General features: G+C 48.4%; 54 protein-coding genes (2 of these 54 cut by a window edge). 24 read left to right on the top strand and 30 right to left on the bottom strand.

What is annotated here, in order from left to right:
• Positions 1-364, top strand: the 3' portion of a protein-coding gene (locus H6F72_RS06470) for an MBL fold metallo-hydrolase (RefSeq protein WP_190432934.1). It extends 332 nt beyond the left edge of the window; only the last 364 of its 696 coding nucleotides appear in the window; its start codon lies beyond the left edge, outside the window; the stop codon is at positions 362-364.
• Between the two features lie 121 nt (positions 365-485).
• Here the strand turns inward: H6F72_RS06470 and H6F72_RS06465 are convergent, their stop codons facing one another.
• From H6F72_RS06465 to lepA, 3 genes are all read right to left on the bottom strand, one after another.
• The gene (locus tag H6F72_RS06465) at positions 486-1,868 is read right to left on the bottom strand and encodes a UDP-glucose/GDP-mannose dehydrogenase family protein (protein WP_190432932.1); all 1,383 of its coding nucleotides are present in this window, start codon (positions 1,866-1,868) and stop codon (positions 486-488) included.
• Between the two features lie 69 nt (positions 1,869-1,937).
• Positions 1,938-2,933, bottom strand: coding sequence for a UDP-glucuronic acid decarboxylase family protein (locus tag H6F72_RS06460; RefSeq protein WP_190432928.1), 996 nt, complete (start codon positions 2,931-2,933; stop codon positions 1,938-1,940).
• Between the two features lie 718 nt (positions 2,934-3,651).
• A complete protein-coding gene (gene lepA / locus H6F72_RS06455; protein WP_190432926.1) occupies positions 3,652-5,463 on the bottom strand; it encodes a translation elongation factor 4 in 1,812 nt (603 codons plus the stop codon).
• Positions 5,464-5,910: 447 nt separating this feature from the next.
• On the opposite strand from lepA, the gene H6F72_RS06450 reads away from it, so the two are divergent.
• From H6F72_RS06450 to rpsN, 8 genes are all read left to right on the top strand, one after another.
• Entirely contained in the window at positions 5,911-6,141 is a 231-nt protein-coding gene (locus H6F72_RS06450; RefSeq protein WP_190432924.1) for a hypothetical protein, read from the top strand.
• A 276-nt stretch (positions 6,142-6,417) separates the two neighbouring features.
• Complete coding sequence (locus H6F72_RS06445; protein WP_190432923.1) at positions 6,418-8,325, top strand: ATP-binding protein; 1,908 nt, start codon at positions 6,418-6,420, stop codon at positions 8,323-8,325.
• Between the two features lie 112 nt (positions 8,326-8,437).
• Positions 8,438-8,680: a NifU family protein gene (locus H6F72_RS06440; protein ID WP_190432922.1), complete on the top strand. Its 243-nt coding sequence runs from the start codon at positions 8,438-8,440 to the stop codon at positions 8,678-8,680.
• 115 nt (positions 8,681-8,795) lie between these two features.
• Positions 8,796-11,027 (top strand): glycoside hydrolase, encoded by a 2,232-nt coding sequence (locus H6F72_RS06435; protein WP_190432921.1) that lies wholly within the window; start codon positions 8,796-8,798, stop codon positions 11,025-11,027.
• A 202-nt stretch (positions 11,028-11,229) separates the two neighbouring features.
• On the top strand, positions 11,230-12,510 hold the full coding sequence (gene serS, locus H6F72_RS06430) for a serine--tRNA ligase (RefSeq protein ID WP_190432920.1): 1,281 nt from the start codon (positions 11,230-11,232) through the stop codon (positions 12,508-12,510).
• A gap of 77 nt (positions 12,511-12,587) precedes the next feature.
• Positions 12,588-13,682 carry an RIP metalloprotease RseP gene (gene rseP, locus H6F72_RS06425; protein ID WP_190432919.1) on the top strand — a complete coding sequence of 365 codons (1,095 nt, stop codon included), beginning with the start codon at positions 12,588-12,590 and terminating at the stop codon, positions 13,680-13,682.
• 37 nt (positions 13,683-13,719) lie between these two features.
• The gene (gene nth / locus H6F72_RS06420) at positions 13,720-14,427 is read left to right on the top strand and encodes an endonuclease III (protein ID WP_190432918.1); all 708 of its coding nucleotides are present in this window, start codon (positions 13,720-13,722) and stop codon (positions 14,425-14,427) included.
• 85 nt (positions 14,428-14,512) lie between these two features.
• Positions 14,513-14,815, top strand: coding sequence for a 30S ribosomal protein S14 (rpsN, locus tag H6F72_RS06415; RefSeq protein WP_190432916.1), 303 nt, complete (start codon positions 14,513-14,515; stop codon positions 14,813-14,815).
• An 85-nt stretch (positions 14,816-14,900) separates the two neighbouring features.
• Here rpsN and H6F72_RS06410 read toward each other — a convergent pair whose 3' ends face one another.
• The gene (locus tag H6F72_RS06410) at positions 14,901-15,230 is read right to left on the bottom strand and encodes a hypothetical protein (RefSeq protein ID WP_190432908.1); all 330 of its coding nucleotides are present in this window, start codon (positions 15,228-15,230) and stop codon (positions 14,901-14,903) included.
• 257 nt (positions 15,231-15,487) lie between these two features.
• Here H6F72_RS06410 and map point away from each other — a divergent pair, with 257 nt between their 5' ends.
• On the top strand, positions 15,488-16,246 hold the full coding sequence (gene map / locus H6F72_RS06405) for a type I methionyl aminopeptidase (RefSeq protein ID WP_190432906.1): 759 nt from the start codon (positions 15,488-15,490) through the stop codon (positions 16,244-16,246).
• Complete coding sequence (aat, locus tag H6F72_RS06400; RefSeq protein ID WP_190432904.1) at positions 16,221-16,811, top strand: leucyl/phenylalanyl-tRNA--protein transferase; 591 nt, start codon at positions 16,221-16,223, stop codon at positions 16,809-16,811. Before map ends, aat begins: the two co-directional genes overlap by 26 nt.
• 126 nt (positions 16,812-16,937) lie before the next feature.
• On the opposite strand, the gene H6F72_RS06395 is transcribed toward aat, so the two are convergent.
• The 3 genes from H6F72_RS06395 to H6F72_RS06385 form a co-directional block, all read right to left on the bottom strand.
• On the bottom strand, positions 16,938-18,536 hold the full coding sequence (locus tag H6F72_RS06395) for a DUF262 domain-containing protein (RefSeq protein ID WP_190432902.1): 1,599 nt from the start codon (positions 18,534-18,536) through the stop codon (positions 16,938-16,940).
• A 274-nt stretch (positions 18,537-18,810) separates the two neighbouring features.
• Positions 18,811-19,776 carry a hypothetical protein gene (locus H6F72_RS06390; protein ID WP_190432900.1) on the bottom strand — a complete coding sequence of 322 codons (966 nt, stop codon included), beginning with the start codon at positions 19,774-19,776 and terminating at the stop codon, positions 18,811-18,813.
• Between the two features lie 157 nt (positions 19,777-19,933).
• On the bottom strand, positions 19,934-20,674 hold the full coding sequence (locus tag H6F72_RS06385) for a histidine phosphatase family protein (RefSeq protein WP_190432898.1): 741 nt from the start codon (positions 20,672-20,674) through the stop codon (positions 19,934-19,936).
• Between the two features lie 50 nt (positions 20,675-20,724).
• On the opposite strand from H6F72_RS06385, the gene H6F72_RS06380 reads away from it, so the two are divergent.
• On the top strand, positions 20,725-21,069 hold the full coding sequence (locus H6F72_RS06380) for an NAD(P)H-quinone oxidoreductase subunit M (protein WP_190432896.1): 345 nt from the start codon (positions 20,725-20,727) through the stop codon (positions 21,067-21,069).
• Positions 21,070-21,168: 99 nt separating this feature from the next.
• Positions 21,169-22,623 (top strand): esterase-like activity of phytase family protein, encoded by a 1,455-nt coding sequence (locus H6F72_RS06375; RefSeq protein WP_199298925.1) that lies wholly within the window; start codon positions 21,169-21,171, stop codon positions 22,621-22,623.
• Between the two features lie 57 nt (positions 22,624-22,680).
• On the opposite strand, the gene H6F72_RS06370 is transcribed toward H6F72_RS06375, so the two are convergent.
• Positions 22,681-22,995, bottom strand: coding sequence for a hypothetical protein (locus H6F72_RS06370; protein ID WP_190432895.1), 315 nt, complete (start codon positions 22,993-22,995; stop codon positions 22,681-22,683).
• A 172-nt stretch (positions 22,996-23,167) separates the two neighbouring features.
• Here H6F72_RS06370 and H6F72_RS06365 point away from each other — a divergent pair, with 172 nt between their 5' ends.
• Positions 23,168-23,425 carry a DUF6737 family protein gene (locus tag H6F72_RS06365; RefSeq protein WP_190432894.1) on the top strand — a complete coding sequence of 86 codons (258 nt, stop codon included), beginning with the start codon at positions 23,168-23,170 and terminating at the stop codon, positions 23,423-23,425.
• 107 nt (positions 23,426-23,532) lie between these two features.
• Here the strand turns inward: H6F72_RS06365 and H6F72_RS06360 are convergent, their stop codons facing one another.
• Positions 23,533-24,084 (bottom strand): porin family protein, encoded by a 552-nt coding sequence (locus H6F72_RS06360; protein ID WP_242016818.1) that lies wholly within the window; start codon positions 24,082-24,084, stop codon positions 23,533-23,535.
• 254 nt (positions 24,085-24,338) lie between these two features.
• Positions 24,339-26,519 carry a pentapeptide repeat-containing protein gene (locus tag H6F72_RS06355; RefSeq protein ID WP_190432893.1) on the bottom strand — a complete coding sequence of 727 codons (2,181 nt, stop codon included), beginning with the start codon at positions 26,517-26,519 and terminating at the stop codon, positions 24,339-24,341.
• Positions 26,520-26,977: 458 nt separating this feature from the next.
• On the opposite strand from H6F72_RS06355, the gene H6F72_RS06350 reads away from it, so the two are divergent.
• Positions 26,978-28,843: a lipopolysaccharide assembly protein LapB gene (locus H6F72_RS06350; RefSeq protein WP_190432892.1), complete on the top strand. Its 1,866-nt coding sequence runs from the start codon at positions 26,978-26,980 to the stop codon at positions 28,841-28,843.
• Between the two features lie 152 nt (positions 28,844-28,995).
• Complete coding sequence (locus H6F72_RS06345; protein WP_190432891.1) at positions 28,996-29,421, top strand: hypothetical protein; 426 nt, start codon at positions 28,996-28,998, stop codon at positions 29,419-29,421.
• Between the two features lie 115 nt (positions 29,422-29,536).
• Here the strand turns inward: H6F72_RS06345 and H6F72_RS06340 are convergent, their stop codons facing one another.
• The 4 genes from H6F72_RS06340 to petB all read right to left on the bottom strand — a co-directional run bounded on the left by H6F72_RS06340 (position 29,537) and on the right by petB (position 32,847).
• Positions 29,537-29,917 carry a hypothetical protein gene (locus H6F72_RS06340; RefSeq protein ID WP_348228167.1) on the bottom strand — a complete coding sequence of 127 codons (381 nt, stop codon included), beginning with the start codon at positions 29,915-29,917 and terminating at the stop codon, positions 29,537-29,539.
• A gap of 35 nt (positions 29,918-29,952) precedes the next feature.
• A complete protein-coding gene (locus H6F72_RS06335) occupies positions 29,953-31,221 on the bottom strand; it encodes a glycosyltransferase family 4 protein (protein ID WP_190432890.1) in 1,269 nt (422 codons plus the stop codon).
• Between the two features lie 332 nt (positions 31,222-31,553).
• Complete coding sequence (gene petD, locus H6F72_RS06330; RefSeq protein ID WP_190432889.1) at positions 31,554-32,036, bottom strand: cytochrome b6-f complex subunit IV; 483 nt, start codon at positions 32,034-32,036, stop codon at positions 31,554-31,556.
• A gap of 142 nt (positions 32,037-32,178) precedes the next feature.
• Complete coding sequence (petB, locus tag H6F72_RS06325) at positions 32,179-32,847, bottom strand: cytochrome b6 (RefSeq protein ID WP_190432888.1); 669 nt, start codon at positions 32,845-32,847, stop codon at positions 32,179-32,181.
• Positions 32,848-33,268: 421 nt separating this feature from the next.
• On the opposite strand from petB, the gene ctpA reads away from it, so the two are divergent.
• The 3 genes from ctpA (at position 33,269) to H6F72_RS06310 (ending at position 39,119) form a co-directional block, all read left to right on the top strand.
• On the top strand, positions 33,269-34,504 hold the full coding sequence (ctpA, locus tag H6F72_RS06320) for a carboxyl-terminal processing protease CtpA (protein ID WP_190432886.1): 1,236 nt from the start codon (positions 33,269-33,271) through the stop codon (positions 34,502-34,504).
• Entirely contained in the window at positions 34,494-35,801 is a 1,308-nt protein-coding gene (locus H6F72_RS06315; protein ID WP_190432883.1) for an HD domain-containing protein, read from the top strand. The genes ctpA and H6F72_RS06315 overlap by 11 nt, the downstream gene beginning before the upstream one ends.
• Positions 35,802-36,128: 327 nt before the next feature.
• Entirely contained in the window at positions 36,129-39,119 is a 2,991-nt protein-coding gene (locus H6F72_RS06310; protein ID WP_190432881.1) for an ATP-binding protein, read from the top strand.
• 72 nt (positions 39,120-39,191) lie between these two features.
• Here the strand turns inward: H6F72_RS06310 and H6F72_RS06305 are convergent, their stop codons facing one another.
• The 3 genes from H6F72_RS06305 to H6F72_RS06295 form a co-directional block, all read right to left on the bottom strand.
• Positions 39,192-39,839, bottom strand: a complete 648-nt coding sequence (locus H6F72_RS06305; protein WP_190432878.1) for a MotA/TolQ/ExbB proton channel family protein — start codon at positions 39,837-39,839, stop codon at positions 39,192-39,194.
• Between the two features lie 108 nt (positions 39,840-39,947).
• The gene (locus H6F72_RS06300) at positions 39,948-40,748 is read right to left on the bottom strand and encodes a DUF2993 domain-containing protein (protein WP_190432875.1); all 801 of its coding nucleotides are present in this window, start codon (positions 40,746-40,748) and stop codon (positions 39,948-39,950) included.
• A gap of 339 nt (positions 40,749-41,087) precedes the next feature.
• Complete coding sequence (locus H6F72_RS06295; RefSeq protein WP_190432873.1) at positions 41,088-41,567, bottom strand: hypothetical protein; 480 nt, start codon at positions 41,565-41,567, stop codon at positions 41,088-41,090.
• A gap of 245 nt (positions 41,568-41,812) precedes the next feature.
• On the opposite strand from H6F72_RS06295, the gene H6F72_RS06290 reads away from it, so the two are divergent.
• Complete coding sequence (locus H6F72_RS06290) at positions 41,813-42,289, top strand: hypothetical protein (protein WP_242016817.1); 477 nt, start codon at positions 41,813-41,815, stop codon at positions 42,287-42,289.
• 71 nt (positions 42,290-42,360) lie between these two features.
• Positions 42,361-43,077 (top strand): phycobilisome rod-core linker polypeptide, encoded by a 717-nt coding sequence (locus H6F72_RS06285; RefSeq protein WP_190432871.1) that lies wholly within the window; start codon positions 42,361-42,363, stop codon positions 43,075-43,077.
• 4 nt (positions 43,078-43,081) lie between these two features.
• Here H6F72_RS06285 and H6F72_RS06280 read toward each other — a convergent pair whose 3' ends face one another.
• The 3 genes from H6F72_RS06280 to H6F72_RS06270 form a co-directional block, all read right to left on the bottom strand.
• Entirely contained in the window at positions 43,082-43,504 is a 423-nt protein-coding gene (locus H6F72_RS06280; RefSeq protein WP_190432869.1) for a DUF1824 family protein, read from the bottom strand.
• An 81-nt stretch (positions 43,505-43,585) separates the two neighbouring features.
• Complete coding sequence (locus H6F72_RS06275) at positions 43,586-44,854, bottom strand: CIA30 family protein (protein ID WP_190432867.1); 1,269 nt, start codon at positions 44,852-44,854, stop codon at positions 43,586-43,588.
• A 53-nt stretch (positions 44,855-44,907) separates the two neighbouring features.
• Positions 44,908-45,333, bottom strand: coding sequence for a hypothetical protein (locus H6F72_RS06270; RefSeq protein WP_190432865.1), 426 nt, complete (start codon positions 45,331-45,333; stop codon positions 44,908-44,910).
• Between the two features lie 8 nt (positions 45,334-45,341).
• Here H6F72_RS06270 and H6F72_RS06265 point away from each other — a divergent pair, with 8 nt between their 5' ends.
• On the top strand, positions 45,342-46,241 hold the full coding sequence (locus H6F72_RS06265) for an alpha/beta fold hydrolase (RefSeq protein WP_190432863.1): 900 nt from the start codon (positions 45,342-45,344) through the stop codon (positions 46,239-46,241).
• Between the two features lie 5 nt (positions 46,242-46,246).
• Here the strand turns inward: H6F72_RS06265 and H6F72_RS06260 are convergent, their stop codons facing one another.
• The 3 genes from H6F72_RS06260 to H6F72_RS06250 form a co-directional block, all read right to left on the bottom strand.
• Entirely contained in the window at positions 46,247-47,047 is an 801-nt protein-coding gene (locus tag H6F72_RS06260) for a hypothetical protein (protein WP_190432860.1), read from the bottom strand.
• A gap of 444 nt (positions 47,048-47,491) precedes the next feature.
• Positions 47,492-47,854, bottom strand: a complete 363-nt coding sequence (locus H6F72_RS06255; RefSeq protein WP_190432858.1) for a hypothetical protein — start codon at positions 47,852-47,854, stop codon at positions 47,492-47,494.
• Between the two features lie 26 nt (positions 47,855-47,880).
• Positions 47,881-49,254 (bottom strand): GH1 family beta-glucosidase, encoded by a 1,374-nt coding sequence (locus H6F72_RS06250; protein ID WP_190432856.1) that lies wholly within the window; start codon positions 49,252-49,254, stop codon positions 47,881-47,883.
• A gap of 303 nt (positions 49,255-49,557) precedes the next feature.
• Here H6F72_RS06250 and H6F72_RS06245 point away from each other — a divergent pair, with 303 nt between their 5' ends.
• The gene (locus tag H6F72_RS06245; RefSeq protein ID WP_190432854.1) at positions 49,558-50,205 is read left to right on the top strand and encodes a YdcF family protein; all 648 of its coding nucleotides are present in this window, start codon (positions 49,558-49,560) and stop codon (positions 50,203-50,205) included.
• Here H6F72_RS06245 and H6F72_RS06240 read toward each other — a convergent pair.
• The 7 genes from H6F72_RS06240 to rpaB form a co-directional block, all read right to left on the bottom strand.
• On the bottom strand, positions 50,189-50,524 hold the full coding sequence (locus H6F72_RS06240) for a DUF2288 domain-containing protein (RefSeq protein ID WP_190432851.1): 336 nt from the start codon (positions 50,522-50,524) through the stop codon (positions 50,189-50,191). The genes H6F72_RS06245 and H6F72_RS06240 overlap by 17 nt on opposite strands.
• Before the next feature lie 24 nt (positions 50,525-50,548).
• Positions 50,549-51,661: an AI-2E family transporter gene (locus H6F72_RS06235; protein ID WP_190432849.1), complete on the bottom strand. Its 1,113-nt coding sequence runs from the start codon at positions 51,659-51,661 to the stop codon at positions 50,549-50,551.
• Positions 51,662-51,803: 142 nt separating this feature from the next.
• Positions 51,804-52,463 carry a lysophospholipid acyltransferase family protein gene (locus tag H6F72_RS06230; RefSeq protein ID WP_370527457.1) on the bottom strand — a complete coding sequence of 220 codons (660 nt, stop codon included), beginning with the start codon at positions 52,461-52,463 and terminating at the stop codon, positions 51,804-51,806.
• Positions 52,464-53,345, bottom strand: coding sequence for an ACP S-malonyltransferase (fabD, locus tag H6F72_RS06225; protein ID WP_190432847.1), 882 nt, complete (start codon positions 53,343-53,345; stop codon positions 52,464-52,466).
• A gap of 41 nt (positions 53,346-53,386) precedes the next feature.
• Positions 53,387-54,379: a beta-ketoacyl-ACP synthase 3 gene (locus H6F72_RS06220; RefSeq protein ID WP_190432845.1), complete on the bottom strand. Its 993-nt coding sequence runs from the start codon at positions 54,377-54,379 to the stop codon at positions 53,387-53,389.
• A 2-nt stretch (positions 54,380-54,381) separates the two neighbouring features.
• Entirely contained in the window at positions 54,382-55,416 is a 1,035-nt protein-coding gene (gene plsX, locus H6F72_RS06215; protein ID WP_190432843.1) for a phosphate acyltransferase PlsX, read from the bottom strand.
• 319 nt (positions 55,417-55,735) lie between these two features.
• The gene (rpaB, locus tag H6F72_RS06210; RefSeq protein WP_190432840.1) at positions 55,736-56,467 is read right to left on the bottom strand and encodes a response regulator transcription factor RpaB; all 732 of its coding nucleotides are present in this window, start codon (positions 56,465-56,467) and stop codon (positions 55,736-55,738) included.
• Between the two features lie 172 nt (positions 56,468-56,639).
• On the opposite strand from rpaB, the gene radA reads away from it, so the two are divergent.
• Positions 56,640-57,671: the 5' portion of a DNA repair protein RadA gene (gene radA, locus H6F72_RS06205; RefSeq protein WP_190432839.1), read on the top strand. It continues 489 nt past the right edge of the window; the window shows 1,032 of its 1,521 coding nt (coding positions 1-1,032); the start codon lies at positions 56,640-56,642; the stop codon falls past the right edge of the window.

The raw sequence follows: 57,671 nt of genomic DNA, 5'->3' as shown, positions 1-57,671 counted from the left end.
TCAATTTCATGAAACCTTCTCGTTTTATCCAGAAGCTCAAGCTCTATGGACCCCAGGACATTCTCCGGGCTCCGCTTGTCTTTATCATCAAGCCTATGGTGGGGTGCTGTTCTCTGGACGTCACTTAATCCCCAGCACTCAAGGGGAGCCTGTGCCGTTGCGAATTGCCAAAACTTTCCATTGGCCCCGCCAGTTGCGCAGCATTCAAAAACTACTGGAGCGATTTACACCCCAAACCCTCAACTTTATCTGTCCGGGGGCCAATACGGGATTTTTGCGGGGCGATCGCGCCATTGCCCAAGCTTACGATCGCTTAGCTCAGCTAGATTTGGCTGCTTACGCTGAAGCAAAGCCTTTGCTGTAATCGCAATCAAAAACCCCCCGAAAAAAATGCGCCCTCTTATTAGGAAAGGGCGCATTTTCTAGAGCGTGTTTAGATACTGAAAGTCAGTGAGTCTAGTTCAGACCAAGCTTCAGCTAAGAGTCTATCGACCCACACCTAGATAACGGAAGCCAGCCCGCTCTAGGATTTCTTCTTCGAGGAAGTTACGGCCATCGATCATGACGGGGTTGTTCATCAATTTCGCCATCTTCGCGTAGTCGAGGGTGCGGAATTGCTGCCAGTCGGTCACTAACACCAAGGCATCGCAACCATCAGCCAAGCGCTCAGGGTCAGTTTCTACTAACACATTGGATAGGCCATGACGCAAACCAGTTTGGGAAACGATGGGGTCGTAAGCCTTAACTTTGGTGCCCAAGCGAGTTAGGTGCTCGATCAAGTCTAGAGCAGGCGCATCCCGCATATCGTCTGTGTCGGGCTTGAAGGTCAGACCCAACAAACCAACCGTTTTGCCTTTCAAAATTTTGAGGACTTGCTGGAGTTTTTCGAGCGCAATCAAGCGTTGGCGCTGGTTGACGCTGACCGCAGCTTTGAGCAAGTGAGCCTCGTAGCCGTAGTCATCAGCAGTATGAATCAGCGCTGAAACGTCTTTGGGGAAGCAGGAACCACCCCAGCCAATTCCAGCTTGTAAGAACTTGCTGCCAATCCGAGAGTCTAGACCAATCCCTTTCGCCACTTGTACGACATCAGCGCCAACGCGATCGCAAATGTTGGCAACTTCGTTAATAAAGCTGATTTTGGTAGCTAGGAAAGCATTGGAAGCATACTTCACCATTTCTGCCGAGCTGATGTCGGTGCTAACCACTGGCACTGGGGGCAAAGACTTGTCTTCCGCAAACTGCCGCTCTGTAATTGGTGTGTAGAGTTCTTGCATCATCGCGATCGCTTTAGAGCTGTTGCTGCCCAAAACAATCCGGTCAGGGTTGAAGGTGTCGTATACAGCCGAACCTTCCCGCAAGAATTCAGGGTTGCTGACTACATCGAACTGAGCACCGAGGCTTTCTTCAGCTATTGCACCGCCAGCGCCGACCAAAGTTTGCTGACGCTCAGCAATCCCATCGAGCACAATCATTCTGACCCAGTCACCTGAGCCGATCGGTACGGTGGACTTGTTCACAATCACCTTGTAGCCGCCGTTGAGATGGCTACCGATGCCGCGAGCTACTGCTTCTACATAGCGAGTATCACTTTCGCCGGTTGGTAGTGGAGGTGTACCCACTGCAATGAAGAGTACTTCGCCGTGGTTAACACCTGCACCCAAGTCAGTTGTGAATTGAATCTTTCCACGCTGAATTGAAGACTGCATCAACTCTGACAGCCCCGGTTCAAAGATGGGAGATTGACCAGCCTGCATCAGTTTGACTTTCTCTTCGTTGTTATCAACGCAGATCACATCATGTCCAATGTGAGCCAAGCAGACTCCAGTTACTAGGCCAACGTATCCAGTACCAATGACACAAACGCGCATAGGGTGAGTCCTCGAAAAGGGGCAAATGAAGGTGAAAGGTCAGGAAATCAGAACGAGGCAGGGAACGCTTTAGAACGTTTTCAACATGGCAGGAGAGCCAGTTAAATCGTTGACGGACGGATTACTATCTGGATTTGGGCTTGTAATCCGAGTCCGAAAATCTTCTACAGTTAACCGCAAGCCATCCTGTAAGGGAACAGTCGGCTGCCATCCCAGCCAAGTTTTAGCTTTGGTGATGTCGGGCTTACGGCGACGGGGATCGTCCTGGGGTAACGGTTCAAATCGAATTGCCACGTCTGGAGCTACCATTTGTTGCACGGCTTGAGCCAGTTGCAAGATGGTGTACTCATCAGGATTCCCCAAATTTACAGGACCAGTATGCTCACCGTTCATTAAACGGATGAAACCGTCTACTAAATCTGAGACGTAGCAAAAGCTTCGAGTTTGAGAGCCATCCCCATAAACAGTCAGGGGAACTCCTCGCAGAGCTTGAACAACAAAGTTACTGACAACCCGACCGTCGTTTTCTAGCATTCTGGGGCCGTAGGTATTGAAGATTCGAGCCACGCGAACTTCAACATCATTTTGGCGGTGGTAATCAAAAGCTAGGGTTTCTGCAACCCGTTTACCCTCGTCGTAGCAGCTACGAATACCAATAGGGTTGACATTCCCTCGGTATTCCTCAGTTTGAGGATGCTGCTCTGGATCACCATAAACCTCAGAAGTAGAAGCGAGGAAAAATCTCGCTTTGACTCGTTTAGCCAAGCCCAGCATATTCAAAGTGCCCATCACATTAGTTTTGATGGTTTTGACTGGATTGTACTGATAGTGCACTGGCGAGGCTGGACAGGCTAGGTGATAAATCTGGTCCACTTCCAGGGAAATAGGTTCGGTGATGTCATGGCGAATCAACTCAAAATAGGGATGATTTAGCCATTTCAGCAAATTCCGTTTATGTCCCGTATAGAAGTTATCGATGCAAAGGACTTCGTGTCCCTCTGTCATCAATCGATCTATGAGATGTGAACCAATAAATCCAGCACCACCTGTGACTAAAATTCTCATAGTTTGAAGCTACAGATATTTGAAGAGGGTTGAATTATTTTACAACCCAATCCTGAGTCAACTGGAAAACGGACGTTAGGGCCGATTCAAGGTTTCTAAGCTGTTGGATTAGCTCTTTGGAGGAAAGCTGTCCTCTAAGTTAACCTCTGATTTTTGGACTGTCTAGCGTTGCCGTATTTGTACTGATTTGTTTAGAAAACTAACAGAAATTTTGGGTGGAGTCAGATCTAAAACCGTAGAATTCACCAAAACTTAATAGCAATCCTGAATTGATGAAAATTAGCCTAGTTTAGCCTTACCAGAGACCAAGTAAGTCAACGCCAAAATGCTGAGAATGTCTGTTCAGGAGCGATCGCTCTAGTGTCCTCTAGGCTTGAAGAGCATCAGCATTAGCCAGTAAATAATCTAAGAATCAGAATAAATTTAATATCAAATATGTCAATTGGAAGATGCTGAATTGACCAAAATAGGAGTCTTGAGCACAGCTCAGATGTAATCAGACTTTAACTTGAATTCCTGAGCCTGCTGACGCTGATGAAAATTCTGCCAGTAAGCGTTACATCAGTCACGAGTTACTTGTGGCTTGCAAAAAATACTCCCACTCAGTAGTTTCCCCGCAAGGTGCTTTCGAGTGGGAGTGTTGCCAACGGCAAGTACAAATGCAAGTAAATTTATTTGCAAGGCGAACTAAACTCAGTAATGCCGCCCAAAGCCCAAATTAGGACTGATCCAGGCGCAAGACAGCCATAAACGCCTCTTGGGGCACATCTACGGTACCGATAGCCTTCATGCGCTTTTTACCCTTGGCTTGCTTTTGCAGCAGCTTCTTCTTCCGGCTAATGTCACCGCCATAGCATTTAGCCAGTACGTCCTTGCGTAACGCTGGGATACTTTCGCTGGCAATGACTTTGGAGCCAATGGCTGCCTGTAGAGGAATCTTGAACTGGTGGCGAGGAATTAGTTCTTTGAGCTTTTCGACCAACACGCGACCCACTCCATAAGCTTTGTCGCGGTGAACAATCGTAGCCAATGAGTCTACTGGATCGCCGTTAATCATGATGTCTAGGCGCACCAGCGGATTTTCCTGATAGTCAATTAAGTGGTATTCCATGCTGGCGTAACCGCGCGATCGCGACTTCATTTGATCAAAGAAGTCGGTTACTACCTCAGCCAAAGGCAACTCATAAATCAGCGTTGTACGGCCTTTAGTGAGGTATTTCATGTCTTTGAATACCCCCCGTCGGGTCTGACTCAACTCCATCAGGGTACCGACGTACTCCTCCGGCGTAATCATGTCTACTTGGACGTAAGGCTCTTCAATTTTCTCGCGCTCTTGAGGGCCCGGTAAACGACTCGGATTGTCTACGAGAGTCACTTCGCCTTTCATAGTCGTGACTCGATAGATCACCGAGGGAGCCGTAATAATCAAATTCAGGTTATATTCTCGTTCCAAGCGTTCTTGCACAATTTCCATGTGCAACAAGCCGAGGAAGCCACAACGAAACCCAAACCCCATCGCGCTAGAGGTTTCCGGTTCGTAGTAAAGCGCTGCGTCATTGAGCTTGAGTTTTTCTAATGCTTCCCGCAAATCCTCGTACTGATCGGCGTCTACCGGAAACATGCCACAGAACACCATCGGCTTGGCTTCTGTATAGCCTGGGAGCGGCTCTGCTGCTAAGGCATTGGCTTGGGTAATTGTGTCACCAACCCGCGCATCTTCAACCGCTTTGATTGCTGCTGCCAGGTAGCCTACCTCGCCAGCATGCAGTTCATCCACTTGGACTTGGGTGGGCGAAAGTACGCCTAGTTCGTCGATTTGGTACTCTTTTTTCGAGGCCATTAACCGGATGCGATCGCCTTTTTTCACCGTGCCATCCATGACTCGGAAATAAACGACCACACCCCGGTAGCTATCGTAGTAACTGTCAAAAATCAAGGCTCGCAAGCGATCGTTAATGGTGTCCTTCGGCGGGGGCACCAAGTGGACGATCGACTCCAAAATTTCATTAATGCCAAGCCCTTCTTTAGCCGAGGCCAAAATAGCCCCACTACAGTCGAGCCCCACAACCTCTTCAATTTCCTGCTTGACCCGCTCCGGGTCGGCACCAGGCAAATCAATTTTGTTCAGGACTGGAATAATTTCTAGATTATGTTCTAAAGCTAAATAGACGTTGGCTAGCGTTTGCGCTTCTACACCCTGTGAGGCATCGACTACCAACAACGCGCCTTCACAAGCTGCGAGCGATCGCGACACCTCATAAGAGAAATCTACGTGCCCTGGTGTATCAATCAAGTTCAGGACGTACTGCTCGCCATCACGGGCTTTGTAGTTCATCCGCGCTGCCTGGAGCTTGATAGTGATCCCTCGCTCGCGCTCTAGATCCATATTGTCTAGAAATTGGGCCTTCATATCCCGATCACTAACAGTGCCAGTTGTTTGTAGCAGGCGATCCGCGAGGGTAGATTTTCCGTGGTCAATATGGGCAATGATCGAAAAATTACGAATGCGAGAAACGGGCACGTCGGTCATATAGCTGGCTCAATTAACAGGCAGGATGAAGATGACTAAGAAACAATTTCAGCTTTGTGAATTAGCCCAAAGCCAGGGCAAATTAGGGGCGGAATTTAGAAGGCTCTGTAATGCATTTTGACACAATCCTCGGTCTGCAAGCGCAAGGACTCTAGGCTCAAACAGCCACGACAGGCACAGCTCTTACAAGGCTAGCTTAGCTCGACCCAGCCTCAAATAGAGCTAGATCGCTGAGGTTGAACGCAGATATGCCGCGGGATTAGAGGGCAGCATGTACAATGCACGTAGGAACTCAATTCCTATGTCTAGAATTTTTTATGACTCAGATGTATTTTTGATCCTTCAAAAAACGTTTTGGGTGTTGCTTGAGGGCGAAACTACTTAAAAACCGTTGCCGCCTTCCCAGTCTCTTCGCATTTGATCCACTGAAGATCTCTGTCATTACTTATGAGTGAGCAGGCTAGCCCTTCCCCACGACCATCGGATAAGGTTGAGATTGCAATTCATTTAGACCCAGAATTGCTTGATCAAATTCAACATCTCACCAGCGATCCTAGTAAGGTGATTGAGACAGCAGTACGGCAGTGGTTGAGGGGAGAATCTTCCTCGGACTACGAACTATCTCGAACGCTGCCTAGAAATCCTCCGGTGCCCCCTAGAGGCGAGTGGAATGATTGATCTAGCGGCTCACCTCAAACCTTGAAGGTTAATTAAATTGTCGAACTGGGATAACTGCTTGTATATCAGTGCCTAGGCCAGTCAGGGCCAGCCAAGTTCTACTACTCATAGCAGTTTTCCTGAAGATAGCGAACGGTTTCTTGGGTTCTAGACATTTGCTTGGTTGCATCTACTCTGTCCTTCTAGGCGATCGCGAAGCCTCACTAAGCTGAAAGAAATTAAGCCTAACGTAGTGCTTCTCTATTCGCACCCTTCGCAGTTTCGCATCCTATACTAATGACCTCTTCCGCTGACTCTAAATTTTCATTAACGGAACTGACAGAATTAGTACCTGCTACTGATAACCCTGAATACTTGCAGGGATTAGGGTCTGAGTTGGTATTTACCCAAACGGTTACAGGGGAATACCTTTCGTTTTATTGGCAGGAAGCTGAACACTTTGGACTCACACCAGATCAACTGGTAGGTCATGGCCTTGGAGAAGGGTTTGGGCCAGCGGCGCTCAATCCTTATCTAGGGCGAGTGCGACGAGTCTTAGACTATTTAACTCCCGATCGCTTTACCTATCCCTTTCGCTTCGGCGATCAATACCTACTCTTCGACTTGATTGTTAGTCCTATCCTCACTCCCAGCGGCATCGCTACAACCGCCCTGATCATGGGTAGACGACTATCCACCTCTGGTCGCGATCAAGGAGTTGCCGTTGAAGCAGATTTCCCCCGCCACGAAGCTCCTAATTCAGATCGCTATCAAAAACTACTCACCCAAATTGCCTGGAACATCCGGCGCACCCTTGACTTAGAGACGATTTGGCAGCAAACCGTTAATGGTTTGGGTAAAGCTTTAGGCGTTAGCCGCTGTATCATCTGTCCCTACGAAAGTGGCAACTCTGCTGTCAAGGTGGTGGCAGAATTTTGTCAGGATCAGGCTCCCTCCATGCAAGGGCAGACCCTAAAAATTGCTGAGGAAGTCCATGTCAGACAGGCGCTGACTCTACTGGAGCCGATTTTGCTCGAGCAAAGCGCCAATACGATGCATATTTTCAATGGCGCTTACAGCGGTCAGGAAGGAAATCACTCAAGTAACGGTTCCACGGCGCAAGTTCTGGAGGGGCCGAAGCAATCAATTTTGATGGTTGCTACCTGCTACCAAGATCAACCCAACGGCTTGATTTGCTTGTATCAGTGCGATCGCCCTCGGATGTGGAGCGAAGCTGAAATTGACCTAGTGCGAGAGTTGGCCGACCAAGTGGGAACCGCGATCGCCCACGCCACTCTATTTACCGCGAGTCAGACCTTAGCCAACCAACTCCAAAAAGTCAACGAAGATTTAGTCCAGAAGCATCGCGAGTTAGAAGAAGCTAGCCAGCAAGCTGAAGAAGCATCGCGTCTTAAAAGTGAGTTCTTGGCCAATACATCCCACGAACTCCGCACTCCGCTGAATGGCATGATCGGCTTCCTCAAGCTGGTGATGGATGACATGGTCGATAGCCCAGAAGAGCAGCACGAGTTTATCGAAGAAGCTTATGACTGTGCTATTCACCTCATGCAGCTGATCAATGACATCCTTGACATTGCCAGAATCGAGGCTGGCAAAATGCAGCTAGAGTTAAGCCCTGTCAACCTCAACGAACTCTTGTCCGCAGTGGAAAACTTCTCTCAAAGACAAATTCAAGCCCAACAGAAAAACTTGAATTTTGAAATCAATTTACCCCCTACTTACGACCAAATTATTTTGGAGGGTAACTATCAGCGCTTGCTGCAAGTGATGCTGAATTTAGTGGGAAATGCCATTAAATTCACCCATGAAGGCGGCATCACCATCAGCGCTGAAGTGGTGAAGAAGAAAGTCACTGTGCAAAACAATGAGCGGCCTGGAATGGTGAAAATTCGAGTAGCCGACACAGGCATTGGCGTTTCTCTCGACAAACAAGATAAATTGTTCCAGTCCTTTAGCCAGGTAGACGGTTCTCGAACTCGTCAATATGGTGGTACAGGTTTAGGGCTCGCCATCTCGCAACGCTTGGTTGAGGCAATGGGTGGCGTGGTCAACTTCTACAGCTTGGGTGAAGGATTAGGCTCAACGGTTACTTTTGACGTGCCTCTATTTCAAGAGCCGATTATGAGCACTACTACTTCATTAAATGAGTCGGTAGACCTCTTGGTAGAGCGATTACCGCAATAAGCTAAACATTCTCTGCTGGAGCCAGAAGCTCCCGTGCGGTCTTTACCTTTGTAGCGTTAGGATAAACCTAGGATCAATATCGCTGCAATTGACAGACTGCGAAAGGGAAACTATGGCTGAAACTCTAGCGTTAACCTCAGAAAACGTAGAAAAGGTACTGGATGAACTGCGTCCCTACTTGATCTCGGATGGCGGCAACGTCGAACTTGTAGATATTGATGGACCAGTAGTCAAACTACGGCTCCAAGGCGCTTGTGGCTCTTGCCCCAGTTCTACAATGACGCTTCGTATGGGCATTGAGCGGCGCTTGCGGGAATTTATTCCAGAAATTGCTGACGTTGAACAGGTCATGTAAGGAAACGTTACTGACATTAACCGTTTTTTTACACTGTGCATAAAGTGATTAAGCAGGGAAGGTAAGTCCATCTTTCCTGTTTATTTTTTATGGTAAGAGCTCCTTCACAATTCCTATGACTTATCCTCTCTACGTCGCTTTTATCTGGCATCAGCACCAGCCGTTGTACAAATCGCGCGTGGCGGGTCAGTACCGTCTGCCTTGGGTGCGATTGCACGGTACAAAAGATTATTTAGATCTGGTGCTGTTACTAGAGCGTTACCCCAAGCTGCATCAAACGGTCAATTTAGTGCCGTCTTTGATCCTGCAAATTGAAGACTACGTAGCGGGACAAGCATTCGACCCTTATCTTTCAGTTGCTTTGTTGCCCTCAGAGCAACTGACGCAAGAGCAAAAAGAATTTATTGTGGGGCATTTCTTCGATGCAAATCACCATACCTTGATCGATCCACATCCTCGCTATGCTGAGCTATACGGTCAGCGGCAGGACCGAGGGGAGGCATGGTGCTTAGAAAACTGGAACTTGCAAGACTATAGCGACCTGCTAGCTTGGCACAACTTAGCCTGGATAGACCCCCTGTTCTGGGATGACCCCGAGATTGAGCAGTGGCTAAAGCAGGGCCGCAATTTTACGATTGGCGATCGCCAGCGTATTTACTCCAAGCAGCGCGAGATTCTCAGCCGCATTATTCCGCAACACCGGGCCATGCAGGAAACAGGGCAGCTAGAAGTGACGACTTCGCCCTACACTCACCCGATTTTGCCGCTGCTGGCTGATACCAACACTGGGCGAGTGGCGATTCCCAATATGAGATTGCCAGAACAGCGGTTTCAGTGGGCAGAGGATATTCCGCGCCATTTGCAGAAATCTTGGGATATGTATCTCGATCGCTTTGGTCAAGCCCCGCGTGGGTTATGGCCTTCTGAGCAGTCGGTGAGCCCAGAAATCTTGCCACATGTGGCGAAACAAGGATTTAACTGGTTGTGCTCCGATGAAGCGGTGTTGGGCTGGACGCTGAAGCATTTCTTCCATCGCGACGGTCTGGGTAATGTCCATGAGCCAGAACTCTTGTACCGACCGTATCGCCTAGAAACTCCAAATGGTGACTTGGCGATCGTATTCAGAGATCACCGTTTGTCTGACTTGATTGGGTTTACTTACAGCGCCATGGAGCCGAAGCGGGCCGCCGCTGATCTGGTGGGGCACTTGGAGGCGATCGCGCGATCGCTGAAGAAACGCCAATCCAGTGGCAGCACCGCTCTGGAACAGCCTTGGCTTGTCACGATTGCGTTAGACGGCGAAAACTGTTGGGAGTTTTATCAACAAGATGGCAAACCGTTCTTAGAGGCCTTCTATCAAACCTTGAGTAACGATCAAGATATTAAGTTGGTCACGGTTTCTGAGTTTGTCGAGAAATTCCCACCGACAGAGACCATACCAGCGGCTCAACTCCACAGCGGTTCTTGGGTAGACGGTAGCTTCACAACTTGGATTGGCGATCCGGCGAAAAATCGGGCCTGGGATCTGCTTACTGAAGCCCGCCAAGTACTAGCCAACCACCCCGAAGCCACTGAAGAAAGCAATCCTGCCGCTTGGGAAGCGCTTTACGCCGCTGAAGGCTCCGATTGGTTTTGGTGGTTTGGTGAAGGGCACTCTTCCAACCAAGATGCCATTTTTGACCAACTCTTCCGCGAACACTTGTGCGCTATCTATCAAGCCCTGAACGAGCCAGTACCGTCCCACTTGTACCGTCCCATTGAGGTTCATGAAGCGAAGGGAGACCACCGTCCTCAAGGGTTTATCCACCCAGTGATTGATGGACGTGGGGATGAGCAGGATTGGGATAAAGCAGGTCGCATTGAAGTGGGGGGAGCCAGAGGCACCATGCACCGCAGTAGTCCCATGCAACGCCTTTGGTACGGAGTTGATCACTTAAACTTTTACCTACGTCTAGACTTTCAAGCAGGGATGCAGGCTGGGATTGGGCGATCGCCAGAACTGAATTTATTGTGGTTCTACACCAACCAAACCATGCACAACAGCCCAGCGCCGATCGCGGACCTACCCGACGAAGCGCCCTTGAATTATCTATTTCACGACCATCTCAGCATCAACTTAGCAACCGAATCCATTTGGTTTCAGCAAGCGGGAGAGCATTACCAATGGCATCCCCGTCCCAGCCGCGCCCAAGTCAGGATCGACAAGTGCTTAGAGTTAGCAGTGCCCTGGGCAGACTTACCCGCCAAACCAGACTGGTCGCTAAGGGTGGTATTAGTGCTCTCAGATGGGGGCCGCTACCACAGCTATGTCCCAGAAGAAGCGTTGATTCCGTTTGATGTGCCTTAATCTTGAGACCTAACCCCCAGCCCTTCCCTGCTAGAGAAGGGGAGCAAGGTTCAGAGCCCCTCTCCTTAAGGAGAGGGGTTTGGGGAGAGGTTTGCTGGTAAACAAGGAAACCGTCAAGCCCCACAAAACTTAAAGAGAATCCCAATAAACGGTATATCTTGATCTATTGCCGAAGTATTAATCAAGATTTTGAGGAAGATTTGTGCTTGATCTGAAGCAGATCCGGGAAAATCCACAAGCAGTCCAAGAACGCCTGAACCACCGATCGGGCAATTTTGACATTCAGCCGATTCTGCAATTGGATCAACAACAGCGGGAAATTGAGAAGGAGCGAGCGCAACTTCAAGCTCGTGGTAACGAGATTGGTAAACTCGTTGGACAAAAAATTAAGGCAGGCAGTGACCCTAAAGGCCCAGAAATTCAAGAATTGCGGGAAGAGGGCAACCAGATCAAGGTCAAACTCAGCAATTTAGAGCCCCACGAAAAAGAACTGAAAGCTCAGATTGAATCGCTGCTCCTGACCTTGCCCAACTTGCCCAGCGATTCTACCCCCGTGGGCCAGAGCGAGGAAGAAAACGTTGAGGTGCGGCGTTGGGGTGATGAATACAAGCCGCAAAACCCCAGTATTTTGCCTCACTGGGAAATTGGTGAAAAACTCGGCATTCTCAACACCGAGCGATCGACTAAAGTAGCTCAAAGTCGATTTGTTACCTTAATTGGGGCTGGAGCAGCGCTAGAGCGAGCTTTGATTCAGTTCATGCTCGATCGCCAAACTGAGGCAGGTTATCTGGAGGTGATTCCGCCGTTCTTGATCAATAGCGAATCGCTGACCGCCACAGGCCAACTGCCTAAATTTGCGGAAGAGAGTTTCAAGTGCGAGTCCGATGATCTTTGGCTAGCCCCCACAGCCGAGGTTCCCGTAACCAACCTCTACCGCGATGAAATTCTAGCGGCGGAGCAACTACCCATCCATCACTGCGCCTATACCCCATGTTTTCGCCGGGAAGCAGGCAGCTATGGGCGGGACACACGCGGCTTAATTCGTCTGCACCAATTTAACAAAGTGGAATTGGTCAAACTGGTGCATCCCAGCACCTCAGAGCAAGAACACCAAGCTTTAGTACAAAACGCCGAAGCAATTTTGCAAGCTCTAAAGCTACCTTATCGAGTGATTGAGCTTTGCACTGGAGACTTAGGTTTTGGAGCCGCCAAGTGCTACGACCTAGAGGTTTGGTTGCCAGCTTCGGGTAAATATCGCGAAATCTCTAGCTGTTCTAACTTCTTAGATTTCCAAGCCCGACGCGGCAATATTCGCTTTAAGGAGGCTGGGCAAAAAGGCACCCAACTGGTTCACACCTTGAATGGTTCTGGCTTAGCAGTCGGTCGGACAATGGCTGCGGTTCTGGAAAATTACCAACAACCAGACGGTACAGTGCGTCTACCCGAAGTGTTACAACCCTACCTCCGGCGAGAGGTTCTCTAAGATGGAGTCGGCGTCAACGATTCAGGCATCTTAGAATAGTAAAGATATCTAACAGACGTTTTTCGGGTCTTAAATCTATGTCAGTTTTGGCGGCGATCGCAGTCTTAGCACTCTTGATTGTGGTCCATGAGTTGGGTCACTTCACCGCAGCGCGGGCTCAAGGCATCCACGTGAATCGCTTTTCCTTAGGGTTTGGCCCCGTTCTGTGGAAATATCAAGGGCCAGAAACTGAATATGCCATTCGCGCTTTCCCATTAGGGGGGTTCGTTGGCTTTCCTGATGATGATCCAGAGAGCGAAATTCCCCCTGAAGATCCGAATCTACTGCGAAATCGCCCCGTGCTCGATCGAGCGATCGTCATTAGCGCTGGCGTGATTGCTAATTTAATTTTTGCCTACTTCCTGCTCGTCGGGCAGGTCGCCGCAGTTGGGACTCCAGAGTTTAACTATCAGCCTGGTGTCATCGTGCCCAAGGTTGCCGCCGAAGTTAGCTCAGCCGCAACGAAAGCGGGCATCAAATCTGGAGACATCGTCCTGAGTGTTAACAATCGGGAATTAGGTGCTTCCAAACAAGCAATCCAGATCTTGATGGAAGAGATTCAAACTCACCCAAATGAAGCGCTGCCGCTTACCGTGCAACGCGGTGATGAAACGTTGTCTCTCAGCGTCAAGCCTGATTTAGGCCCAGAAGGCAAAGGCCGTATTGGGGTGCAACTGGCTCAAAACGCCGAGGTAAAGCGCCGTCGAGCTAGCAATATCTTGGAAGCCTTCAGCACAGGTGCCAACGAATTTCAGCGCATCGTGGTTCTGACAGTCCAAGGCTTTGGTCAGTTAATCAGTAACTTTGGTGAAACGGCTGAGCAGGTTTCTGGCCCAGTGGCGATCGTAGCTCTGGGAGCTAATATTGCTCGTTCCGATGCTGCTAGCTTATTCCAGTTTGCGGCGCTGATCAGCGTTAACCTGGCCATTATCAACATCTTGCCTCTACCTGCTTTAGATGGTGGGCAGTTGGCCTTTCTCGCAATCGAAGGGCTACGGGGCAAACCTCTACCGACCAAAATTCAAGATGGCGTGATGCAAACGGGTTTAATGCTCTTGTTAGGCTTGGGCATTTTCTTGATTATTCGCGATACGGTCAATCTAGAACCTGTACAAAAGTTGTTTCAACCTTAGATCAGCAGGCTGAATCTACTGCTCCTTCTGCTATGCCATGAGCATTACGCGAAAACTGTCTGCCAAAAAGCAACGGGCTTTGGAAATCTTGATTCGTTTGAAGCGACTCTATCCAGAAGCCCCTTGCACCCTCAATTATGAAACTCCTGTCCAACTCTTAGTGGCGACAATTCTTTCGGCCCAATGCACCGATGAACGAGTCAACCAAGTCACTCCAGAATTGTTTCGCCGCTTTCCAGATGCTGCGGCCCTTGCTGCTGCTGACCCACTAGACTTGGAAACTTTAGTGCGATCGACCGGGTTCTACCGCAACAAAGCCAAAAATATTCGGGCAGCTTGCTATTTGATTCAGACTGAATTTAATGGTCAAGTGCCCAAGTTGATGGAAGATTTGCTGAAACTCCCAGGCGTGGCTCGTAAAACAGCGAATGTGGTATTAGCCCATGCCTACGGAATTCATGCTGGGGTGACGGTCGATACTCATGTTAAGCGGCTGACTCAACGCTTAGGACTCACCAAGCACACCGACCCCATTCATATTGAGCGGGACTTGATTAAGCTGCTGCCACAACCAGATTGGGAAAATTGGTCGATTCGGATCATTTATCACGGGCGGGCGGTTTGCAATGCTCGTAATCCTGCTTGCGATCGCTGCCTCCTAGCCGACCTCTGCCCCTCCGCTGATCCAAACAAGGTGGATATAGCAGCTTTGCAACCGCCCTTACTCACAGCCCCACAAATCTGATTAATCGACATTGGGGTAGATCAGGGTCTGTTGAATCAGATAGAATAGAAAATGCTGTCTTTATTTGAGAGAAACCAGGCAATTCATGGCTAAGAAAAGCATGATTGAGCGGGAAAAGCGTCGCCAGAAGTTGGTTGACAAGTACGCTCAAAAACGGGAAGAGCTACAGGAACAATTTGCCCAAGCAACTTCCCAACAAGCAAAACTTGAAATTCACCGTCAAATCCAACAGTTGCCTCGTAACAGCGCCCCCACTCGCTTGCGGAATCGCTGCTGGGTGACCGGTCGTCCTAGAGGCTACTACAGTGACTTTGGCTTGTCTCGTCACGTATTCCGGGAAATGGCCCACCAAGGTCTACTGCCCGGAGTCGTTAAGTCTAGCTGGTAAACAGATTTTGGATTTTAGGTTTTGGATTAGTCAATCATTTGCGATCCAAAATCCGAAATCCAAAATCCACGCAGTGACTACTCCATCACTGACCACAGCAGCGATCGATTCCCAAGCTATCTAAGAGCAAATCGCTGACTGCATTGGCTACAGCAAACTCGCTGAAAAAGCTTTTAGAAAAATCAAAGGCTTGCATTTCCGTGACGATGGCAATCACGAGTGCCCCTAAGTCATTTTCGCCTTCCATCCGTTGGCGAACAAAAACTTGAGTGGCTCTCTCAGCGATCTGCTGGTTAATTGCTTCAGGAATAAATTCGTGGTCTAGCCACTGACATAAAACGCTTTTTAGCCATTCTCCTTCCTGCTGGGGGTTTTCGGCAGGAGGCAGGGTGATGGGGGGAATTGGTTCGGCCATTGACCTAGCAAATTGACAACTGTTTGAAGGCAGTCTAGAGGAAAGCTAGCTCAGCTTAACTAGGATGCTTCTTGGAAACAGAGGGTTTCTCTAACCACTATACCGCTACCCCAACGCCGGATTAGAGCCTCTGAACAAACTGCAACAACCATTCAGATCGGCTTCACCAAACTAGATTTGCGAGGTTATGTTTAACCCAACTAGCAAAATTAATGTGGTGAAATAATACAGCCAAGACACAAGGGGGATTCAAGATAATGGGGAAAGAACCACTGGTACTGCTTTCGCATCGCGAAATAGACAAAATGCGTCAGGCTGGACGCTTTGCATCTGAGTTGCTGAGCCATTTAGAACCGCTGGTACGACCGGGCATTAGTACTTTAGAAATTAATGACGAAGCAGAACGTTGGACCCAAGCACACGGAGCTAAGAGTGCTCCCCTGGGTTATCATGGCTTTCCTAAGTCAATCTGTACCAGCGTTAACCATGTAGTTTGTCACGGTATCCCCAACGCCAAGCAAATTTTGAAGGAAGGCGACATCATCAACATTGATGTCACGCCGATCGTGGATGGTTTTTATGGAGATACTTCTAGAACCTACTTTGTGGGTCAACCGTCACCTCTAGCGAAAAAGTTGGTTGAAGTGACCGAGGAATCTTTAAGAAGAGGCATTGCTGAAGTTAAGCCAGATGCGCGAGTCGGAGACATTGGGGCTGCGATTCAGGAGTATGCCGAAGCAGAAGGTTTTTCGGTGGTCCAAGACTTCACAGGGCATGGAGTCCACCGCGTCTTCCATACTGAACCTTTCATCCCTCACTACGGCAAACGCGGTACAGGCAAGAAGCTGAGAGCAGGCATGGTGTTCACGATTGAACCCATGATCAACGAAGGCACTTGGGAAGTCGAAGTGTTGGATGACAATTGGACGGCAGTGACCAAAGACCGCAAGCTATCCGCCCAATTTGAGCACACCATAGCTGTAACTGAGGATGGCGTCGAAATCCTTACCCTTTGATGTTCCCACTATTGTTCAGGGATACGCTCAGGGCTATTTCTTGATGGCCGATGAGTCGGGCGCGTTGGATTGGTATTCTAGCCGTCAACGCACGCTGATTCCTCTAGATGAACAGTTTCGGTATCCGCGATCGCTGCAACGAGTCCTGAACCAAGAGCGCTTTACTGTTGCGGTGAACCGAGACTTTACCGCAGTGGTAGAAGGCTGTGCCGATCGCGAAACCACTTGGATTTCTCCGCAGCTCAAAGAAATTTACCAAGCCCTTCACGTCGCAGGTTGGGCACACAGCTTTGAAACTTGGCAGGGCGATCGCTTAGCAGGTGGAATTTTAGGCATCGTCATCGGTGGTGCGTTCATCGGCGAGTCGATGTTTTTCCGCATTCCCGATGGCTCGAAGGTGGCACTGGTGAAGCTGGTAGAACGCTTGCGATCGCGCCAATTCGTCTTCTTCGATGCCCAAATGATGAACCCCCATCTAGAACGGTTCGGAGCTTTCATCATCAAGCAAAAAGAATATCGCGTCCTACTAAACCAAGCCCTTCAACGACAGTGTAACTTGGCTTAATGAGAAATAAAAAGCAGATCTGTAGGGTTGCTCTAAATACTAAGTTTCTCGAACTGCAATAATACAATCACTAATATTAGGAAGATATGATAAAGCTATTTGGTGCCAATTCATCAGATGCATTCGTTAAATGCTATCACCAGCACAAAGCCTCCTGATTTTTTCTTCTACCAGCTTGGCTCTTTCCTTTAAAAATTCTTCATATGCTAGTACTGAGTAATCTACGAGAGACGGTAATGGCATAAGATTTGAATTAAAGATTACTTCAATATCATTTCGATTGATTGATATCAATGCAGGAAGATATTCATTAGGATTTTTATCACTAATCCAATTATTTTCCGATGCAGTAAGCATACATATATTTAGGAGCGCGTTCTGATCAAGTTGGCTACCAGTTCGCGATAAATAAGCTTTCGGGTATATGTGATGAAACTGTTTTTTATTGAATGTTGACAGCGCATCAGAAGGGTCGATACTAGCACCATTTGTTAAATTTCTCGGTCCACACAATGCGAGAAGTAGTATAAATGCCCGTGTTCTGGAGTTATTACTTCTAAAGGCTAGAGTAAGTAACTCATTGGCTGAAGGTGTAGATCCAAATGGAATCACCCCGTCTGCTGCTACTACAAACCTATCAATTGCTTCAAGATCTTTTGATACAAAGTGTTCTGAAGCACCTCTATATCGCTCAGAAAAAGAGCTTATCCAGAACCACTGACGAACACGACGTATATCATCACTTTCTAGCCGTAATCGCTTTACAAAAATGTAGCACAATATAACTGCGTATGCTTCGTATGGCAAGAAGTCCCAGCTATAAATTTTGAATTCTGTTGTTAGCAAATCCACGGTTTTAAGAAGTGCGTTCTTTACCTGAATAACGAGCTTATCCATATCTTCTTTTTCAAGATCTCGAAGGCTGAGGACTTGCTCTTTCTTTATCCCTTTATTTCTCACCGCAGAAAGACACTTCAAGACTGTATCGCCTTCAATATCTCCGAAACCCTTTGGAGTTAGGCTTTCCGAAATAATGGCTGACTCTTGGTTGAGGTCAAAAGTTTTAGACCATGTTGCAGCAACCATGAGATCATAGGTTGACAAACGAGTACCTGAACTATTAACACGTTCAAAGATTGGGCATACTTCTTCTACTGATAAACCCTTAAGGGTTACAACAGGAACTTTATAGCTTGTAAATACCTTGATTATTTGGTCAAGCCTCTCTTGTAGTCTTTCACTATCAGGGTGACTCACAAGCCCAGAACGAAAATTTAGCAGTTTCGTTGTTCTATATAGCAACCTCAGCGAAAAAACGTGAGGCTTGTGCTCTAGAGAACGCTCAATGAACACCTCATTTACCAAATCATAGGCTGCTTGAAATCCTAGATCTTCCTCCTCGGGACCAAAGCAAGAATATATAACAGTAATTCTTTGCTGGCCATCCAGTACATAATCAGTTGGAGTTAAGTCATCAGTTTCTGGAAGGCGAAATTCACCAATATTTCTTTCTGTAGCAAGTTTATTCGGTGTCTTCCAGAGCAATAGACTTCCAACAGGATAGTTACTTGCGATACTATCTAGAAGCCGTAATGCCTGCTCTTCCTTCCAAACAAATTTCCTTTGAAACTGTGGAATCTTTATCTCGCCACGACGGATACCACTGATCAAGTCCTCAATAAAAGGTGTATCTGTTGATAATCTTGTAGCAATATTAGATTTCATTTCTATTAAGAACTCTAGGTTTTCTTACTTTTCTTAGAACCAGTTGTGTACTGGATCCAGTTTTCGAAGCACTATTCAAATCCAAATAAACAGGGTAGGAAATTTTTATGCCATCTCATATCAAGTGAATGCCATGAAGCGTTTCTTACAAGAATGGTGGTTTAGGCAGCCAGGCTAGGGAACTATCTACTGCTCTTCCCAACCTTAAGGTTCGTCATACTGAAGTGTGAAAGTTCTAAACCTACTAGCCTCCAATTTTGCTAGCAGCTTGGCCTTATTTCTTTTTAGCTTCTTGCAAGGCAGCTTCACTAAAGCGTTGGTAGAGAGCAGTACGATCTTGGGCGATGCTGTAGCGCTTGTCTTGAGTAGTTACTTGGCCCATTAGGTCTGAAGCTTGTTGCCATTTTGCAGCTAGAGCTAGCCAGTCGGCAGAAGATTGGGCTGCTTTGCCATCACTAGCGGTTTGCTCAGCGAGTCTGACTGCATCGGCGAAAGGGTCGGCAGAAGTCGGTGCAGTAGTGGGAGCGATCGCAGCTTCAGGACTAGGACTAGGACTTGCTGGAACAACTGGCGAAGGGTTAGGAGCAGTAGAGGGGCTAGGGGCGATCGCAGCAGAGTTAGTACTAGTAGCGTTAGGCTCAGGAGATTGGGCCGAGTCTGGAGATGGCGTTGTATTCGCTTGGCTATTACTCTGGAATTTTGGGCCAAACCAACTGTAGGCACCCCAACCCAGCAACAGCAGGAGTAAACTCGCTAAAGTACCACCCACCACGCCTCGCTTAAATTGGCGTTGCTCCCGGACTTGGCGAGGAGAAGGAGTTTTTGGCATACCAGCTGCTTGTTCTGCTTGCTGGCTCTGCAAATCCTCCATGAACTGCTTGAACAGGTTAGGCCGAGTTAGAGTAATTTCCTGCGACCAAAGCAATTGATTTTCTGGATCGCGATTAATTTCTTCGAGCCACAACAGTTGTTGCTCTCGCACAATGCGGCTGTTAATTTTGACGCGGCGGATATTGCGGGGGGAAATCGACTCCAGAATCTGACGCACCCGCTCAACTAAAGTAGATTGCTCTAGTTGATCGACATCCGCTGCTTCGCACAAAAGCTGTAGCACGCCATCCTCAAAAATGGCTCTGGTCCTAACACCAGAATCCGCCAGCTTGTCATTCAAAACTTGAATAATCGCTGCCACGCTGCCTTGGCGGGCTTGCTTGGTAATATTTTCAATTGAATCTACCATTGTGCGCTCAGCGGTCGAAATAAAAATCCTGAACTTTAGCCGCAGTCATCCAGGTTCCCTGCTCACAATACTGTACCTTGAGGTGGATTGAAACTGTTCAAAAACCCCAGGTAGAAATCTGTCTTGACAGAGACTTTAGCGCCTCATTGTCGAGCTTTCAAGAGGCCAAATGGCGGCAATCATTAAAGCGGCGCACTTGCCAGAGATCGGTATTAAAACGGTTCTGGTCTTGCAGGTGCCAACGCGATCGATCGAGCCAAAATTCAAACAAAGCCGTATTGCGGGCATGTAAGCGCCAAGAGCGATCGCAACCCATCAACTCCGCAATCAAATGCTGCAAAATCCAGCTGTGAGTCACAATCCAAATTTGATCAGAATCTTGATGTTGGGCCAGTAACTTTTGGATGAACTGATGGGCGCGATCGCGGGCTTCCTGCAGCGATTCGGCTTCGGGAATTTGAATCCAATCCGGCGAGGTTTCTAAGGTGCGGCAAAACTCTGGGTATCGCGCCTTCGCTTCCATCCAAGTTAAGCCCTGAAAAACACCATTTTGAAACTCTGCTAGCTCATCGGCATAAGAGACTTTGAAGGTACAGGGTTTTTGAGAGCCTGTGGCTACACTCACTTGGGAAGTATCTTCACTATCGATTAGATCACTAACGGCAGCAGGCAAAGGAGCCGTAACAAAGTGATTTACCAAAATTTCGGTGGTTTGTACCGCCCGCTTTAGGGGACTGCTATAGACTGCGGAAGGCCACCAAGACTCCTCTAGTAAGCGCTGAGCCAGCTTTCCCGCTTGGATTTTGCCGTTGGCCGAAAGCTCAAACTCACCATGCCCCTGCATCCGCCGTTCTATGTTTCCCACAGACTGAGCATGACGAATAAACAGGAGTTTCATGGTCGTAGTTTAGAATGAGTCAATACACTCAATAGACCGTAACATTTCCTATGCTACTCAAGTCTACAACCCGCCACATCCACATCTTTACTGCGGAAGTGAAAGGCACCGAACTGAATCCTGCTGATGGCGTTTTGACCTTGGATGTTGACCCAGACAACGAGTTTGTATGGAATGACGTTGCCTTGCAACAGGTATATCGCAAGTTTGATGAGCTGGTTGCTGCTAATGAAGGGGAAGACTTAACTGACTATAACCTGCGTCGCATTGGGTCAGACTTGGAGCACTTTGTGCGATCGCTCGTGAAGAAGGGAGAAATCAGCTACAACCTAGAGAGCCGGGTGCTTAACTACAGTATGGGTTTGCCTCAAGTAGTTGCTAAAGACAGCGAGTAGTTTTCCCAGCAATCTTTCATGAAATCAGCCTTTTTTAAGGACATCTTAACGGCTGGGCAAGGGTTCCCTTAACCCATCATCAGTAAGTTTTGAGTGCTAATGGTTGCACTATCCACACCTCAACTGCTGACGATGAACGTAAACAAGGCTGTAAGCTCAACCCACCATTCCAAGTTACGAGTCTCCGTTGCAGGACTGACGGCAATTTTTTCGGTCGTCAGCACCTTCTATGCTTTAGGTCTATATGTGCCTGCGATCGCCGTAGAGTTGGTAGGACGCGCCGTTCTGCCAGCCAATACCTTTGCGCCTGGCCCCACTTCTGGGCAGCTAATTAGCGCGACGAATGAAGTTTCGGTGCCGTTTGTAGAGAAACTACCTGTTCAAGGTTTTTCTGCGGTGCTGCCCGGACCGAAACCAGGCACCTTTTTGGTTCTGTCAGACAACGGTTATGGGGCCAAGGCCAATTCTCCAGATTACCCCTTGCGCTTTTATGCCGTTGAACCCGACTTTGCCTCTGGGCGTGTTTTTCCAGTAAACGTAAAAAGTGGCGGGCGGTTGAGCCAGTTTAGTCGTCAAAGCTTTATCTCGCTTAGCGATCGCCGCAATAAAACTGACTTTCCCATTGTGGCGGAGCAAAACATTTATCCGGGCAGCATCTCCCCCAGCCAACCGCAAGGAATTCCAGTTGCAGCAACCATCAAATCGCGCCGCCTATTAACGGGGGCTGATTTTGATCTGGAGGCATTTCGTCGGGTGAGTGACGGAACTTATTGGTTTGGGGATGAATTTGGGCCTTATTTGTTGCATACCAGCGCCAATGGTCAACTTTTAGAACCACCCATTCCCCTACCCAACTTCCTCAAGCTGGGCGATCGCCCCTTCATTCAATCGCCTGACAATCCTGCCTTCGCCAACCTACCTACCGATCAAGAACGGGTGACGGCGGCGAATTTACCCCGCTCTGGTGGGTTTGAGGGCATGGCTCTAAATACCAGTGGCACCAAACTCTACGCTTTGCTAGAGAAGCCTGTGGTGAGTGATCCGCAGCGCGATCGCCTCCTGATTAACGAGTTTGATCTGGCAACCAAGCGCTATAGCGGAAAAGTTTTTGGTTATCGGCTAGAAGACCCCAGTCATGCGATCGGCGACTTTACCGCCATTAACGACTCCGAGTTTATTGTGATTGAACGGGACAATCGCCAAGGTGATCCCAACAATCCCAACTTTAGTGATCCTGCCCAGTTCAAGCGCCTCTACAAAGTAGATTTGCGGCAGCAAGACGAGGCTGGCTTTGTCAAAAAGGATTTACTCGTAGATTTGCTCAACATTTCTGACCCTCAAGGTCTGGGTGGTAATGGCACTGTGAACGGTCGGTTTACATTCCCCTTCGTGACGATCGAAGACGTATTGCCGATTGACGCCAATACTCTCTTGGTGATCAACGACAACAACTATCCCTTTAGTGCGGGTCGGACTCCAGGCAAACCGGATGATAGCGAGTTCATCTTAATCAAGCTGGATCAACCCTTAAATTTGGCAGCTTCTCGCTCTTAGAGCCAGCTTTTAGAAGCTATTCGAATCGTTTTGTAGGGTGGGCAATGCTCACCTTACCTATTTAGAAGTTTCTGGAATTTCCAAGCTGGCAGAGGGCGGTGTAGAAGCTGCATCCTGAGCTGCTTGCTGGCGCTTCTGCTCCAGAAATTGCTGCAACGCCACTTGCCGATTTGCCATGAAGCGATTCCAAAAACCTGGATAGAACTTGTCCATTGTTTTCGCGATCGCCCAAGCATTTACATTCAGCAACTTATAGTGGGAGCTATAGGAGTTCTGCAATTCTGTAATTTGGCCTTGCAGTTCCGGATTAGCAGGCCACTCCAGGTCAGACAAATGCTGAGTTCGGAAAGAATCAAAGTTGCGGTGAGGCATGGCGATCGCCAGAAGACACAGTTGCAGAATGGTCCAGTACCCCTTCCATCACTAGAGCAGTAGCCACACTCTAGTCATGTTTGTTTTAGCATTGTACTCAAAGTAATGTGCCTTCTAAAACACAGTTTCTTTATATAACCCCTGTTGAGTTCTGGAGCGATCGCGTCAGATTTTGTCTGAATCTTCTCAAATCAGCCCTTGGTCTTATAAGCCTTGGTGGTGCCAACCTTGGTCCATTTTGCTTACAGGTATCGCCATCATTACTGGCAGTTGGTTCCTCGCCCACACCATTTGGTTCACCTGCCTCGTTGCAGTGCCAATTCTGGCTTGGATGGGTTTCTTTATCTTGGTCTGGCCCCAACTTGTGATTCAGAGTGGCATGCTAAACCCTGATCAAACTACCCCAGAAAAGGCGATCGCCGAAGAATAGCTTTATTTCTAAATCTCTTTGGCTAGCATGACTACCTGAATAAAGAAGCCAAGAACCATCTAAATTCTGGCTCCTGGCTTCCGACTTTTAACTTCTAGTTTCTGGAATTAAAATCGATATCCGACTCCACCTTGCACAGAGACCGCTGTTCCACCACTCTCCCGGTAAGCATCAAAGGCAATAATGGCGTTGCCAAACACCACGAGTTTGCTGTTGGGCAGAGCGTAGTCAATGCCTGGTTGAATAGCAAAGGCATCTTGATTGCCTAGAGGCGAAGTAGAGTCGCCCTCTGAGAAGGAATATCCTGCTCCAATATAGGCATCCGCTTGCCAGCTCAGCGGGATGTCGTAGGACACAGTGGGCACGATCGCCGTGTTGTCATTCAGAATCAAGGCTTGGGCTCTGAGAGAAATTGGCAACTTCAGCAGCTTGTAACGCGCGGCAATGACCAAAGCATTTTCGCTGTCTTCGTTAACAGAGCCATCGGTGAGACCAATCGAGGGACCAACGCCAACATAACTCCCATAGGCAGCCTGTGCCGATGCTGCGGATGGGGCGAGACCTTCAACTCCTGCCGCTACAACAGCGCCCCCTAGAGCGATCGCCGTAGCCAACCCAGCCCAACTTTTACTTTGCGACAGGCGCTTAAGACTCTTCATTGCCAACTCCTCACTACCAGTAGCATTGATTGATTTGTCTCGCTCAATTCAACTTCAGCCGTCAGCCCTTCATCTAGGCTGATTCACCCTCAGGTCTATTCAAGCAAATTCCTAGTTTTAAACCAGGCATCTTGTTACTTATTTTCACCCAAGCAGCGCAATAATCTAGCTGATTGACTGATTAGCACAGGTTTTGCATTTTGTTTTGTAGGACACGGGTTTCGCCCGCGCCATTTACAAAACAGCGACACACCCTATTGACACTGAGAATGACGACCGCCTTGAGCGCAAATATAGGCAATCTGAGTAGGATTCAAATTTTTAGCATCGACAAAATTAGCACCTTTAAACAGACCAGACTGCGAAACACTAGGTGCTAATTGAATGAACTGGCTAGAAGGTTTAGAGGAGGAAGGTGTAAAAATCGCCCCTTGGAAGTCTGCTCCCGTAACATTGGCTCCGCGTAAATCTGCCTGATTGAGATCTGCGTTGCGGAAACTGACATGCTGCAATTGAGCATTTTTGAAATTAGCCTCTCCTAGTTGAGTCGAGCTTAGGTCCGCATACTGGAGGTTAGCTTGGCTAAAGTCTGACCCAGTCAAATCGGCTCCTTGCCACTCCGATCGCACTAAGTTAGCCAACTGAAATTTTGTGGCAGTCGCACTAGCTTGACCCAATCGAGCAGCTTGCAAATTTGCTTCGGAGAAGTCAGCATTTCCTAGATCCGCACCTGTAAGGCTGGCATGATTCAAGATAGCTTGGCGAAAATTAGCAGCAACCAGTTTGGCACTACTGAGGTTCGATTTCGACAGACGAGCCTTTGAAAGATCCGCTTTGTTAAGAATGGCCCGAATTAAATTCGTGCGCTCCATCAAAGCATTGCCTAGGAAGGCTCCGGTTAAGTTGGCATCTTTGAGTTCAGCCCCACTTAAGTCGGTAACCCAATCATCAAAGGTTCCCCAGCGCTCATCTTCGCCCGCTCCATAGAATCGACTGCCTTGCAAACTCGCGCCCGCCAAAATGGCACTTTTCAGTTGGACCCCTGATAAATCGATTTGATCCAACACGAGTGTAAATTGAGCTGCCCCTTCAGCGACGCGGCCTAGGTCTACCCGATTCAGATCGGCAGCATGCACTTGACCGCTATAGATTGTCAGCAATTTAGCGATCGCTCGTTGAGTCGCCCGTCGTCTCAACGCCAATAACTTGTACTCCTTCTCGTTATTGCCGTAGCGCAGCGACTCCAAATCAGTCTTCAAAGATTGATTCAGTCGTTGCAGGTAAGGCAGAGCATCGGGACCACTACTGACCAAAGCTTGCTGAATCGCATCAATCAGGGCAGGTTTGTCTTCTTGTCCTAACAAATCCACTAATAGCGGCACTGCCCGTGAGTCGTTCACCGTACCCAGCGCCAAAATTGCTCCTTGCCGCTCATCTGGGGCACCGGGAGAGGTGGGGGTCAGCTTACTCACCAACGCTAGAAAGACTTGATTATCCTGCTGCTTAAACTCCCGACGATTGGCTTGGCTTTGCACATAGACTTGGGTGCCCACGAAGGTGCCAAGTACCAACGCTATGCTAGAGAGCGACACGATCAGCAGGGTCATGCCAGGATGTTGCCGCATCCAGTACCACAACCCTTGCCCCCGCCAGCCTTTTTCTGGTGTCAGTACAATGGCCGCGATCGCCGCATCTTCCTCGCTCCACTGAGATGACTGCTCTGACCAAGCTTGATGGTCACGGCGCAATACCTGTACATGGTCGCTATAGATAGAAGTGGGTTGGGCTGCGTCGATCACCGTTGTCCTCGACAAGCGATCGTGCCAAGCCCACCGCCGCGCGTTGAAGCGGGCACTAAAGTTTTCACCTAATACTAGAAAACTAGCTAGCCCCAACAAAATGCTGAGATCTGGAAAGGCCCCACTATAGCGCCAGATCGTATAAGCAAGCCCCAGCGGCAAGCCCCAGCGCCCAATACCTTCTCGTACTACCGCTCGAACCAAACCGGGAGGCGCTCCCGTAGCTGTCACTACCTTGACCGCAAACCAGCGCTTGGGTTGAGTTTTGCCCGTCTTAGTGAGTGAGTACAGGTTTAGCCCCGCCACCACAAATGGAGCCACCACAGCACCAGACCACAGCAAATTTGTCAGGGGAGGAACTGTGCGATCGCGATCACCCACCGGAATCGCTAGGGTTCGGGCGATCGCCGCTTCAGCTTGAGCGACAAAGGGATTGAGTGGCACTGGCTCACTGGCAGAGTGGAGCTTGGCGTATTCCCCTAAGCTGAACGGCACCCAAGCGCTAGCCACAACTAGAGAAACCTCAATGAGCCAAGCTCCACAGCGTCGAGGTAGTAAGGGCAACCGTTTGAAGCGCCAACTAGGTAGCATTGATTGAGAGCGATTGGTGCTTCTCCTCACAGTTGGGCTCGCCATCTTCAAAAACTCCCCGTCACTAGTTATGCAGTCTATTGGTTCTTGTAATTCTTGGGTAGGAGGTCTCTACCCGCGTAGAGACTGCGTCAAGCTGAGATTAGGTTATGAAGGCGATCGTGGTGTTAAGTCATAGCTCATCAGTGCGATCTACCAACTAGTGACTAGACTTGCGCAAGCTGCCCTACCAAGAAAGCTACCCTGGTAAAGTAGGACAAATCCTTGTCCTAAAACCAACTCATACATTAGAAGTTCAGCTAAATTCCCATGCTGAATTTCAGCAGCGATCGCGACAATGGTGAGGAACAGCAGCGGACTCAGTAAATCTACTGTTGTGTCTGCGATTGTAGCGAAGAGAAGTCGCCCAAGCACGCTCAGTTTATAAGAAAAAATAAAAAAGATTGTGCTTAGCTAGACTCTCGGTAAGGTAACTAAAAATTCTCTAAAAGCGTTTAAATTCTATGGCTGATCCTGTGAGTGGTGCTACTCCACTAGCTAGTCGCTATCTAGAACTCATCGATCGCATTGTCGAAACCACACTCAAGGGCAAAATCCGCTCTAAAGAGCAGGTTTACCAAATGTTATTGCAAGAGGTGAGTGCCGGGACGGGGGAGATCTTTGAGCGTTGTTTGGGCGATCGCCTCACTGCCGCTCAACGCCAAGTCGAAATCCAAACCGATGAGCTAAAACTCGCTAAGGCCAACCGTGTCCTGAGAGCCTTACAAACGATCCAAGGTGAGTGGGAACGTTGGCAAGAGCAAAACCAAGCGACAGAAATGCTCACGACCGCAGTGCGTCAAGTCGTAGCGGCTGAGCCTGAGCAGCGCTTAACAACCTTGATTCAAGTCACCGATCCCAATCGGGGGCAAATCGTGACGCTACAGCAGTGGCAACAGCTTGCTAAAGCGTTACAGCAGCAAGCCGCTACCATCACCGAGACTGACTCTCAGCAGCAGATTGAGCAACTAGCGACAGGCATTGGGCGCGGAATTGCCGCCTGGCGTCGTTTAGAAGACCATTTGGTGGGCTGGATTTACGACCAAAACCAAGGGCAGTTAGGGTTTGAAGGTGTGCCGGGTCAGCGTGGTCCTTGGGCACTGTGGGCTAAACAAGTTGGCAGTCCCATGCCTCAATCTTTATTCCAAGCCCTCGCTCATGAGCAATCGGCGGCTGAGTGGGGGAGACATCAAACTGTGGACCTCGAAGATTGGGTTGAACTCACGGTGATTCTGCGCGGCTTACAGCAAGGTTTGGTGACCTGGTTTGACAAGTTGGTCTACGATTCCAAAGTCGGCTCTAAGCTCTCCATCTCGACGTTTCTAGCATTTGCCGTCCTGTGGTCCCAAATGGGCGTGGGTTTAGGCGATCGCTTTGCCAATGCAGCCTTTCAGAGCACACTGCAAATCCTGCGAACCTTTGCGCAACGCGAGTACTTTCCGCTTTACGGTGGCATTTTTGCTTCCTTTGCTGGCAACTATTTACGAGATGCCCTGAACTACCTAGATGAACCATTACGGCGAGCCGAAGGCACTCAGGAAAAAGCCAGAATCCTGACCTTACTCGGCTATTCTTTCCGGGCGCAGGGCCAATATGACCGGGCGCAAAATTTTCATCAACAAGCTTTGGAGCTGGCGCGGACAGCAGGCGATCGCCCCTGTGAAATCGCCAACTTCAATCACCTCAGTCGGGCTTGCGTATCGGAGAAAAATTATGCCGAAGCGATCAACTACAGTCAGCGGGCCTTGATTCTGAGTCGTCAGGCTGGGGATCGCTTGGGTGAGGCGAATGCTTTAGCTAACTTGGGTTACAGCGAAGTGCTACAAGCGCAGCAGCTAGAACAAGTTGAACCTGAAACCTACGAAAGTGCGATTGATTATTTACAGCAAGGCTTGAAATTATCTGAACGGTTAGGCGATCGCCAAAGCCAAGCCCTCTGTCTCAGCAGCTTGGGGATCGCTCATATTGTCTTAGATCAATCACAAATAGCGATCGCTTATTTAGAAGGTGGTATTCAAGCGGCGCAGTTTTCTGGTGATGTCTATTTACAAGCTCGCAACTTAGCTCACTTAGCCGAAGCCTACTACCGTCTACAAAACCTGGAAAAATCTGTTTATAGTGGCTGTTTGGGCATGTATCTTCTAGAGCAAATTGCTTCTAGTGAGTGGCGGCAACCCGCAGGGCTACTAATGATTTTGCAGGGGCAAATGGGGGAAGCAGGGTTTCAAGCAGCTTTAGAACAATATCGCCGTCAAATTGCTTCCGTGATCGGGGTCGATGGTTATGACCACATTCCGCAGCTACTAGAACAGTATCGCCACTCCACCTAATTAATTGGTAATTGGTTGTGTAGGGCTTTAGCTGCCTCAGCAATAAAAAGTTCTGTGACAATCTAGAAACATGAACATACAGTTCCGCAATTCGCCGGAAATTGCGGATACTGGAATTAGGAGCACTCCGCACTTTTTGAGGGGTGAGCAAGATGAAGACGTACAAATATTGGCTTGCTGTTCCTACAGCCCTGGTGGTGGCTTTGACAGTTGCTGGTTCAGCTCAGAGTAAACCTTTACCTGTTGCTCCCGGGTTTCAGCCTGACCCTCAAGTGCTAACAGGCACATCGGGCGGAGCTAAAAGTAGCGATTGTGGCTATGTCAGTAATACCCCCAGTCAGGTAATTCAAGTGACCCAGGCTGTTCCTTACCTGCGTTTTGCAGTGCAAAGTGAAGGACAACCCACCTTGTTGATTGATGGTCCGGGGGGACGATTCTGTTCTTTAGCAGATACTTATTCCCAGAAGCCAGCGCAAATCTCAGGTTTTTGGTCTCCTGGCACCTACTCTGTCTACGTTGGCGATCGCGGCCAAGGACAGCATGCTTACCGACTTTCCATTTCTCAGGCTCCCAACTAACAAAAGCCTAAACCGCTAGTGACTTAAACAAAAAAGTGGATGGTTCTTCTTTCAGAACTGTCCACTTTTTTAATTGAGATGGGTAGTTAGGCGATCGCGTTGGAAAAATGTCCAGCTAACGGTCAATCGGTTGGGCTGGCACTTCAATAGCTTGCACATCAATGGTTCCGGGTGGCGTCAGACGGCTTAAATGGCCTTTCTCTACCTTAAGTGCTTCCCCACAACTAGCACACTCAATCTGGGTCTGGTTGATGCCCGCCACCTCAGAGCCACAAACGGGGCATTGAGCTTGGACTAAGTTGCGCTTCAGCCACCAGCGAAAGCCTAAAAACGCAATGATTGGCGCTAAACAAATAAAACCAACCACAAGCAGAAATGACTTAACCAGCCAGCCCAAACCCGCTAATCCTAGCAGCCAGAGCAAAGCTAGGAACATAAGCCAGCGACTTGCACCAGCGAGGGTTAACTGAAAACTTCTGAGGCTGTCTTGATTCACAGCAAGCTCCTAGAGGCAACAAATTCTTGCTTTTTTTAGGATAGCTTTGTTGACTCCTCTATGGTCGAACTCAGTAATTGTTTTAATTGCTGGGTCAGCGCCTCAGCACCAAACAAAGATAAAGCTTCCTGGCGCAACCAAGCTCCGTCACAGCGGCGATCGCTTGGTTTACCCACAGCATCCTCAGTGTTGCGTAAAATTTCAATACAGGCCGCAGCTACTGCCTCTGAGTCACGCCGAGGCACTTGCCAGCCGAGTTTGCCATCTTGTAGCGGATCGGCGGAACCGTCTGCATCTCCTGCCACCACAGGCACGCCACAAGCCATCGCCTCTAGGTAGACTATGCCAAAGCCTTCCTGGGACGGCATGACGTAGGCATTAGCTAAGCGGTAATGCTCAACTAGCTCTTCAGTCGGCACAAAGCCCGCAAACACGACCCGATCCGCCACCCCTAAATCTTGAGCTAATTGGGCCAATCGGGGCTGGTCATCACCTCGACCAATCACTAAATACTTCACCTGCGGAAAAGCTTGAGCGATCGCAGGCAGAGCTTGAATCGTTACATCCACCCCTTTATATCGGTCCCCTCCCCAAAGTCGAGCCACAGTCATCAGCACTTTGGCTCCAGCTAAAGCATACTTTTCGACTAAAGCTGGGTTTTTAGGGCCAGGGGTAAAGGCATCGCCATCAACAATACAGGGAAGCAACTTGACTCGCTGCGCGTCTAGTCCATTGACCTCACAGGCACGATCGCGGCTATAGCGGCTAATCGTCCAAATACTGGCTGCCTGCTGGAGAGCCTTTTGCTCATGCTGTGGCAACTTGACCCAAAATTCTTTGCCATAGGTCAAGACAGTGTAAGGAATCCCTAGCGGTTGACATAGCGCCTGGATCATGGGGGCGAGGTTGATATGGCCGCAAAAAACTCGCTCAGGGCGATCGCGCAGTAGAGAAGCCAACAACTGAGCAGCTAATTTAAGGCGTCCTAGAGCAGGGGGACGAGTTTTGAAATAGTGAAAATTGATCGGACTAGATTCTAAGGGATTGTGGCATTCTGGCCCATCCCGCAGTAGAAATACATCTGCTTTGTAAGGGACAGCGATTTTTCCGTCTGCTAGCTCCACCAAAGTTACGTAAGATTTCAATACATCTTTGACGTAGGATTGGATGCCACCTTCGCAGGCAAAAATCTCTAAGAACACAAATACGTGACGAGCACTTTTAGTCGTAATAGGGTCCAATTTTGTAGCTCTAACTTCACGCTTGACTGCTAGTACATCAGGTGAATGGTAAGTTCCAGTCATCGATTATTACCGGAGCAAATTACTCCGCTCCCCAGAAATATTTGCAGTTTTTGCACCCAAATTTTTAGGGCTAGGAGCCTAGAACAATTGATGGTTATTAATAATCAGTTCGCTTAGTATTTTGTAATAACTTAAGATTGCTGCCAAATCCTAACAAAGAACAGGTAGAAATGGGAGCGACAGCCAGCAGATTAATCTAATCTTTGCGAATCGGGGCTAGGACTCAGCATAAAGCTTTACATAAAAACTAACGCCTGCTTAAGTGCTTCCGTAGTACAACAATTGGCACTACGGAAGCACAAACAGGCGTTGAGTTGAACTCTTCAGCTCTCTTAGAACAGACCCAAAGTCAGGGACTTGTCGATAGGGAAAGTTGCACCAATTCCCAACCACAGAGTTACCAGAGTCCCAAACAAAAAGAGGGTGGTAGCCACTGGACGACGGAAGGGGTTTTGGAACTTGTTCACGTTCTCAATGAAAGGAACAAGCATTAGACCTAGAGGAATTGCACCCATGCACACAATCCCCAACAACTTGTTAGGAAGAATGCGCAGGATTTGGAAGACAGGGTAGAGATACCACTCAGGCAAAATTTCCAAGGGAGTGGCAAAGGGATTAGCAGGCTCACCCACCAAAGCTGGGTCTAGAACTGCCAAACCGACGCAAAGAGCGATCGTGCCCGCAATTACAACTGGGAAGATGTAAAGCAGGTCATTAGGCCAAGCGGGTTCACCATAGTAGTTATGGCCCATCCCCTTGGCAAGTTTGGCGCGAAGCTGTGGATCGCTGAGATCCGGTTTTTTAATCGTTGCCATGATGTAAAAGTGCTCTCCTTTATTCTGAAGTCAGCAGGTAGAGAACGAGACAGCAATTAGACTTGAGCTAGATGTAATAGCCTAGTATAAGTGCTCTGAGCAAACTGTGAAGACTGCCTATGGGCTGCTTACAGGGAATTGCTTACAAAGGACCGGAAATGCCTTGCTTACGAATCATGAGGAAGTGCAGCAGCATAAAGACTGCAATCAACCAAGGCAGAACGAAGGTGTGCAAGCTATAATAGCGAGTCAAAGTTGCTTGACCCACACTGCTACTACCGCGAAGTAATTCAACGATAAAGGGGCCTACGACTGGGATTGCTTCAGGAACACCAGAAACGATCTTGACAGCCCAATAACCGACTTGGTCCCAAGGCAGTGAGTAGCCAGTTACACCAAAGGAAACGGTGATTACGGCCAAAATTACACCTGTTACCCAAGTCAACTCACGAGGCTTTTTGAAACCACCGGTGAGGTAAACCCGGAAGACGTGCAAAATCATCATCAGCACCATCATGCTGGCAGACCAGCGGTGGATGGAACGGATGAGCCAACCAAAGTTGACCTCTGTCATCAGGTACTGAACTGACGCAAAAGCATCAGTTACGGTTGGCTTGTAGTAAAACGTCATTGCAAACCCAGTTGCAAACTGGATTAGGAAGCAAGTCAGGGTAATGCCACCTAGACAATAGAAGATGTTGACGTGGGGAGGCACATATTTGCTGCTGACATCATCAGCGAGTCCCTGGATTTCCAGACGTTCCTCAAACCAGTTGTAGACTTTTGAGTCGGTTACCTGCTTGGTAAACATGAAGCAAGAATTCCTGAAAATGTATTGCTGTTTGTGACCTTTCTAGTCTCTCAGAAGAAGGAGAATCTTGGGGGGTCGGCTGGAGTAAGCTACTGATCCAAAGAGTTCTCTAAGAGACTCTCAACAAGTTTAGAGAGCTAGATTCTGGTCTGATCTAGTCTGAGCTTATTGAGTTCAAATGTTCTATCCATCCTAGTACGCTGTCAAAAAGCTTGCAGATTACCTACTGAACTTCTATTAGCTCGTTGCTTGAGTGAAGCTTCTCCAACAGGGACTCAGACGGCAATTCTTTGAGCTAATTTGGCCTAAATGGATGGGCTAACTCACAGGAGTCTACAAAAAATGTAACATAGACCAGAAGAGGATTTCATGCTGGGGCAACTCAAGAAGTTAGGGATCTAGTGAACTAAGATTCGGTGTCATGCAAAAAAAGTGGATCGCTAGGGTTGGGTTATTGCTGATATTGCCGATTGTGGTGGCTTTGAGCTGGTCTACTCCAGCTTGGGCTTTCACAGAGGAGCAGCGGTTGGTGAATGAAGTTTGGCGGATCGTCAATCGCTCTTATGTCGATGAGTCTTTCAATCATCAAAACTGGCGATCGCTACGTCAGCAAGTCCTCAGCCGTCCACTCAATAACCGAGAAGCTGCCTATGAAACGATTCAGCAAATGCTGGCTAGCTTGAACGACCCCTTCACGCGGCTGTTGCGCCCCGATCAGTACCGCAGCTTACAAACTAATACTTCTGGCGAGTTAACTGGAGTAGGCTTGCAGATTGCGCTCGATTCAGAGACGAGTGAGTTAAAAGTTATTGCGCCGCTTGAAAGTTCTCCAGCCGAGCAAGCTGGCATCCGCCCTGCCGACCGCATCTCGCGCATTGATGGCGTTCCTACGGCTAAGTTGACTTTGGATGAAGCTGCCGAGAAAATGCGCGGTCCCATTGGCAGTCGTGTGGTTTTGACTGTGGCCCGAGAAGGAGAGCCTGAGTTAGATATTCAGGTGGTGCGCGATCGCATTGCGATTAATCCGGTTTATGCCCAGTTGCGTGAGTTTCATGACCGCCCCACCATTGGTTATATTCGCCTGAATCAGTTCAACGCCAATGCCACCGTTGAGCTAGCCAAAGCTGTGCATCGCCTAGAGAATCAAGGAGCCGAGGGCTACATTCTCGACCTCCGCAATAATCCTGGCGGCCTGCTGCAAGCTGGGGTGGAAATTGCCCGTTTGTGGCTAGACTCCGGCACTATTGTCTACACTGTGAATCGCCAAGGCATCCAGGACAGTTTTGAAGCGAACGGCCCCGCCCTGACCCAAGATCCGCTGGTCGTGTTGGTGAATCAAGGTACCGCGAGCGCAAGTGAGATTCTAGCAGGGGCGTTGCAGGACAATGGCCGCGCTGAGTTAGTCGGCGAAAAAACGTTTGGCAAAGGTTTAATTCAGTCACTCTTTGAACTCTCAGATGGTTCTGGCTTAGCGGTAACGGTGGCGAAGTATGAAACTCCCAACCACCATGACATCAATAAGCTAGGCATCACGCCCGATCGCCTGGTACCTTTAGAAGCCATTACCCGAGAGCAAGTTGCTACGGAGCAGGACCAACAGTATCAAGCAGCGGTCGAGTTACTCACCCAGCCTTCTGTGCTAGCGGGTGCTGCCTAATTCCAGTCGCACGTATCATGACCCCTTGCATGGGGCGATCGCGTTGGATAACAGTGATCCAACCGAAGCTTTACTGATTCGCCTAATCGATACGCCTGCCTTTCAGCGGTTGCGGCGTATTCGTCAGCTCGGTCCTGCTAGCCTTACCTTTCACGGAGCAGAAGGTTCTCGCTTTACCCATTCTTTGGGCGTGATGGCGATCGCGCGGCGGGTGTTTGATCGCATTGCCAAACGTTACCCCCAGGTGCAGCCGCACCGCCCCATTGTTTTGTGTGCAGCTCTGCTACATGACATTGGGCATGGACCATTTAGCCATACGAGCGAAGAGATTTTTGGTAATCATCATGAAGCTTGGACCAGGCGGATTCTGCGAGAATCTGCGCCCGTTCGTCAACTTTTAGACTCCTTTGATCCTAGCTTGGTGGACAGCTTGGAGCAGGTCTACTTAAAGAAATATCCGGTTCCCTTTGTCTGGCAGTTAGTGTCCAGTCAGCTTGACTGCGATCGCCTCGACTACCTAATGCGGGATAGTTACTTCACAGGCGCTTCCTACGGCAAGCTCGACCTCGATCGGATTTTGATGGCGCTGAGCTACGACCCGGTAAGCCAGCAGTTGGTAGTCGCTCGTAAAGGCATGGCTGCGATCGAGCATTATTTGATCGTGCGCTATTTCATGTACGCCCAGGTTTACAACCATCCCAAAAATATCGCCGCAACTTGGGTATTGGAGCAAGCTTTTAGACGCGCCTGTGAGCAATTTGCTTTAGGTGGTATTGAAGCAGATGATACGGTCACGGCTTGGCTAACTCAATCAAAGCTTCCTGGAGAAGGTAGTTCTCTCTCAGGGGCTCCAGTGAAGCTGTTACCGCTGGCGCATTACCTGGCAGCCGATGATGGTGTGCTGACTTACCACTTGCAGCGTTGGCAGCACTGCGCCGATCCAGTGTTGGTAGATTTGTGTCGCCGTTTTCTCGATCGCGATCTCTTGAAAGCTCTAGATATTTCTAGCTTGAATGTAAATGAGCAAGAACATTTGATGCAGCAAGTATCGATTCGGCTAGCTCAAGCCGGTTTTAGCGCAACTCACTATGCTGGAATTCGTGTTGCCTGTAGCCGTGGTTACACTATCTACCAACGGGGCATTAGGTTACAAAGCGCCGCTGGATTGCAAGAAATTAGTGAATTGTCGCCTCTAGTAAAAACTCTGATCCAACCTGTGAAACGAGCCTGGCTTATCTACCCTTCAGAGATCGAGTCTTCGCTCTCAAACTTTTACCCCAAACTCAATTCAGCTTGAGTCCTTCTACTGGTAGGCGTTGTATCTCTCTAGTTATAGGGAACAATTTCTACAGGAGAAACGCGGGTCAAAAAGTTACAAACAGCATTGGGTTAGAGCTTGATATAAATTGATACATCACCTATGGCGGGAAAACTTTAGATTAAAGCTGAGCCTGCCTACCCTATAACGCTATTGATTAAGTTTAAGAATCTACCGAGTTTAGAGTAGCCCAACCAGTGAGTTTTATCTCCCTGCTACTCTAACCGCAAGATTTTATGAGTCATCTTTATCGTCAGCATCTCCATCAGGTTGCCCATTTTAGACACAGGCTATGTTGTTTTTACAATGAATAATAAGTGTGCGTTGAAACAGTCTTCCTGTGTGGCCTTGGGCTCCGCATTGCTGGAGTTTTTAACAGCGTTACCGGATCTGCACCTGGTGCTTTTTAGTTCTCAAAATCCTCAAGTAACACCCTGCCAGCTAGGTTTGGAGCTAAAAACTGGCGCTGAACTAAGCTTGCTACAACCTCCTGCAACCCACCCCAATAGCTATTTTAAGTTCAAGCCAGAAGGCAGAAGCCAGCCTCAATCAACCTGGGTCAGTGGAGAGGAAGGCTCCAATGGTTGGCTTGCCTGCCACTTAGACTTAGAGCGCTTACCAACTCACCTCGAAACTCGTCAGTCGCCCTCTCAGACCCCGTTAGTTTTCATCTTGGGTATCAGCGATCGCTTCAGCATTTTGTTTCAAGCAGGCTGTTCTCTACCTTTAGAAGCTAACCGCGCAGACTTAGAGCCTTTGTATCAAATTGAGCTGATTTACGACTCAAGTGAGATCAGCAAGTTTTGTGCCCATTTACAACCCCAGACCTCGACTGTAGCGGCGATCGCACCTGCTTTTGAGACAGCGATCGCTAGCTGGGTAGCCCAGAGCAATGCCCCAGAGTTGCAAAGTGAGATTACATTAAGGCTGCTGATGGCCCTAGAAGCGAATGGTGCAAAGCCTCAAGCACTAACCCCAACTAATCACAGCATGAGTCCAAACTCCCAAGCTGTGGCGGCTCGGCCCAATACCAAAACTATCTATCAACAACCTCATTGGTTGCAGCAGGAAAAACTTCTGCATGAACTGTTGCATGTCAGTAGTAGTTCCTTAGAGCCGCAAACGATTCTGCGCCGCTCTGCTGAAGTAATTCGGACAATTTTTAATGTCAGTCGTTGCCTGATTGCTTTTTATAGCGCTAAAGATCAGCGTGTTATCTGGGGTGCGATCGCGCGATCGCCCGAACTGCTGACTGGGGACCGCCACACCCATTATCCTGCTTGGGCAACCGTAGAGCAGCTCATTCACAAGCATCACCACCTGAGCACTTGGGTATCTGATGAATTTCCTCTGCTAGCGGAGCATACGGAAATTCGCGAGTCTGGAGTTGCCAGAGCAGCGCTCTCCAGTTGGACCCAATCTCACCCGAAGCATGCTGATAAATGGGTAGGAGGGTTTCTTTGCATTGAGCAATGGGAGCGCGATCGCATTTGGCAACCCGAAGAAATGTATTTGCTCCACATGGTGATCCACCAAATTGAGCAAGTGCTCTATCAAGCTTTGGTTTACCAACAAGCCGAAGAACGAGTACAACGAGCGGCTCTGGTCAATCGCCTCGTAGCCCAAATTCGAGCCTCACTAGACCTGTCTCATATTTTTGAAACAGTAGTGATGGAGTTGGGGCAACTGGTGGTAGTTGATTGCTGTAGCATTTTTCAATATCTTGAAGACCCTCAAGACTGGCAAGTGCAAACGGAGTATCGGTTGCAGCCAGAAGCATCCTCCACCGTGGATGCCACGGTTTTTGCCCCCATTCATCCTCACTCCGCTCGCCTACGTAACCTGCAAACGGTACAAGTCAGCGACGCCCGTACCCTCCGACCCTGGCATCCAGAAAAGCCACCGAGTCAGGTTTCCGGAGCTTGGTTAATGGTGCCGATTCATTATCACCAAAAGCTCTGGGGCTGCATTTCGTTCCGCCAGGACCACTACCCACGCTACTGGCATGAGTCAGAAGTGGAACTGCTAACGACCGTGGCGGATCAACTAGCGATCGCCATTCACCAAGCCACCCTTTACCAACAGATTCAGCAACACAACCAAACTTTAGAAGCGCAGGTTGCCCAACGAACCGCAGAGCTAGAATACTTCTTTGATGCTCTACCCGATCACATTTTTGTCATGCATCGAGAGGGCATGACTTTATCGTTTTGCAATCACGCATTTGCCAAGTCCATTGGTTACGAAGACCGCCAAAATATTCAAGGCCAATCAATTTTTGGTTGTCTACCTAGCAACTTGCTCAACCATTTTGCTGAACAAAATTTGCAAGTATTTCAATCGGGTCAGACGTTGCACACGCAAGAAACCATTGTCTTTCCAAGCGGGATGCGTCATCTAGACACCTTCAAAGTGCCGCTCAAAAAACCAGATGGCGAAGTTTATGGCCTACTTGGTACTTCACGGGACATCACCGAGCTGATTGAAACTCGCCAAGCGCTATCGGAGCGAACCGAGCAGCTTCAAGACGCTTTAACTGCTGCTTGTAAAGCCAGTCAAGCTAAGAGCGAATTTTTAGCGACCATGAGCCACGAGCTGCGTACGCCTCTCACTTCAGTCATTGGCATGTCTTCTGCACTGCTGAATCGACTCTTTGGTTCGTTAACTCCTAAGCAAAGTGAGTATCTAGGCATTATTCACAACAGCGGCACTCATTTACTTCAATTAATTAACGATATTTTAGATTTATCCAAGATTGAAGCGGGCAAAGCTTCCCTACAAATCAGTCGATTTTCTCTGCAAGAAGTGGCCGAACAAAGTGTTGCCTCCTTGAGTGAAAAGGCACATGGCCAAAAATTAGTTTTGACGACTGATTTAGTAGGTCTACAAAAATGCGATCGCTTTGTAGGAGATCAGCGCAGAGTTAAACAAATTCTCTTGAATCTGTTATCGAATGCTATTAAGTTCACCCCTGTAGGCGGCCAAGTTTGGTTGCGGCTGCGGTGCGATGGCAATATAGTCACCATCGAGGTAGAAGATACAGGCATTGGCATTGCGGCAGACAAGCATCACTTGCTGTTTGAAGCTTTTCAGCAAATTGACAGCGCCTTAAACCGTAAGCACGAAGGAACTGGGTTAGGACTAGCTTTGACACGCCAGCTCGTTGAAATGCATGACGGCAGTATCAGCTTCAAATCTCAAGTCGGAGTAGGCACCGTTTTCACCGTACATCTGCAAGCCCAGTTACCGAAAGGCGAGGTCAGTTGGCCGCCCACCTCTAAACCTACGGAAGTTTAGACATCTCCAAGGTGAATCCCCCTACTCCTGCTAAATTCTGTTCTCAAGCTTTAACAGTGGAGCGATCGCAGCTCAAGAAGAAGCATAGGGCAAGTCATCTCGCTCATAGCGGCGGCGATACAACAATTCCAACTGCCCGCCGTATTCTTGAATGAGCGCAATTTGCCGTTGATATAACCCTCGGAACGTATTGGCAAATAGCAGCGTAAAGATAGCCACAATTAATCCAGAGGCAGTAGAAATCAAGGCTTCACTAATGCCAGCCGTTACCCCAGTGGCATTAGTACCCCCCAAATCTCCGACCCGCAACGAGGCAAAAGAGCCAATCAAGCCCAAAATGGTCCCCAGCAGGCCTAGGAGGGGTGCAATGCTAATGATCGTCTCAAAGATGGTATTAAAGCGCTTGAGCAAGGGCAGCTCCGCTTGGGCCGCACTTTCTAAAGCCAAGCGAAATTCCTCTGGTGAGGGCTGCTCTAGTTCCATCGCAGTCAAAAAAATGCGAGTGATGGGCAGATCAGCATTCTGCTCTAGTCTCTGAAATGCCGCTTGAGGACTGCGCTTGTATAAGCTCAGCGCTTCGCGCACTACACGGTCTTGCCGTTGGGTAATCCGGAACCAAAAGGCAGCTCGCTCCAAAATCAAAGCCACTGCCAGGATCGAAAATCCCAACAATGGCCACATTACAACGCCGCCTAAGATAAATAAGTTCGCGAATGCCATGCTAGATCAGCTTCAAGAAGAGAAACAAGTTCACCTTGAACAGCTTACCAGTTCAGACTTGAGTTCGAGACGCGATCGCTCACCTCTAGGCTCCCAATTCAAAAGCAACTAACCGTTGCCTGGGAAGCGATCGATCTGAGCATAACCACTAAAAATCAGCTTTTTACCTTGAGTCTCCAAACGATTGATCCGCATCATCACTCCATCTAAGTTGAAGCGATCGAGATCAACCATTTCATTCAGCACTTGAGCAAAGGCTTTAGTCAAAATTTCAGAGATAGCGCGTAAGGATTCATCCACCGCCTCTGGCTCAAACTGAGAATTTTGAAACAAAATCCGTCGTCGTCTTTCCACATCAAGGGTCGCAGTCATACTAACTGGAACAGCATCACAGTTAGGTAAATCAGTTTTAGCCAAGATTTTGACTTGATTATCGGGCAGCAATTGTAGCTGCACTTCCCGAAATGAAACTGGCTCTCCCCCAGACAGGTTGGTTAATTCCGGCATCGTGAGATTTTGCAGACGCTTTTGTACCAGCTCAGACTGAAACGCTTGGTTGATGCCGTCTTCGGTCAAGGTGACTTGAGCCACAGCTTGGGTTGACTGCTTTAAACGGATTTTGCCACCCAAAATTGACCCAAAATCAATTGAAACTGCATCCGTTTCAAATGACATTTCCTCGACCCAAAAATCCTTACGGATGATGAGGCCACGACCGCTCATCTTGAAGCTGTCAATGCTGCCCTGGAGGAGTTTGCTGGAAGGGAAGCAACGGACAGCAACCTCCACTGATTCGCTCTGGGTAAACAGATGACGAATACTTTGGCTGGCAACCGTGTTGAGCATACGCTCACCAAAGTCGGTGCCTGAGCCGGGAGGAGTTGTCAAACCAGAAAGACCGCCAAACATGCAGGTTCTCAATTGAAACAGCTCTTCACCTTTTGTAACAAAATATGAAGAACACAGCAATCAATTTGTAACCTTGGGCTTAGTTAAAGATATTAACCCATAAGGCCCAAAGATGCGATCGCTGACTTAAAAGTCTCCAGCTAGGCTTGCCTAAAAGGCTTACAAGTAAATGATCCCAAGCAACTTACAGCCTAGAAAAACATTTTTCTTTTAGGTGGTGACTAGATAAGTTTATCTAATTGCCAGCCCAGGATATTTCAATGCATAGGGGCCTGTTAGAGATACGGCCACGAACCCAAGCACTAAAACTTCTGAGCCAGCGTTAGGCCAATTTCAGGTCTAGAAAATTTCTTCTAGCCGACGAACCCAGTAATTGAGCGAAGGGAGCGGGTCACGGTTATAGAACGAGGGTGAAACGCCACCAAATACATAGTAGATTTCGCCTTCGTCACTCACTTCAAACGTCGCATCAAATTCTTTAGCCCAGCCGTCTAAATGCCGACGAGCGATCGCAGGTTCCAAACGAGCTGCCGCTGAAAAATCTAACAAAGATAATCGGCCTTGCTTAATGTGCAAAGTTTGAAAAAATCGCTCTCGGATCAGCCGTCGTTTCGCCGATACCCCTAGAAACAGCAAGCCAGCGCCAATCAAGGCAGGTGCTAAGCCAAAGAAAACCAGCAACATAGAGAGCAGCGCTAGAATCCCCCCTGTAGCATGACTCGCAGCAATACCTAACAAGATGGCAGTAGAAACGGTGCCACCGCTAAAGAGCAATGCGATCCCAAGGGCTTTTCCAACTAAACTTAAAATCCAATTCATTGCTTTGGCTGACCTGTCTGTTGATGGTTGATTCCAAGCACTTACCTACCCCTAGGCTAACTTGTTCTTCAGTAAACCTGCATGGTCTCTTGATGCAGGCTAACCTCTCAACCCGTAATTCTTGCACTATGTACAAGCGGCAAAAAGATTGTATTAAGAATCACTGCAATCTGTTGAGCTAGTTATTGTGGCAGGGCAGTCTGAAGAAGCAGTGCTTCTAAAGTGACTTAGTTCAGCGCCGAACCATGATGCATACTCTCAATCACACGCTTGAAAAAAATATTTTGGAAGCGGATGGTCGCTATCTCAGCTCTCGCGAGTTGGACCCGCTAGAACAATATCTCCAAAGTTACAAAGTCCGTTTAGAAACCTATCAGCAGTTGCGCGATCAAAGCGACAAGCTGGTTCTACAATCCCTGCGTAAGTTAGCTCAAGCTTACCCAGAAATTATTCAGCAACATGGTCAGCGCTGTAAGTACGACATGACCGAGGTTTTGCGCTATATTGCTGTCTCAATTCTGCGAGACGATGAAGTTTTCTTTAAAGAACAAATGATGTCTTGGCTCGACACAATTTTGCTAGCCCACCGCAAAACTAGCCAATGCATGATCGCCTATCGCGCTTTACAAGAAGCCATTACTAGCGGTTTGTCTCCTGCTAGTGGTAGTTTGGTACGCCCCTACCTCGATATTGTGCTGCAATCACTTCAGTCCCACGCTTAACCACAAAGCTTTCCTAACTCCATATGCCCGATTCAGGTATTTCACCTCAATACCTTTACGGGAAACCCACAATGAACCAAGTTCAGCCGATTACAGTCAGCCGCCACTCTTCCCAAGAAGAGCGTCGCTTTGCTTTGACTCAAATTTATCGCCAAGTGCTAGAGCGACAACCCTATGCCTACGAGCGTCAGAGTCTGGCTCAAATTGAGAAAAATTTCTTGAAAGATAAAATTGGAGTGAGACGGTTTCTCAAAGAATTAGGTCATTCAGAAGTTTTTCTGCAAGCTTTTTATCACCACGCTTCTAATCTCAAGTTCTTAGATTGGTGCTTCAAAAAGTTCATGGGCCGCGCTCCCATGAATCAAGAAGAAATCCAACTTTATTGCGATATTTTGATGAAGCAAGGAGTGGGTCAGTTCGTGACCACCATACTTGATTCAGAAGAGTATCGGAAGGCTTTTGGCTGCTTCACTGTGCCTTACCCACGGGAGCAGAAGTATTATGCGTCTCCCAAGGCATATTTAGAATCTCAATTGTTGAATCACGAGCATTTTGGTCAGCGGGGTTGGGGCGTTCCGACTCATTACTGGCATCAGTTAGGGCTTAATTGCGATGGAGGCGTGTGTCGCCATCCTGAAGCTGATGAAGTCTTAGCTCCCCTTAGTTCTCAAGATGAAGATGGAGAACTCTGGGATCTAGTGAAGTTGTTTGAATCTTCTGACCCTGGGCAGGTGGTAGCAGCGCTTTCAATGGAGCAGCGTCGGGCTTTGCGTAAAGCGATACTTTAGAAACTCACGCAGCTTCTAGGAATAAATCTAAGGGTAAGTGCCCATAGGTTTCATTGATGCCATTACTCAGAGCCGACTGGCAGGAAACCAAAACTCCGCGATGAGAGCCTGGGTAAGGGCTGGCATAGCATAAGCCTGTTTTAGAGTTGAATTTGATGTAAGTTGGCCCCTCGATCGAGTCCACTGTTACTTCGTCTGCGTTGTAGCCCAAGGCTGGCAAATAACTCTTGAGAGCGGCTAAACCCTGAGTCAGGGTATCAGCACAAATACCGAACATCTGATAGTCGCAAAGATTCGTCACGAATAGGAGTGCTTGCCGAACTAGAGCATTTGAGGGTAGGGACTCGGTAGCGTCTTGCTCGATACAAGTAAAGGTTTGAAGGATTTTGTGCGCTGCTTCAACTGTCAGCTCTGGCAGGGGTTGCATTAGGGTTCAGGATGCTTTAATCAATGGATTCTGATCCCTACCTTACCTGTTTGAGGAGCGATCGCTCTCTCAATATCACCCTCAATTCACCGCTTTTTCAAAAGTACGATTGCAAGCTTCGGGTTGTGCTAAAACCTGTACGCACAACTCAGCAATATCTTTTGGATTGACTGTCTCTTGAGAGCGATCACCTGTTAATTTTGTTGATTGGTAGAGACGAATAATCGTGTGTGGAATGCCACTCGATCGCACCCGTTCTTCGTCTTGTGAAAGGGACGTTGAATCACTCTGGAGCTGGAGAGAGGTGGCGACGCTAAGCAAGACAAACTGAGGTAGGGTAGGTCCGCCGTAAGCTTTGACAGAGGCAATTTCGAGCTGAAAGGGGCCAGGAGTAAATTGAGGGTTCAAGGCTCCGTCATACTCAAACTTGCTCAGCATGAACTGGCAGGAGCAGATGCGGTTGGGGTCGATCGGGCCATCGTTAGGTACAGTTTTAGCCCGGAAGACTGGAACTAAAGCACTGAAGGGGATTTCAATATCCATCCATTGATCAGAAACGGTATCAAAGGAATGGGAATAAGCGACACCATCCCATTTTTCCTCAGTTCGCAGCAGAAACTTATAGCGGTTGCCATCACCCTTGACTCGTAGCTTGATGCCTTGGTAATTGCCTAGGGCGATCGCGGATGAGAAGTTACGAGTGCGGATGGAAGCAAATCCACCGGAGTTGGCAGTTGAGACATTGCCTACAAATAAGGCACTGCTGTCGCTGAGGTGCACCTCGCTTTGGCTCACTCCGCCCATCACCACATCGTCAACCGCGCCCCAAAGCTCTTTTAGACTTGTAGAGGGGTAAGTGAAATCAAAAAAGGTTGTTTCTCCAGGCTGGCTTAGGACAGGAGCAGCAGCTTGTACCAAATTTTGCGTGCTCAAGGATGCGGTTGAATAGGAAGCATTGGTGCTAGCAGATGGCACCGCGGCAGAGTAATAAACGATCGCGTCAATATTGCCCAAAGCCTCCGGAGTTAGCGTTTCGGTTTGAGTCAAGTTGGCCACAAGCAAATCTGCCTGTGTTCCCATTGCTTGCCCTCGCTGCAAATCGGGTACTAGCGATCGCACTTGATACCCTTGCGCGAGTAACCGCTGAACGACTTGCTGCCCCAGAGCGCTGGTTGCGCCTGCCACTAAAACCACACCCATGCGCTTTGCTCCAGTTGGGGAATTGATCGGATGCTGAGGCTGGCCTTTGAACAGTCGTTGTAAGCAACTAAAAAATGGAATGACATCAAAGTAGGCCAACGTTTTTAGAAATCGGCCTGCATCCCATGACGTGGAGTTTCTAGGGGCCATACTGCTTTTTCAACAATTCTCTCAAGTGTATGGAGCAATTTTGTCTCCACTCATTAAAGTAGCGAACAAACCTTATTCGCCAGATCTTCATTTTGGTAGGGTTGCTCGGTCCAGTTAGCAGGTGAGCCGATTAGGTCACGGTACATGACCTCTGCTGTTTGGCAATTCACATTCAACTGCTTGAACTCAAAGACCCCGTTACACAGGGAACCGCCACCTTCTCCGCGCATTTGAAGAACTCTCACAGTCAGCAGGGGTGAGTTGTCTGATGCTTGAGACAGAGTGGCAGGATTGGCATAGTTGCTACAGCCGCTTCTTGTGTCTTCTAGCAATAAGCTGTAGCGCTCGGTAACAAAATCGTAGGTTTCTTGATCGGGCAAAGCAGCACGAACAGAAACAGTGCTGGCTAGAGAAAGCGCGATCGCCGTTATCAGAGTGAGAGTTTGTTTCATATCCTTAGGAGTGAAGATACTAAGCATGACAAGATATGCTCCAGTTTCAACCTCCGGGTTTTCGGCAAGGTGTAGTTCAAACCTCTTTAGGTTCGATCGCCTACTACACTCAATCCCACAGCCCAGAATCTTGGGTTCCAGCCAATAGCGATGAGTTACCACCACTCGTTTTTTTACACAGCTTTGGAGGTGGAGCTTCCGCTTATGAGTGGTCCAAGGTTTATGCCGCTTTTGCTACTACTCACCGAATTATTGCGCCAGATTTAATAGGTTGGGGACAATCCGCCCATCCGGTGCGAGATTACCAAGTGGCTGATTATTTAACAACTTTAGGGGAGTTTCTGCAACAGGTATCTGAGCAACCTGTCTGTGTGGTGGCTGCTTCCCTTACAGGGGCGATCGCGATTCGCTTAGCCATTCAACAGCCCAATCTCTTGCGATCGCTCTTTCTAGTATGTCCCGCTGGATTTGATGACTTTGGGCAAAGCGCAGGCCGTCGCCTCCCGCTGCAATTAATCCGCACGCCCCTACTGGATAGCCTCATTTACACGGTAGGAGCGACAAATGAAGTGGCAGTACGGAACTTTCTGGAGCGATTTCTTTTCGCTCGGCCAGAGCGGGTTTCTACAGAAATGGTGGCTGCTTACTTAGCTTCCGCTCAGCAACCCAATGCTGAATATGCGGCACTGGCTTTTTTACGCGGTGATCTCTATTTCGATTTAGCTCAATATTTAGGCCAGCTCACTGTACCAACTTGTATGGTGTGGGGGGAGCAAGCCCAATTTACAAGTGTTAGTCTAGGGCAGCGTTTGGCTCAACTGAACCCCAAGGCAGTGCAAGCTTTTCAAGTGATTCCAGATGCAGGCGTGTTGCCACAGTTGGAACAACCCGCAATTGTGATTGGGTTGCTATACCGATACCTACAAAGCCTCTAGATTCTTTAAGCCCGTCCTCTATTCGGCATTGCTGCACCAACAACCACATCAGACAAAACTGGATTTCTGTCAGCATCGATCCGAATGCGGACTTCCTGAATGCAATCCCCCAGGTAAGAGAGCAGTGTATAGATAAAAATTAGTACCCCCACCATCTCTAGAGCTTCTTCGCAGGTCATCATTAGCGTATAGACTCCTGCCTCCAGGCTAAGTCTTAAGCCTTGCGTCCCCCAAATGCGCGTCCCATACTGGTTGGCATAGGCCCCGTCTATCATTTCCATGCCTAAAGTCCCAGCAACATAGAGCGTGCCCGCGAGCAAAACCAGTCGCTTGGTGCGAGGAGGCAAATCGGTCAAAAACTTGAGATAGGCGATCGCGACAACGCCCACAAAAAGGGCACCGGGAACGACCCAAGCAAAGTATAGAACTCCACCACCATTGCTACCGAGCAAAGCTCTAAGCGGTTCAATGGTTTTTTCATGAATACTAGTCCATTCGTCAGCACTGAGGAAGAGAAAAATACAAGACAGAAATCCCCAATGCCAAACATAGCGATCGCGATTTTGACGCTTAACCCAAGTAATGAACGCTAGCAGAAAAGCGCAAATAAATAGCGTTGCCGCCGAATACAAACTAGGCAGATTTTTTTCTCGATCTAGATCAAAGACATGAGCCAACGACGTAATCCACTGGCGATCGCCACCCCATAGAACCTTGGAAAGTTGCCCTAACAGACTGAAGGAAAGCAAGCCTAGGACAACAAACGCTAGAAATTTAACAACTTTTCTAGAGGAGATAGAAATCATGGTTGCTCGGTACCTTCGAAGCGTGGACTCAGCAAGTTAGCAGAAAAAGTCATCCACCCTAATGAGACAAGGACAAAACAGGTATATTTTCCTGCTTTAGATAGAAGCTAATGCAGGAGAAGACATAGTAGAAGAGCAACCTTTAATCAGAAATTCCAGCCTTAGAAACGGTTAAGCAAAGGTTAATTTTAATTTAATCTCTACTTAATTTGGCTTGACTTATTTAATCTCTGTTTAAACTAACGATGTATTTTTAGCGATATTTGATGAAGTTTGTGTAAAGCAAAAACTGCCAGAGGCTGAGAACCAAACTCAAGCTAGAACAAGCTCTAAAGCTTTCATGCGCTAAATATTACCAAGGCATGATTGGTAATCTCTGTACTATTACTGCCTTGCTCGATGCCAACGAACTCATCAAAGACTTAGGAGAAATAAGCTCAACCGTTAGCGCTCTAAATTCAATTGCTCTGCCAAAAGTTGATTTTGTTCTACAGTCAAAATCACTTTTTGGTAAAACTCATTTTTTAGGTCGAGAATTAAATAGTTTTTGTCATCTGTGACATACCAAAACTCCCGACCCTGATCTGTGTAATAAGTCCCAGCTTTAATTACACCTGGCACAAAGGTTCCAGGTAGCTTTACTTCTTTCCAGATGAGTGTTTTCCAATTACTTGAAGGCGCGGTTGTGGTAACTCGCTCGATGTGATCAAGAGGGATTTGCCAAGTGTAATTGAACTGCAAAGCCCAGAGTTTTTCCCAGAAGTTAAGTTCAATGCAAAGTTTGTTGCTGTTAATAGTCACATGCATTGAAGTTTTGCTTCCCTGGTTGAAGACTACACAACGCGATTTTGCCGAATACACTCGCTATACCAATGGTAGCTAACCTTAGGAATCCGGGCTTGGGTGGGGTAGTCGGTGTAAATAATCCCGAAGCGGCGATCGTACCCCCAAGCCCACTCAAAGTTATCCATAAACGTCCAGAGAAAATAACCTTTAAGTGGGTAACCTTCACTAATCGCTCTCTGAGCCGACTTGAGGTGCTGACGCAAATACATAATGCGATCGCTATCGATCACAGTGCCATCGGGTCGCAATTCGTCTTGAGCGGCACACCCATTCTCGGTAATAAAAACGGGCAAGTCAGGTCTGCCTAGAGTTTCGCTGATGTGGCGAATGCTCCAATAAATACTTTCCGGTACGATATGTAGCCATGGCATGTGCATCCGAGGATAACCAACAGGGAAGTCGAGAACTTCATACCCTTGTTGATTGTCAGACGCTTGGACGTAGCTACCGAAGTAGATATTGAGGCCGATCGCATCTAAAGGTTGATGAATATTTTCTAGATCGCCATCTTGAATATCTGGAGCATCAGCACCGAGTTTTTCCAATAAATCTGGGTTGTATGCTCCAGTTAAAACTGGAAAAATAATTCCACCGTTGGACATGAGAGAGCCAAAGGCTTTTTGGGCAGCAGCAATGTGCTCTGACGACTCGATTAAGGGAACGGTGGTTGTGAAGTTGTCCACCAAAGCTACGGAACAAGGACCAGGAGAAGCTGCGCGAATCGCTTGGCAACCTAATCCGTGAGCCAAAACAGCATGGTGAGAGGTTTGCCAAACTTCTTTTAGCGTTTTGACGGTCGTTCCTGGCGCATGGACGGGAATTTGATTGGCTGCGTAGCCCATATGGGTAAAGCAAGAAATCTCGTTGATCGTCATCCAGTGGGTAATGCGATCGCCCAAGCGACTGACCACCGCGCTCACATAGTCAGCATAAGCTTGAGCCATTTCTCGGCTCCGCCAAGAGCCATAGCGGTCTTCTAAAGCTTGGGGGCTATCCCAATGAAACAGGGTGGCGTGAGGTGTGATGCCATGTTCCTGGAGACAATCAACTAAACGCTTGTAAAAATCGATGCCTGCTTCGTTCACTGGACCTATACCAGTCGGCACAATCCGAGGCCAAGCGATGCTGAAGCGGTAATGCTTAATTCCCAATTGGGCCATTAAGGCAATATCTTCTTTGTAACGATGGTAATGCTCACAGGCACTTTCGCCTGTATCTCCGTTTAGCACACGTCCCGAAGTCTCACTGAAGGTATCCCAAACACTAGGTTTTCGGCCATCTTCTGCGACTGCCCCTTCAATTTGGTAAGAGGCAGTGGCTACGCCCCAAGTAAAATCATCTGGGAATGAGTAGCTGGCCATAGAACCTCCAATGCGGCTAAATTCCTGCCACTGAATCTGTAGGGTACTGTCTCTTCAGGGTACTAGTCTCAGTCAGCGATCGCCCATGAAATTGAGCTACTTTTCCTGACTATTCGTTAGTGGGGGTGAACCATGCTAAGGAGTGGTGCGTCAGAGTTAGCAGAAAGCATAGAATTTCACCATAAAAGAGCGATTCTCCACAAGTTTGCTTAAATTTGAGGGTACTCTTTTACTGGGGAATCACTCGCTGTCGTGCTAGGAACGACCTAGGGGCTCCAGGTTACACTATTTACGATTTTAAGTATGCAGTCGAGGGAAGCTATCTATCCTAGAGCACAGCAAGGTAAACGCTCAAAAAAGTCTCAGTCTCGCCGCAAGTCATTTCCGTGGTTGATGCTGTTACTCCCTGCTGTCTTGTGGTTAGGGTACCGAGAAATTAGAAGTTACTTCCGGCAGCCCCAAGCGGTGCTAGTCCTAGGTGGTGCTCCGGAGCGGGAAGTATTTGCGGCTGAATTTGCGCGGGAACATCCTCAAATATCAGTCTGGATTTCAAGTGGCAGCAATCCAGAATATACAGAGTGGGCCTTTGCTGAGGCAGGAATTGCACCCAATCGCGTAATTATCGATCGCGAAGCCGTTGATACTGTCACCAACTTCACAACCTTGGTCGATAAATTCAAGGCGGAAGGGATTGACAGCGTTTACCTGATTACCTCTGACTACCATATGCGCCGAGCCCAAGTGATTGGTGAAATTGTTTTAGGTAGTCGGGGAATTGATTTTAAGCCGGTATCTGTCCCTTCTGGACAATCGCCAGAATCGCTGGAAAAAGCTGTGCGAGATGGAGCTAGAGCCATACTTTGGGTTGCGACAGGTCGGACAGGCTCGCGTCTCAGTCAGCTCCTCAATACATCTGAGTCTCCTGAGCCAGCGGTTAATAACTTCCCTTAACTTCAGGAGTATCAGAAGGGACAGATAGCTCTTGAACTAAAACGTAGGGCCGCACAATCAAGGCACTAAAGCGTTTCTCCTGATCGCTGTTCCAGTCAGATAATTGAGTTGCAGTCGGCTTAGCTAATAAGTTCTGCTGAATCCAGCTCTGCACTTCGGCTACATTATCACTGGCGATCGCCACTCCTACATCTAACAAGCTCAATCCTGGAGCCACAACCAGCAGCACATCTCGCTGAGCATGAGGCATCAACCAGTTCCACTCCGCCTCATCCAGCATCTCTGCTAAATCTGCTCTAACACTGTCCAAACCTGACATTGACCACGACCTCTTAAACTCGGCTCATTTTAGCGTGTCTTCTTGTAACGTGTCTTCTTGGAGCACTTGCTCCTGTAACACTTTTTCAGCGGGTTCCGCTTTCATTTCATCAATTTCAAATAAGCTCACTAAAACAGCAGCAATAGGAATCGCCAAAAAAATTCCTAACAGACCTGCCACTCTTGCTCCTACTAGCAATGCAAAAAAGACGATCACAGGATTGATATTGAGTGACTCTTGCATCACTCGTGGGGCAATGAAGTTATCTTGAACTTGTTGCAAAACAACTGAAGCCACTAAGACTTGTAGCGCCAACCAGGCGCTCTGAGACAAAACAATTAGCGAAACCAACGCCACGCCTAAGGTCGCTCCAATTCCCGGAATCGTATCCAGAATCCCGACCATCATGGCTAAAAGCAAAGCAAACGGAACCTGTAAAATTAAAAATACTAAAAAGCTAGTGGTGGTCAGAAATACAGTGAGCAAAAACTGGCCACGAAAAAAACCTAAGAACTTACGTTGCACAACTAGCGTGAACCGAGAGCGCAGATGAACAGGCACCAGTTTCATTAACAATTGCCAAAGCCGCCTGCCATCTAGCAACATGAAAAAGGCAACGACTGTAATTAGGATGAAATTAATAAAATTAGAAAAAAATACGCCTAATGCCGCCAGTCCCAAACCAATACTTGTTCCAACTTCCGACAAGAACTGGGTTTGAAACTGTCTTTGAATCTCATTGAGCTGAATTGGAATGTTGCGATCGCGCAGAAACCGTTCGATGCGTTCAGTTAAGGGAATTAAAGAGTTAAGAACTTCCGAAATTCTGTCAACTAACTCTTGAGCCTGAGACGCTAAAGTAAAACCTACCGTTACTGCCAGCCCGCTAAACAGGACCAAACTAGAAATAAACACCAAACCAATAGCTAAACCGCGCGGCAAAAACCGTTGTAACCACCGCACTGGATAGTTAAGTAACAATGCCAAAACTGCTGCTAGGGTAAATGTGACAATTACAGTCTCGAAATACGCTAGTAGCTGTACCAAAGCCCAGCCAGATGCAAATAGTAATAAAAAGCGAACGAGTGCCACATTATTCAGTCGGTCCCAGAAATCTCTGGCAGGTCGTTCATTCATATTTACAACAGGCAACAAGCCAAGAGTTTGTGATAGGTGTTATTCGGTGAGGAAGCTTAGAACCATGCCTATTTTCATGGTGTCCTTAGCTACTCGCAAACTCTCTTTGGTGGTAGTTCGTTGCTCTAAAGGGTATTGGGATTTATCGCCCTAAATCGTGCATGGCATGAATCACCTCAACACACTGCTGAGTCACAGCTTCTAGTTCTTCTCGCTCTGTCGATCGCGGCGGTGGAATTGGCTGTCCAATCCGAATTGTCAACGGCACAGGTCGAGGTGTTGCTGAGCTTTTACGGATGATGGCTTGGGTGCCCCATAAGCTTACAGGTAGCAATGGAGCTTGAGTTTTAGCCGCAATCAATGCAGCTCCCAGTTTAGGACTAGGAATACGACCGTCCACGGTGCGCGTGCCTTGCAGAAAAATACCTGCGGCCCAGCCCTGATCTAAAGCAGCCATAGCCTCCCGAATGGCGCTCCGATCTGCCGAGCCGCGTTTGACTGGGTAAGCTCCGTAGAGCCGAATCGCTTGCTTGAGCACGGGCACCTGAAATAGTTCCTCTTTCGCCATGTAAGCCACGGGTCGGCGGACACAGCAGGAAACAATGGGCGGGTCGAAGTCGCTAGCATGATTGCTGACGATCACGAGTGGTCCTTGGTGGGGTACATGCTCTGCCCCATAAATTCGTCCTCGGAAATAGCTATGCAGCATAGGGCTGACCACCGACCACTTGAATAGGTGGTAGAGGAAGAGGCTAATTCGAGGTTCGCGGCTTTTGCCCATCAGTGTTGGTTTGCTACTCACTTAGCTGGGAAGATCAGCAGCAGTGCTGACGTTCTCTAGGGCTAAATCAGGAGCGGTGCGTTTAATTAAACCAGTTAGGACTTTACCGGGTCCGATTTCTATAACTCGGCCAATTCCTTCTTCCGGTAAGCGCAGAGAAATTTCTCGCCAACGTACCGATCCGGTCATTTGTTGCACTAAACGCTGCTTCAGTTCGGCAGCCGCGATCGCTGGGGTAGGTTCTACATTCGACAGGACGGGAATCCGAGCATCAGCAAAACTCACAGTTTCTAAGACTTGCTGGAATTCTGCCGCCGCCTCAGCCATCAAGGGCGAGTGAAATGCACCTGACACGTTGAGGCGAACCATTCGTTTCGCTTTGATTTGAGATAGAACGGCTTCAACTCCAGCCGGAGTGCCAGAAATCACGACTTGGCCTGCATTGTTGTCATTGGCTAAGACCACATCAGCAGTTTGAGCAATTTGTTGTTCTAGTTGCTCGCGATCGAAGCCGATCACAGCCGCCATCATGCCATCAGAGGCACTATCCATCAGCTCAGCTCGACGCTTCACCAAGCGCAGTCCAGACTCAAAATCAAAAGCTTTAGCTGCATAAAGTGCTACATACTCGCCCAAGCTATGACCTGCCACCAAATCAGCCTGTTGTCCTTTGGCTTGCATCAAGTCAACTAAAATGCTTTCCACAACATAAAGACAAGGCTGGGTATAGAGGGTACGCGATAGCTTGTCTTCTTCGCTTTGACAGACTGCCGAAACCGACCAACCCAAGATCTGTTCTGCTTGCTCAAACTTGGTTTTTGCTTCGGGTAGCTCTAGCAGATCTACCCCCATCCCAATTGCCTGAGACCCCTGTCCAGGAAACACCCATGCCGTCTTTGTCATGTCTAGTTGATATCAGCGGATCAAGATTCAAACTTTATCACTTATCGGCCCCACTGGAAAATTGCCGCTCCCCAAGTCAGCCCAGCCCCAAAGCCAGAAGCTGCAATTACATCTCCAGGTTTGATTTGACCTTGCCGCACTACTTCATCTAGGGCAATGGGAATAGAAGCAGCAGAAGTATTCCCGTACCGAGCCAAGTTGCTAATCACCTTCTCAGCAGGCACCTTTAGCCGTTGGGACACGGCATCAAGAATGCGTTGATTCGCCTGATGCAATAGCAACCAATCAATTCGATCAATGCTGAGTTCTGAGCGATATAGCGCTTTTTCAATCACTTCTGGAACTCGCTTGACTGCAAAGCGGTACACTTCTTGCCCGTTCATGGTCACAGGTTGATAGGAGCCTAGACCTACTGTCACCCCAGGCAAGAGTTCTTGAGGCCGAGGTTGGTAACTCAAATTGAGTGAACTATTCTGGGTGCCATCACTGCAAATTTCAAATCCCAGGAGGCGATCGCTCTCATTGGCTTGGATCACTACCGCACCTGCGCCGTCCCCAAACAGCACACAAGTGCGGCGATCGGACCAATCGACCCAACGGGACAACATATCTGCCCCAATCAACAAGACGTTTTTGTAAACGCCAGTACGAATAAACTGGGCCGCAGTCACCAAGCCAAACACGAAACCAGAGCAAGCCGCAGTCAAATCAAAAGCGACTGCTTTGGTAGCGCCCAGTTCCGCTTGAATTTTGCTAGCGGTGCCAAATAAGTCGTCTGGAGTCGAAGTCGCCAGAATGATCAGGTCGAGGTCAGCCGTTGTAATTCCTGCCATCGCGATCGCGTTTTGAGCCGCCTCAGTCGCGATCGCAGCCAGAGAAACCTGTGGACTGGCCAGTTTTCGTTCCCGAATTCCCGTCCGAGTGGCAATCCACTCATCTGAGGTTTCTACGACCTGGCTCAACCCTGCATTATCTAAAACAGTTTTGGGAGCAGCTGACCCACTCCCAGTAATCGCAATTCCAGATGGCAACACGACTACTCTCCCTCACTTGCAGGAGCCGTCTTTCTTCCATAACACGACTGAATCCGATCTAAAACTTGATGATCAACAGCTTCCTTCGCTAGTCGCACCGCATTAAAGATAGAAGGTGCTTGAGAGCTACCATGACTGATAATGCAAACACCATCCACACCTAGAAGCAGACCGCCCCCGTGCTCTGCGTGGTCCATCCGCTGCTTAATGCGCTTCAGATTTGGCTTTAATAGCGTGACACCCAACTTGCCATTCAGACCTTGCGGCAATTCCTCTCGCAGAATTTGCAAAGCAACTTCACCCACTGCCTCAGCAAACTTCAGCAGAATGTTACCGACAAAGCCATCGCAGACGATCACATCAAACTGACCTGATAGAACATCGCGGCCCTCAGCGTTGCCGACAAATGGGATTTTGGGGTTATCTTGCAACATTTGATGGGTGCGAACAGCTTGGTCATTGCCCTTGCAAGGTTCTTCACCAATATTGAGCAAGCCAACTTTGGGAGTTGAAACACCCAGAACATACTGACTGTAGATAGTACCCATCTGGGCAAACTGCTCTAAGAACTTCGGGCGACAATCAACATTGGCACCAACATCTAGAATTAGCACTGGCTTTCCAGCCACTAGGGTTGGCAACACAGCTCCGATCGCAGGTCGATCAATGCCACGCAACCGCCCCAAGCGCAGTAATGCTGCCGCCATTGCTGCCCCTGAGTGCCCCGCAGAAACCACTGCGTCAGCTCGCTTCTGCTTAACCAAATCCATTGCCACATTAATAGATGCCTTAGGCTTCCGCTTTAGGGCACCCAGTGGCTCCTCATTCATCTCGATTGTGCCTTCGGATGGAATGATTTCCAGATGAGCAGAGCTATTATGTTGCTTGAGGTAAGCCTGGATTTGGTCAGGGTCTCCTACTAGCAAAGCTTCAATACCGAGTTCTTCTTGCGCTCGCAGCGCTCCAGCGACTATTTCAGCAGGGGCGTGGTCCCCGCCCATAGCATCGATTGCGATCCGTGCCCGAGTTGGTCCCATTGATCAAAGTTATAGAAACCTTACAAATTTTATCAGATGGCTTCTACGCCATCTTCAATTACTAACAGTCTACTCAGTCACTTCAACAAATTTTGCGGAAGTGCAAAGATTCGCCAAAATTATGCCACTCAAGATGTAGCTGTCAAGGCTGAGCGATCGCTTTACTGCTTTACCAGGCGGCTAAGCCCTTGCTTGGAGCCTAGCCGAAAAGTAGTTGGTACGCATCCAATCAGCCACAGTGAGTGAAACCGATGCAGCAGGAAAGAGTAGAAAAGTAAGCGGGCGTAGTTAGATCTGATCAACAGCGATGAACTGAGCCTTACTCATCTGCACCAGGCTCAACAATCCGCTGGAATAGATAGCCAGTGCCGCGTGCAGTCAGGATCAATTCAGGATTGCTGGGATCATCTTCCAACTTAGCCCGCAGGCGAGAAATGTGAACATCTACAACCCTGGTATCTACGTGGCGCTCAGGTGTGTAGCCCCAAACTTCCTGCAAAATTTCTGAGCGAGAGAAGGGTTCTCCAGAACGACTCACCAGTAGTTCCAAGAGACTGAATTCCATCCCAGTCAGCCGAATCCGTTCGTCACCTTTGTAAACTTGGCGCTTGTTGGTATCAATGCGCAGAGCATTGACGTGGATCACGCCAGAGCTAGGAATCCCTGAAGTGCCTGTCTTCTCTACCCGACGCAGCACCGAGCGGATTCGAGCTTCTAACTCTTTGGGTGAGAAGGGCTTCACCACATAATCATCCGCACCCAGCTCTAGCCCAGTAATGCGATCGGCGACATCACCTAAGGCTGTTAGCATGATGATCGGCACATCGGACTCCTTACGAAGCTCCTGACATACACCGTAGCCATCTAGCTTCGGCATCATTACATCTAAAACAACTAGATCAGGTGAAGCATTGCGAAATGTGTCTAAGGCTTCTTCACCATCAGCAGCCGTGACGACATCATAGCCAATCATCGAAAGCCGAGTTTCTAAGATGCGGCGGATACTGGCTTCGTCATCAACTACTAGTATCTTTTCTTTGTGATTTTCCAACTTATCCAACGCTCCTGTAAGTAGGATTTCTGATAGTTAATTTTTAGTACTTTATCATTAAGATAGTACCCTATTTAGACGGTTGAATGCCGCTGAAACTCTCATCATTATTGCCTTTCGGTTTTTCTTAACAATTAATCCGTCTTTGAGAGTATTTAAGAATAGTTAAGTAATGCCCAAAACTCGATCCCACTATGTTTGCAACCAATGTGCTGCCGAATCCCCGCAGTATTTTGGGAAGTGCCCATCGTGTCATGCTTGGAACTCTTTAGAAGAGCAGATCGTTAAATCTAACCCTGCTGCTGCCACTCCGATTGGTTTGACTGCTACCGCTCGCCTCAATGGTAAAAAACGTGCCTCCTCAACTACATCTGTGCAGGCTCGCTCATCCCTCACCTTCGAGCAAATTTCTGATCATCCGCAAGCGCGTGTTTCTTCTGGCTATACAGAGCTAGATCGCGTGTTAGGGGGCGGGATTGTACCTGGCTCTCTGGTCTTAATTGGTGGAGATCCAGGAATTGGTAAATCCACCTTGTTACTACAGGTCGCTAATCAGCTCGGTTCTCAGCATCGGGTGCTCTATGTTTGTGCAGAGGAGTCTGGGCAGCAAGTGAAGCTGCGATCGCACCGATTAGGCATTGGCAAGCAGCCTCCTGTGCAGTTGCAGCAACGTTCAGCGGAAGAAGCTGCCGCAGCGACGGGAGATCCGGGGCCAAACTTATATGTTTTGCCAGAAACAGATTTAGAAACCGTTCTGGCAGAGTTGGAATCCTTAAAACCGACAGTGGCAGTGATTGATAGCATTCAAGCGCTCTACTATTCAGCTTTAGGCTCTGCACCTGGGTCTGTATCCCAGGTCCGCGAATGTACCTCAGCTTTGATGCATGTGGCTAAGCGCGAGCACATTACGCTGTTTATTGTGGGGCACGTCACGAAAGAAGGGGCGATCGCGGGGCCTAAGGTATTGGAGCACTTAGTTGATACGGTGCTGTATTTTGAGGGCGATCGCTTTGCTAGCCACCGCCTATTGCGCTCGGTAAAAAACCGTTTTGGAGCCACTCATGAGCTAGGTGTGTTTGAAATGGCCGATCGGGGATTAGCAGAAGTTTCTAATCCATCCGAGCTGTTTTTAGGCAATCGAGAGGAGGTTGCGCCTGGCACCGCTACGATTGTGGCTTGCGAAGGCACCCGTCCCATCGTCGTA

Source organism: Trichocoleus sp. FACHB-46 (assembly GCF_014695385.1).
Taxonomy (GTDB): Bacteria; Cyanobacteriota; Cyanobacteriia; order FACHB-46; family FACHB-46; genus Trichocoleus.
Note: the sequence above shows the minus strand (reverse complement) of the source record. Positions and strands in the feature narration are given on the sequence as shown.

Bases quoted from the DNA above. Each gene is read 5' to 3' on its own strand.
- H6F72_RS06295 (WP_190432873.1), bottom strand. From the start codon at position 41,567: ATGAATTGGATTTTAAGTTTAGTTGGAAAAGCCCTTGGGATCGCATTG.
- H6F72_RS06270 (WP_190432865.1), bottom strand. From the start codon at position 45,333: ATGCTTAGTATCTTCACTCCTAAGGATATGAAACAAACTCTCACTCTG.
- H6F72_RS06305 (WP_190432878.1), bottom strand. From the start codon at position 39,839: ATGGCATTCGCGAACTTATTTATCTTAGGCGGCGTTGTAATGTGGCCA.
- H6F72_RS06260 (WP_190432860.1), bottom strand. From the start codon at position 47,047: ATGATTTCTATCTCCTCTAGAAAAGTTGTTAAATTTCTAGCGTTTGTT.
- H6F72_RS06440 (WP_190432922.1), top strand. From the start codon at position 8,438: ATGGCTGAAACTCTAGCGTTAACCTCAGAAAACGTAGAAAAGGTACTG.
- H6F72_RS06465 (WP_190432932.1), bottom strand. From the start codon at position 1,868: ATGCGCGTTTGTGTCATTGGTACTGGATACGTTGGCCTAGTAACTGGA.
- petD (WP_190432889.1), bottom strand. From the start codon at position 32,036: ATGGCAACGATTAAAAAACCGGATCTCAGCGATCCACAGCTTCGCGCC.
- H6F72_RS06245 (WP_190432854.1), top strand. From the start codon at position 49,558: ATGCAGTCGAGGGAAGCTATCTATCCTAGAGCACAGCAAGGTAAACGC.
- H6F72_RS06370 (WP_190432895.1), bottom strand. From the start codon at position 22,995: ATGCCTCACCGCAACTTTGATTCTTTCCGAACTCAGCATTTGTCTGAC.
- H6F72_RS06275 (WP_190432867.1), bottom strand. From the start codon at position 44,854: ATGGCCCCTAGAAACTCCACGTCATGGGATGCAGGCCGATTTCTAAAA.
- map (WP_190432906.1), top strand. From the start codon at position 15,488: ATGGGGAAAGAACCACTGGTACTGCTTTCGCATCGCGAAATAGACAAA.
- aat (WP_190432904.1), top strand. From the start codon at position 16,221: ATGGCGTCGAAATCCTTACCCTTTGATGTTCCCACTATTGTTCAGGGA.
- H6F72_RS06235 (WP_190432849.1), bottom strand. From the start codon at position 51,661: ATGAATGAACGACCTGCCAGAGATTTCTGGGACCGACTGAATAATGTG.
- H6F72_RS06280 (WP_190432869.1), bottom strand. From the start codon at position 43,504: ATGCAACCCCTGCCAGAGCTGACAGTTGAAGCAGCGCACAAAATCCTT.
- H6F72_RS06435 (WP_190432921.1), top strand. From the start codon at position 8,796: ATGACTTATCCTCTCTACGTCGCTTTTATCTGGCATCAGCACCAGCCG.
- H6F72_RS06360 (WP_242016818.1), bottom strand. From the start codon at position 24,084: ATGAAGAGTCTTAAGCGCCTGTCGCAAAGTAAAAGTTGGGCTGGGTTG.
- H6F72_RS06250 (WP_190432856.1), bottom strand. From the start codon at position 49,254: ATGGCCAGCTACTCATTCCCAGATGATTTTACTTGGGGCGTAGCCACT.
- rseP (WP_190432919.1), top strand. From the start codon at position 12,588: ATGTCAGTTTTGGCGGCGATCGCAGTCTTAGCACTCTTGATTGTGGTC.
- H6F72_RS06335 (WP_190432890.1), bottom strand. From the start codon at position 31,221: ATGACTGGAACTTACCATTCACCTGATGTACTAGCAGTCAAGCGTGAA.
- H6F72_RS06395 (WP_190432902.1), bottom strand. From the start codon at position 18,536: ATGAAATCTAATATTGCTACAAGATTATCAACAGATACACCTTTTATT.
- H6F72_RS06345 (WP_190432891.1), top strand. From the start codon at position 28,996: ATGAAGACGTACAAATATTGGCTTGCTGTTCCTACAGCCCTGGTGGTG.
- H6F72_RS06375 (WP_199298925.1), top strand. From the start codon at position 21,169: ATGGTTGCACTATCCACACCTCAACTGCTGACGATGAACGTAAACAAG.
- H6F72_RS06450 (WP_190432924.1), top strand. From the start codon at position 5,911: ATGAGTGAGCAGGCTAGCCCTTCCCCACGACCATCGGATAAGGTTGAG.
- H6F72_RS06240 (WP_190432851.1), bottom strand. From the start codon at position 50,524: ATGTCAGGTTTGGACAGTGTTAGAGCAGATTTAGCAGAGATGCTGGAT.
- H6F72_RS06460 (WP_190432928.1), bottom strand. From the start codon at position 2,933: ATGAGAATTTTAGTCACAGGTGGTGCTGGATTTATTGGTTCACATCTC.
- ctpA (WP_190432886.1), top strand. From the start codon at position 33,269: ATGCAAAAAAAGTGGATCGCTAGGGTTGGGTTATTGCTGATATTGCCG.
- fabD (WP_190432847.1), bottom strand. From the start codon at position 53,345: ATGACAAAGACGGCATGGGTGTTTCCTGGACAGGGGTCTCAGGCAATT.
- H6F72_RS06355 (WP_190432893.1), bottom strand. From the start codon at position 26,519: ATGGCGAGCCCAACTGTGAGGAGAAGCACCAATCGCTCTCAATCAATG.
- H6F72_RS06390 (WP_190432900.1), bottom strand. From the start codon at position 19,776: ATGGTAGATTCAATTGAAAATATTACCAAGCAAGCCCGCCAAGGCAGC.
- H6F72_RS06255 (WP_190432858.1), bottom strand. From the start codon at position 47,854: ATGCATGTGACTATTAACAGCAACAAACTTTGCATTGAACTTAACTTC.
- H6F72_RS06285 (WP_190432871.1), top strand. From the start codon at position 42,361: ATGAACCAAGTTCAGCCGATTACAGTCAGCCGCCACTCTTCCCAAGAA.
- H6F72_RS06290 (WP_242016817.1), top strand. From the start codon at position 41,813: ATGATGCATACTCTCAATCACACGCTTGAAAAAAATATTTTGGAAGCG.
- H6F72_RS06380 (WP_190432896.1), top strand. From the start codon at position 20,725: ATGCTACTCAAGTCTACAACCCGCCACATCCACATCTTTACTGCGGAA.
- H6F72_RS06310 (WP_190432881.1), top strand. From the start codon at position 36,129: ATGAATAATAAGTGTGCGTTGAAACAGTCTTCCTGTGTGGCCTTGGGC.
- rpsN (WP_190432916.1), top strand. From the start codon at position 14,513: ATGGCTAAGAAAAGCATGATTGAGCGGGAAAAGCGTCGCCAGAAGTTG.
- H6F72_RS06445 (WP_190432923.1), top strand. From the start codon at position 6,418: ATGACCTCTTCCGCTGACTCTAAATTTTCATTAACGGAACTGACAGAA.
- plsX (WP_190432843.1), bottom strand. From the start codon at position 55,416: ATGGGACCAACTCGGGCACGGATCGCAATCGATGCTATGGGCGGGGAC.
- petB (WP_190432888.1), bottom strand. From the start codon at position 32,847: ATGTTTACCAAGCAGGTAACCGACTCAAAAGTCTACAACTGGTTTGAG.
- H6F72_RS06300 (WP_190432875.1), bottom strand. From the start codon at position 40,748: ATGTTTGGCGGTCTTTCTGGTTTGACAACTCCTCCCGGCTCAGGCACC.
- H6F72_RS06265 (WP_190432863.1), top strand. From the start codon at position 45,342: ATGCTCCAGTTTCAACCTCCGGGTTTTCGGCAAGGTGTAGTTCAAACC.
- H6F72_RS06385 (WP_190432898.1), bottom strand. From the start codon at position 20,674: ATGAAACTCCTGTTTATTCGTCATGCTCAGTCTGTGGGAAACATAGAA.
- H6F72_RS06350 (WP_190432892.1), top strand. From the start codon at position 26,978: ATGGCTGATCCTGTGAGTGGTGCTACTCCACTAGCTAGTCGCTATCTA.
- lepA (WP_190432926.1), bottom strand. From the start codon at position 5,463: ATGACCGACGTGCCCGTTTCTCGCATTCGTAATTTTTCGATCATTGCC.
- nth (WP_190432918.1), top strand. From the start codon at position 13,720: ATGAGCATTACGCGAAAACTGTCTGCCAAAAAGCAACGGGCTTTGGAA.
- H6F72_RS06410 (WP_190432908.1), bottom strand. From the start codon at position 15,230: ATGGCCGAACCAATTCCCCCCATCACCCTGCCTCCTGCCGAAAACCCC.